Here is a 57,671-nt window from a genome sequence, read left to right as displayed (position 1 = left end):
AGAGAACTTGGGGGAGGTGTATTAACCTCACTGCCTGCGCCATAGGCGATATAGTCAATAATCTTATTCTGGTTATCATACAACCAAACATCATCGCCAGAATTGTTGAGTTTGGGAGTTTGTCCCAACCAAGCTTGAAAAGCTGCTCCTGTTGCTTGATGGTTGGCATTATTATTACCAATCCAAATCACAGCATATTTCCCTGGTTGTAAAGTCGTGCCACTGGGGAAGGTATAATGAAAGCCACCAGCAGCATCGCTACTACCGACAATGAGATTGCTATCTGTCAACATTACACCACTCAAATCTACTGGGGATGCAGAAGCATTGTAGAGTTCAATAAACTCATCATTGGTGTCGGTAGTAATACCTGTTTGGTTATAAAGTACCTCGTTGATAATGACTTGGCCCGCCAATGGTGAAACTTGATAAGAAGTTGTTGGAATAATATTTAAATAAGTTAGAACCGCATTACTAGGAACATAAGTCCATATATCTAATCCTTTGACATCACCGAAGGAGCCTGAACAAACTGTATTAGTGTTACCACCACTGGCTGTACCAAAAGCACGCTGAGTACTGGTAGTATTAAATCCTGTTACCAGGTTACTGTGAGATATAGACGGTGGGGAACCTCCACATAGCACACTACCTGGTGTTCCCACATTTATCCCAGACAAGGTACGATAGCCGCGATCGTCGTAAAACCCTGTATTATTTCCCAAAGGATTAGAGACGTTGAGGAGAGTAAAGCTTGGCCCTCCCTTGATACTGTTTTCAGCATCTATAAGAGGAAAGTGGTATTCGCCAGCATGAGTTGTGATGTTAACTGGGTAGTCTGTGCCAACGGGGAAAAAATTACCATTATTATCTTTACCATCCCAGGTAACGGTTTGACCTCCAGATGCCGTCATTGTTCCCCGCAGTACTCGGTTTTGCAGATTAGCCGGATCGAAATCATTACCATCTCTGCTGATGACTATTTGATAGTTGCCAGTTACATTGGTGTCGAATTTAAAAACTCCACCTGTGCTTTGGTTCGAGTTATTAGCCCCAGCTGTACCAATAAAGCTGGAATTACTAACGCTTGGAAGTGTTGCTATAGTAGGGATACCACGGGCAAAGAGAGAGTCATTTGTTCCGACACTAGTTTGAGGATTATTAAAGAAAATGACGTGGTTGGGTAAAGCGAAATTGGTTCCACCTTGCAGTTGTGGCATCAGAGCATTATTCACTGTACTCAGAACATCATGGTAGAGCGGTGTTTTTCCATCGCTGTCATAGTAGCCTACATCATTGCCATAAATAACAAAACCATTGGGGTCTAAACCATTGAGGGCAGTTTTATATTGATAACCATCTTTAGTGACAATGTAGAATGAAGATTCGATCGGTCTGCCATTGTTTCCGGTAAATAGTGCTAAGTAGTCAGCAAAAAGTCGCCCATTAATATCTGTTGTGGAAGTCAAGCTGCTACGTACCGTCACATCCCACGCAGCTATACTGGTTCCTGATGGATCTTTAAAGTTGGTGCCAAAGTCAATTGTTGGTGTAGGAGTTCCATCAAAGTTACTATTACCTCCTTGACCTCCATAGAAAGCTACATAATAAATCCCATCGCCGCCCACTGGAACTTGATAGTAACAAGGTACGTAACCGTTAGCGATCGCCCCACCAGGCGTTGCAGTTGCTGAGTTTGTGATTGTGTCTGGGCCTGCTAATTCTTGGTTACGGCTAGATATTTTACCCTGATTTGTATTTAGAGTCTGGGTTCTTTGGGTAGAGCATTGGAACTTAAGATTAGAGAGAGTTTCATTACCTATTCGATCTATTTTGCTACCATAGAGCGAAATGTCAGCATTATCTACTCCTACAGAACTGGAACCCAAGAGGATGTATTCTCCAGCTTTAGCATACACTTGTAGCAATGTGCGCCGCAGAAGAGAATTATCCACAGGAGTAATAGGCCCAAACTTATCTGTTGAGCGCCATTCAAGGTTGGCTCTAAAACCAGTAGCACCGCTAGGGTATAAATTCCTACTACCTTCTGCTTGAACTGGTTGCATCCAGTAACCCCAAGTACACAGTAGTAGAGCCAGTCTGCCAAGCCATCTTCTTCGGTGTCTAAGAGATTTGAGGTTCGTGCAGCGTCTCGGCAGGAAAATTATCTGTAAAAGATATTTAAAAAATAGGCTCATAACTGGTTTACCAGATCCTCACATCCAGGCTTTAATTGGTAAGAAAGAGCGAATTACGGCATCTAAAGCAAGCTATCGCCTACTTTTAGGTTGCCCAATATATCCGGGAACCTACCATCTTGATTCACATTCACTGTGGCGATCGCTCTTAAATTCTTAAATAAAAATTTCATAGGAGAGAGGCGAAATTTCGTGTCTCTACTACACGTTTAAATTGATCCATCTGTTGTCACCTTTGCTTCTGTTCTATTCGGCTCTTGTTGCTGGCGTGGCACTGGTTTTTGCTGCCCAAAACCATCAAATAATTCGTTGAGTTTGACGCTGATACCTAAATATGCACCACCTGCGGAACGTGTTCCTGAGAAATCTCGGTCATCAACTTTACCAAACACATATCCAGCAGAAACGCGCAGGTTAGGTGTGAGGTAATAGCCTGTTTCTAGAACAAAGCCTGTTTCGCTATAACTCGACTGACTAATTACACGAGCCTCACCTACCAAATCCCAGCTATATCCCAAACGATATGTAGCACGTAATTGGCCTAGATTTACTGTACTCGTACCAGCTAAATCGCTAGCTATGTAAGTAGTGCTGCTACGCAGAGCATACTTACCGTAGAATTCCCATTGCCAGTTAGGAGCATAAATAGTCTCTAAAGCAAATGTATGGTCTTCGGAACCTGTACCACTACCTAAAAGGATGGTGTCAGGGATGGTTGATGGATTTTTGCGATATTCATAACGCAATAAGGCATTAAATTTATCGCTACTGGGGTCGCGGTAGGCTAGACCCAATTTCAAGTTAGTTGTATCCCCCAATCCTGAAAGCTTTTGATTGGAAGAACCGGCTTGTTGATAACGTACTAAGGCTGTAATAGCCGGAGAAATTTTACCCGTAGCACCTGCGGTAATTACTGTATTGCTACCACCAGAAGAGGAACGATGTTCATAACGGGCACTGGCTTGAAACTGCGGATTATCACTGTATTCTAGACCCACACTATAGCTATCACCACCATCAAATCCGATCGCAGATGCTGATTGACCAACAGCGAAGGGTTGGGCATATTGTTGGCCTGCTCCAGTTCGTCCGAAGAAGTTGCCAAATACGTGTTCGTAAGCAACATTCAGGCGCAATCCCGAAGCTATAGTCCAACGATTATTTAGTCCAATCGCCCCTTGAGTAGTCATTTCGTTAGCACCACCCAAAATTGAGTAACGACCGGTCAAGGTAGTATCCGATCCAAGTTTGTGTTCACCGTTGACACTTAAGCTGGTGATGGAATTACCCGAATATTGACCACTAGTGTAAAACTGTTGGGCCAGACTGATATTGACACCAGGAATTGCTGCCCAATTTAGCCCAAAGATGGTACGGTCTGGGTAAACACTATCTTTTTGGGAAGATAAGCTCAGTTCATTTTGGGCTTGAAAAGTCAGATTCTTAGCAATGGGAACGGAAAAACGCGATCGCAATTGATCGGAGTTACTACTCAAGGCACTGTCCGGGATGCGGTCTTCCCGATGACGATGAATCCAATCCACATCAATAATGGCGCTACCCAGACGTTGTTGAATCCCGGCGGAAATCGTCGTTAAGGAATTATCAACCTTACTACCAGGTATGGACTCATAACGGGGTGCAAACAATTCTTCAAAGGTATCTAGAGGTTGGGGAGCAATGCCAAAATTGTCTTCGTGGTCGTACTGCGCTCTGACGTTAGTAGTTGAAGAGAGTTTAGCTGTAACCTGCGCTCCATAACGAGTTTGTCCTGGGACAAAGCTGATAGTGGCATTATTGGCAAAACCTGTATCGGCAAAGCGATAATAGGCACGACCTTGAATCCCGTTAGTAATTTGTCCCTCAGCTTCCAACCGGTACGCTTCACCGCTAACCTTTCCCACAACATCAGAATCATTAGTGGAATGGGCATATTCTGCGATTAACTTACCCCGATCGCCCAAAGAAATTAGTGCATCTGCACCATAGAGTTGAAAGTCACGTACTCCCTGATTTTCTTGAATATAAGTTGCTCCGATCCAACTTTCCTGGTTAAGTTTGCGGGAAAGATTATATTGCAAACGACCAGCATAGATATTGCTATCAGAGTCTTCGCTTTCATATTGATAGCTAACAACAATCCGGCGTACCAATACTTGTCCAGTTTGATCAATATCAGTGCGGAGGATAGGTTCGCGGAATAATAGCGTACCGCGATCGTAGTCGATTTCGTAGTCTGGCCCACGGTTAAGCTGTTTGCGTTCTAGTACAGTTCCAGGACGATTAAGTTCTTCTAATTCAATGAAGACATTTTCACTACCTGGTTGTAGTATTCTGCGAGAAAGGAAGTAATAACCGCTAGTGCCATCGGGAGCAATGGTATCTCGTTGGAACGCTTCTAAATGGTTGCCATACAAACCTGTTATTTGTAAGTTCCCTAAGTTGTAGTTAGCTTTAAAACCGTGAAGTTGTCGGGTGATAGAAGTAAATTGCTGCGATCGCCGCGCAAATTCTTCTGTGTTGTAGTCACCCCACATGGCATAATCAGGATCGGCTCCGGGGATACGAGTTGAACGCTCTAGACGCACATATACACTGTCAATGGAAGGAGCGACGACATCAACTTTCGAGCTATCGCCGTAAACCGGATAGTTTTGCTCGCTAAATTGGTAACTTCTAAACAGACGATTATCGCAGTTGCAATCTTCATTGAGATTACGAGAGCTATTGTATGCACCTGTAAACAACCATTCTCCGATCGCACCAGTGGCAAATATCGCGGAACGGAAATCTAATTGCGTTCTGTTATCTTTGTCAGGAGGAAGAAAATCACGGAAACTGCCGTAATAATCTGTACCTCTAGCGCCCAAACGCAAATCTATTACGCCAGTTACCAAACTTGGACGCAGTGATGTTTCAAATTGTAGTTGGGTAAAGGCTTCTAAATTATTCGCTATGGCGCGAATTGTGACAGTTTGGGCTTTGAGTTGCGATCGCAAAATCGCTGTAAATTGCCCCGCTTTCGCCTCCACTTGAAATCCGGGTTCATCGGGTTTGAAGTCTTTTCCGACAAACTCCCCAGCAGTCGGTATCAAAGTGACAACAGCATCACGATTAGAGCCATTGCCACTTGCATCGATCAGTTGACCCTTGATTGTCGCTGTAGAACGTCCATCCGCCGGGATACGAGACTCAACAGTTTCTAACGTTAATTGCTGTGGCGCTCCCCGAACTGCGACTTGCACCGTTATAGGAGGTTCTGTCCCTCCTACTACTTGTGCAGAAATGGTGTTATTACCTTCTTTTAAGGAGACTCCATACCATGTCTGCGTTACTAAGTTAGTACTGGCATCGGTTTCTGTTCGTCCAATTGAGGAAGGGTCTACTAATACACCATTCGCCCGTAATTCTACTTGAGTGCCAACGGGAAACTGCACAATCACTGTGGTAGCTGGAACATCCACAATGTTGTTAGGCGTTGGCATCAGGAATTTTATTCCTGTGGAGATCGGGGAAGCGGGGGGAATTTTCTGGTTTTCCTCAGTTACTCCAGCTATTTTGCGTAAGCCTCTAGGTAATTGAGCAGAAAACGCTGGTTGAAATGGTTGTATTTCAGTTTTAGTTCCCTTAACATTTGGACTTGAAAAAGAGGCAGGGGAGCAGGGGGCAGGGAGCAAGGGGGATAGTTCAGGTGGGGTCGAATCCACACCTGAACGAGAACCACTTGTAAGAAGTGGGGGACTCAGACCCATGTTCCGCTCCTCTCCACGGCAGGAGTCAGGGGTCATTTCCCCCTGCCTCTTCGTTGAAGTGTTACTAACTGGAGCATCTAGAGAAATAGATGGAAGTTCCAGGGACGAAAGTTGATTTTCTGAACTTTCCAGAAGATGGGCAGAATTTGAATCTATACTTTTTTCAGTAACTTTGTTCTGATGCGATGGATCTTCGACGCTATCCTCTGCTTGTGAAGAAAAGTCGAAGGCTAGAGGTTCCTTTTGGGGATAGGAGGAAAGGAGATTTTCAGCAGGTTCTGCCTTGACTATGGCAGGATACAAAATGAGGCTGAGAGCTACTGGCATCATCCCCATCATCTTCAGGTTAAAAATAGTTGTATGGTGCAGTCTGGGCTTCATTTTTTGACTGGCTCCTGGAAGGCGGGGGTAACTCCGAAATTCATCCGTACCAAGCCACCAGGCTCCAAACGCACCAGGCGAGATTGGCTATTCCGTTCGCGGAATTTTTGGTTGGGAGCTAGGGTGTAACCAGGTACACTACTGAGGTCTAGTACACCCGTATGACTTCCTGGTAAGACATTAGCTAAGGAGAACAAACCATTAGGATCTGTGGTGATGCGGTTTCCGTCCTCCAGAAAAATCACTGCATTGGGGACTCCAGCCTCACCAGGTTGTTGTTCACCATCAAAGTTTTTATCAATAAACACGCGACCAATAATCGTGCCACAATCAGAAACGATTCCTGGACGAATTGTTAACTGGTGTGTTGCAGGGCCATCCTTGGTGCTAAAACGGTTATCGGCTCGTTGGGCATTCACGATCGCACTATTGCGACCGTTACCACGCACAGCATCGGCTGTGAGTTGAGCCGCGTAAGCAATATTCAGCGTTTTTCCCGTAGGAATTGTTATATCTGTGCGGAATGTTATCGTGTTGCCATTGCGTTCTGAGGTGATAGTAATTGCTTGACCATCTAACTCTCCCCGTACAGATTTAGGTAAAAATTGGAATCCTAAAGGTAAGTTGTCGGTGACAAATATATTATTCAAACCAGTATCAGCGAGATTTTTTACCGAGATCCGGTAGATAACCGTATCTCCAGGTTCAGCAGCAGCGCGATCGCCTGTTTTAATAATCTGCAACTGATTGGCTTGGCACAAATTTGTACTGAATTCAAAAGCTAATAAGTCCAGTCCTACGACTTCTGCATTAGGAACTAAGACAACTGTTTGCTCTAGCCTCGTCTCGCCTGTGAGACTGATTGGTTGACCATCTAAAGAAGTAGCAAGATATCGCACAACATTATTACCTTGTGTGCCAGTACTACCAAGGATTTCAATCTTGACCCGCCGTTGTTTGTAGATAGAATTTGGTGGTGGATTAACTACAAAAATATAAGTTCTACCTGGATCGGTTTGACCCTTATTCGGATCGAGTAGGAAATTGTAGACACCCGCAGGGTTATTCGTAACGAAGTAGGGGTTACTATTCTCGGTATTGGGCGATTTCCCACCAGGAACGTTGTTATTAGGAATATCGGGTAACTCTGTTCGAGTCAAAGAAACCAAGCTGCCTAATTCTGTCCCCGTTGGATCGCTAGGGTTAGGCTCGTATACGCCAACAGAAAAACCTGTATAGTCAGGTAAAAGTGTACCAGCACAACCTAAAATGCGTCCTAATGGATCAACTAATGGGTTAGGACTAACATTAAGCTGACTAGAAATTCCGTCATATTTCTGATTAGTAGCAGAGTCTGTATAAGTATAAGTAGCTTGATTTATTAATGGCACAGATGCACCCAGATTGTTAGTCTGTTGTGCGATCGCTGGTATAGATATAGTATGCAAAAAACTTCCCAAAATAACAGTAGTTGTTAACCGTCGCCACCAGCTACTGCTAGAAGTAATTTGCTTTTGGTTTTGAGGACGGTTCACAATGCACATCTTTTCTGAAATGTCAAGCTTATTGTTAATAAAAGCACTTATTTATTTAGAGAAATTCAGTTAAACCAAAACCCTTTAAAAATCTCGTTTCTAGGCGGAACCTGGAGATACTTCTTTTTTGAGTCAGAGTTGTCTCTCTGCCTTCCAATCAGCGCACTTGGGTTTGATAAGTCACCTTAATTGTTGTTTTGGCTGCAAGTGATGGAATCTGCAAACGGATATGGGTGTAAGCAATGGCTGGGGCTGGTTTTGTTTCTACTTTCCCGTCAGGAAGAGTAACTTTAACAGTGGGATTTTCGACAAAGCTCCGCCCGCCATCAATGCTGTAAATAACTTTGGCATTGTTGGCGACATTGACAGATTTGAGTACGTAGACCATTCCTTTGGGAATAGGTTGATTGAGAGTCAGATTTTTAACTGGGCGATCGCTTTTATTTTCGCCAGTTAAGGTATATCGCAATACATCACCAGGTTGCACCACAACTTGACCTTTTAAAGGTTCCCATTTCTGGCTTTGTTTACCTTGCTGATCCTTTGCCACCACTTGCTTTTCTGCTTCTAAGCGCAATTGTATTTGCCCTTGAGTTTTGATATTCTGAGCAACAGCACTTCCTGAATGCCATACATTTGCGATTCCCGGAATTTGACCGACAAATGGAACTATAGTAATGAGTGCGAACGCTCCTAAACCTGCAAAAGAAATACGCTTCATATAAATAACCTCAAAAAACTTCCAGAATGTTGATTGTTGACTTATCTTTCCCTGTTTTTGCTAAGGAATAGTCACTCCTCTCTTCGCTTTCTATTTAGGGACTCGTTGCGACAATAGATAGCGCAATCTCTTTTCTAAGAGAAACTGCGCCCTAAGCGTAGCTATGCCGCAGGCTTTACGAATCTGCGAACGTCGGAGTCCCCAATCCCAAGGAATTAGTTCACCTTGCGTTGGAAGATAAATGTTCTTTGAATACCTGGTGCAACCTGTCCAGTCACAGCATTCACATACTTCGTCACATCTGTGTTTGCCGTAGTTCCAGTTTGGTCATTACCAGAGTTAGTAGCTGGATTACCATTGAAGAATTGAATAGTTGATGTCCCAGAATCCTTGGCTGAACTAACAATGTTGCTAGTATCAATTTGACTGTTGTTATCATTGTCTAGCGCCCAGTTGTTACCCCCTGATCCGCCTACTGTACCGTCTTCAGTAATCACAATCTTGTCAGCACTCAAAATTACATTTCCGGTTCCCACTTGAGGACTAGAAATATTTTTGTAAGTAATCCGATACTCAATGATGTTTCCTGGGGCAGGTTTTTTGGGTGTAACACTAAATGTGCCATCAGTACTACCTGCTGGCAGCGCTGGCCCAGTTCCTTGTAAAACTCGTGACTCTTTCAGCAATTGCAAGAAACCAGTGTATACACGGTCAATACTAGTGTTATTAGCTGTATCGACGAGTTTATCAAATAAGCCATTATTGTCTGTATCAATAAAAGCCGTAATTGGTGTAGGGAAGCCGCGTTCGAGAGTTGTGACAGTTGCACCTTGAGCAATAGTATCAGTTGAAAGTGGCGTACCAGCAGGCAGATCGACGCTTACACCATAGTTAGCTTTACCACCATTGGCTGGAACTGCATCAATTCGCACTGGATTAGTAGCACTAATTAGGTTCCCCCCGACAGTACCTGCACCACTTCCTGGCACGAATATAAAGATTGTGCCATTGTAGCTGTAAGCAGCTGACAAACCTTGATAGGATACCGTCACCACTGTACCCGCAGGCAAATCACCTAGATTTGCTGGTGGTGTAGGTACAAGAGAAATATTGGCAGCAGCTATACCAGTATTCTGAACCGTGTTAGTAAAGGATACCGCAGCTGGATTAACTGTTGAACCAGGAGCAACATTAGGTGGAATTAGTGCTGATTTATTAGTGAAGTCATCATTGTTGTTGGTTGGCCCAACCGCATCAGGCACTCCATTTGGCCCATTCAAAAGAGAGATAGTACTGGGGACTAAGAGGATAGTTGCGTTTAAAGATCCTGTGGTACTATTGGCAGCAGTGTTATTATTTTGTGTGTCAGTCGTCGCACTAGTAATACCAGGGTCTGGTGTAGTAGGAAAGGTGCTATTAGTGGAGTTAAAGTTACCTGGGTTTTGGTCTCCTGAGTTGTCATAGACTTTGGTGTTCGGGTTTCCAACAGTTGTACCGACTACTTGAGCGATGTTGTTAATGGTTACTGGGCCATTTCCAGTTGCACCAGTAGCCTGAACTTGGATACTAAAACCGTTAACAGTTGTCCCAGTAGCAACTGAAGAAACAACGGTAGTGTCGTTAATAAAACCAACCCGTGTAATTAAATTCAAGGCTGGTTGGACAGTTGTCCACGTAGCTGCTTCAGCATTTGTACTAGTAGAAGTAGTTGTATAAACTACTTTCCAACCTGCCGGAGCAATTGGAACACTCTTAAGAACTGTATTTACCGGAATCGCATCAGAAACTAAGATGTGGGGGGATGACGGTTGAAAATCAACAGTGATATTTGTACCAGTCAAAGCTGCGGGAGTAATACCAGTATTAGTAACGTCGTTACTCTCAACCCGCAAGCTCAAACCATAAGTTAGTAAGTCATCAGTTAAAGTACCAGAAGTACCAGCATTATCATAGGCTGTCCTAGTTTTGAGGATAGTTGCTAACGCCCGAGTTTTAGCAGTATTTCCTACTTTAATCTGCTGGGTAGCACTGGCTTCTCTGACACCATTGACTGGCGCTCCGGCTGCATTGCCATTATCTACAGTGTAAACGTCACCACCATCAGCAATCCGGGGTTGGTTTTGAGCATCACCAGGAGTTTGGCCTAATCTGACAGTGATAGTATCGCCTGTTTGAGCGCCAGCCTGCACAGTAACTGGTACACGCACCAACACAGTACCATTAACTGCGATCGCGCCTGTAGTTAGTCCACCAGCAGGGATATTTATCCAGGTTGTACCGCCATCAGTGCTGTATTGTAAGTTACCAGATGTGGTACTACCAGGTAATAGACCCGAAACTGTGGCTGGGCCTGTTGTTGTCGCTAAGTTAGGAATCTGGAACTTGGTGAGGTCGTTACCAACGTTGGTTACAGTGTAAGTGTAAACCAGTGTATCACCAGGATTAGTACTACCACCTGGGGTAGTTTGATTTGTAATCCCGGAACCTGTAACAGTAATACCAGCCACCTCTGCTACAGTTACGGTGACAGTGTTAGATGTAGAATTGATAGGACTCCCTGGCGCATTGGGATCTTCATAGGTTGCTGTCGCGGTGTTACTGATAGATATACCCGCAGTAGTACCTTCAGCTAATACAGGTGCAATAAATTGGAAAAAGCTACCAGTTAATAATGCTGTTGCTATTAAACATTGGTAAGGCTGGATCTGCCTGTTGATGGGTTTGTTTCGGTTTACCATGAAAGTAGTTTGTTATTTGCTGAACTTGTTTCTTGGGTTTCGAGACAGGATAAAGTTCGGCAATTCCTTAAAGAACTACCGACTAGACTGGCCCAAAACCTTAAGGCTTTGGGCGGTGTATATCTTTGGAGTGAACTTATTAACTACTCCTGAAAAACTAGATTGAGGCAATAGGCAGAAAAGTTATTGCCTACTTGTTTTACGCTTACCGTTGATTATCAAAGCTAGCGATCGCAAATATGGGTAACTTACTACTGTGTTCCGATCAACCTTTTATGTAAATAGTAATGTAGCTTTTATAGCAGAAAAATACTTCCGTATAAATAAGTAACTTCTCTAGCGATGGATGAGTGGATAAAAGCTGAAAAATTAACTTTATTTTGGCAACACATATTGCAATTTTAGTGTTTAAAACAGAAGTAAAACATGCTACAACCTATATTTAAAAGCACTTCCGAATATTCGCTGCTATGTATGCTAATACTGTGCAGAGTCATTGGTATAAAAATACAAAAAATTAACTCGGTGATCTGGATCGCAATATAAAGTGATCTTGATTTAATCAAATGCAAATAAAGCATATAAGAAATGCATTTTAAGCATAGACACAATCAGTATTAAAACTGAGTAACTAAAACTATTATCTGATTTCAGAACCAGTAAATATAAGTGTAAATACTAGGTGCAACCATTGCGTCTATAAAAATTTTACAGTAATGATTCTCTTGAATACCAAGGATACCCGACATTTTTAGTCGGGTATGTTTGACTGGTATTTTTGCTCGTGTTACTATCAGTCGACAGCCGACAGACAAACAGGGAAAGCTAGTTATGACTCAGGCAATCAAAACCCAAACCCAAACCCCAAACCAAACCAGCACTGCCTACTTTCAAGCCTTGAAGTGTAAGGAATGTGGTGCAGAATATGAACTCAAAGCCAGTAATGTTTGTGAGTTATGTTTTGGGCCGTTAGAAGTCAAGTATGACTACAGCGCCCTGCGTCTGACTGTCACTCGTGAAACAATCCAAGCTGGGCCCAATTCAATTTGGCGCTACCGTCCCTTTTTGCCTGTCGCAACTGACAACGTTATAGATGTGGGAACGGGGATGACTCCCTTGGTTCGTTCCCACCGTCTTGCCCGTCGCCTGGGTCTAAATAAGCTTTATATAAAAAATGATGCGGTTAATATGCCCACCCTTAGCTTTAAGGATCGGGTGGTATCAGTTGCTCTATCGAGAGCGCGAGAATTGGGTTTCACTACCGTTTCTTGTGCTAGCACTGGTAACTTGGCAAATTCTACAGCTGCGATCGCAGCTCATGCCGGTTTAGACTGTTGTGTGTTCATCCCCGCAGATTTAGAAGCCGGCAAAATTATCGGTAGTTTGATCTACAGTCCCACCTTAATGGCCGTCAAAGGTAACTACGATCAAGTAAATCGTCTCTGCTCAGAAGTTGCTAATACACATGGCTGGGGTTTTGTCAATATTAATCTACGTCCTTATTACTCCGAAGGTTCCAAGACGCTAGGTTTTGAGGTTGCAGAACAACTAGGCTGGGAACTACCCGATCATGTTGTTGCTCCTTTGGCATCGGGTTCGTTGTTTACAAAAATTTATAAGGGTTTCCAAGAATTTATCGAAGTTGGTTTAGTAGAAAACAAGAGCGTCCGTTTCAGTGGCGCTCAAGCTGAGGGTTGTTCACCCATCGCCCAAGCCTTTAAAGAAGGACGCGACTTTATTAAACCAGTTAAACCGAATACAATTGCGAAATCGTTAGCGATCGGCAATCCAGCAGACGGCGTTTATGCTCTAGAGTTAGCTCAGAAGACTGGTGGTAATATTGAATCAGTCAATGATGCAGAAATTATTGATGCCATCAAGCTGCTAGCAGAAACCGAAGGCATCTTCACAGAAACGGCTGGTGGTACAACCGTGGCCGTGCTGAAAAAATTGGTAGAAGCTGGCAAAATTGATCCCGATGAAACTACCGTGGTTTACATCACCGGCAATGGTCTAAAAACCCAAGAAGCAATCCAAGGCTATGTTGGTGAACCCTTGACTATTGATGCTAAACTAGATAGTTTTGAACGCGCCCTAGAGCGATCGCGTACTTTGGATCGCTTGGAATGGCAACAAGTCCTCGTTTAGTTAGAAATTAGGAGTTATGAGTTTTTGATTCATAACTCCTAACTTTTAACTCTTAACTGTATTCCTAACTCTTCACTTTGTACTTCTATGGCTGTAAAAGTTTTAGTTCCTACGACTCTTCAGAATTTGACTAATAATCAAGCTACTCTAGAATCCAACGGTAGCACCATTGCTGAATTATTGGACTCATTAGAACAAAGCTTTCCTGGGATTAAATCGCGGTTGTGCGATGACGAAGGGAAGCTACGGCGATTTGTAAATTTTTACGTCGATAGCGAAGACATCCGCTATTTAGATGGTATTAACACAGCACTGAAAGATGGCGATGAAGTAAGTATTGTCCCGGCTGTGGCCGGTGGTTAATACGAGAACCCCGAATAAAGTAGAAGCTTGATTAGACAAATCTTTGAGAGACAAAGGACGGGCTAACCCCCGTCCTTTTTGTTGCTTATGCTATTTGGAGTCTTGTTCACTACTTAAGTTTAATAATAGACCTCTTGCATAAATGCTTAAATTGTCATGTTGAGCGGGGCTAAACAGAGTAGTGAGATTCTTGATTTTTTGACTTTTGCAAGAGGTCTAATATTTACGTGTAAGCAGAATTAAAAAGTAAAAGTACTCCGCAGAATGCCGATGGTAACAGAGTCGCTATCTGGTGTATGACCAGGCTCCAAGATATGAATTATTCCTGGTGTAATGCTCATATTATCTGTTAGCTGAAAACGATAAAATGCCTCAATTTGAGTGGTCGTCCCTGGTTGTCCACCTGAACGTCCTAAACCAGTATTAATAAAATCAGGGACATTATTTCCTAGAGGTAAATTGCTACTAGTAATTTTAGGAGGCTGACCAACATAAATTCCGCCTAAATTTCTTTTAGCAAATAAATCAGGGAAATTCATAAACACCATATAATTCGTCGTTTCTACATTTCCCGATTGCCCAGGAATATAAGATTTAGTATAACCACCCCACGCACCTGCACTAATACGGGGTGAAATTTGCCAAGTTAAAGTCGCACCCACGGCGTTAGTTTGCAAAGGTGCTGATTTTCCGGTAGTGCTATTAACTGTAGTTAAGCATTCATCACCAACAAAGGTTAACAAACACCCATCTGAAGAGTAATTGTTGACGTAATATAAACTTAAATCTAGAGTATCCGTTGGTGTCAACAGCAATTGCACACCTGTAGTGGTGGTTCCATCAAATAAACCGCTACCTTTCTCGGAATTTCCTGGTTGATAACTAGTATAAATAGCCTGTAAACTAGCGCGTTTAGCAAATTGCCAATCAATAGCTATACCGCCGTGACCATATCCCATATTTAAGATGGGGTTCCTTTGAGCAAAATAAGACAACGGCCCTGTTGCAGCACTTTCTACCCGATTGGGGCCTCGGAAGGCAGCAGGCATACTTATACCTTCTGTTCCCACCATTACTGCCAATTTATTTGTCACCAGCCAATGAAAATTGAGGTCACTTACAATCAAGCTATCTGTAGGAAATTCATAGCCAAGTAAAACATCATTTCGGGAAACACTATTGGTAAATCTAGGTGTAGTTTTTCCGTTACCATCTATAAGACCTGTAAACAGGTAACTACTAGGAGTGAGTTGACTAGTTAAATATAGTTGTGCCAGGGATATGACATTAGTGTTTGTCCCTGCATCATCTGTATCTTTTTGTCCATCTCTAGGATTTACATCACCACGATTGCTAGTCCTTCCTTGAATACCAACTATTAGTAATCCGCTAAGTTTAGTGGTTGTTGAAAATTGGTTGGCTTCAATTTCGCCGGTTCTGGCTTCTAAACTATCGACACGGCCCCGTAAAGTTGCCAATTCAGGGGCAAATTCTGACTGCAATTTTTGTACTATTGCTAAATCTTCGCGGGTGACTAAATCGCTGGTGGCAGTACTGATTAATTCGTTGACTCTATCTAAACAAGCATTCACTCCGGCGGCGAATTCATACCGAGTTAAGGCGCGATTACCGCGATAGCTACTATCTGGATAGCCTGCTATACAACCATAGCGTTCCACCAAGGACTGTAATGCTTGGAATGCCCAATCGTTAGGTTGTACATCCTTAAGTTGAGAAACCGATGTAACTTGCGCCATCGGATTTATTGAGGAGAAGGGAGGAGAATTTGAATCTACACTCTCCTGTGCTTGAGTAGTTTCTATATTGATGTACTCTTGTGCTGATGCTTTTTCTGCAACTCCATTTACTCCCGCAATTAGTAACCATGCGAGCATCCAGGTTTTGCGATGACTGCGGCTAATAAATATACCTTTCAACTTTTTACACTCTGCTCACATACTTAAGTGAAGAGTGTATTCGCTATTGTTTAGCGTTCACCTGGGAAAATTTACGGATTTTATTCAAAATTCGACTTAAATCTTTCTGGGCAACTTCTGAAAGGACGAGTATAACAGGGTATTGGGTACTGGGAACTAGGAAAGAGTTTTCTCAATTCCCAATTTTTAATTTCTAATTCCCAATCTATGGCAAATCGTTCACGCAAGCTGAGACCAAAAGCCTCTAAACAAAATAAACCTGATACAGGTGTAATGAAACGCATCGCTAAAAAACCCCAGAAAAAGCTAAAACGGGGAAGTTGGTTATCGTCAACGCTAGCGATCACAATTCTATTGAGTAGTGCTAGTCTAGTTATGGCTTTTGCCTGGATTAGCGTTCTCTTCATCTACAATCCAGACGAGGTAAGCTGGCTAAATAAAATTTTACCTGCATGGGCACAAATCCCCCTTGGTAAGCACGAACGCCCCAAAACCCTCAAACAAATTCAACTCGATTTAAGCCAAAAAAACCAAATATTTGGGGAAACTCTACCTTTACATCAAAATGCGAAAGACTCTTTTTTACTGCCAGTTTTACAGCAGCGTCCTAATTGTCAATCTGATTGTAAAAAACTTGTGGAAATCAGGGTTTACGAGCTATCACAAGAGTTAGAGTTTAAATCTCAGTCAGAAAATTATTACTATCTAGCTACGCAATTACCCATAACTGGGCCAGAAGAATCCTCTGTGATTTCTCCCTCACTGGATGAGACATCAGAACTCCAAGATATCAGCATTCCCCTAGCTTTAACTGAAGTGCAACGCTTTGACGGTGCGACACCATCACCAGGGGTTTGGTTCAATTTGCGGGGTAAACGCCAAGAAGGAACTGCTGCTTATGGTCAGGTTGTATACTACAACCCAGAGCGCACCAATTTACTACAAATGTTGTCTTGGACTTCCAACGGACAATTACCTAGATGGCAGCAGGTAACTGGTGATGCGAAAAAAGAGTTAGTTGTTGACCAAACTATAGGTTTAGAACCACGCATCCAGGTTTATCAAGTCAAACCTGTGAAGTTATTTCTCAAGCCAATTGAATTGGAGGCGATTACCCTCAAATCATCAGTCCTAAAAGATTCTGCATACCAAAACGCCCTGTCAATTGCCCGTAGTGGTCTGTGGACACCAGCTTTTGAATGGTTGAAATTCATCAAGAAACAGCGCAAAGGAGTTTTACCAGAGGCGGCACAAGCGCAGATGGATTTGATTCGCTTGCACTCCCAACTTACCAAAACCCAAGCCCAGAAAAAATGGGCAAGTCCGAGTCAACAAGTACTAGCAGACTTGATTGATGGTCGCTGGGAGAAAGCTTTACAGATGTTTGAAGCGTCGCCACATAATACTCAAGAAATTATTACTCTACTCAAAGCCGATAAAAAACGGTTGTGGAATCGTACAGCCGCAGCGTTGCGGGTAAATCCAAATAGACTAGAGGTGCAAGCTTGGTTCGCCTTGATTTTGAAAGTTCAGCAGGGAGAAGAACATGCTAATTCCTGGTTAAAGACGCAACCAAAAATTACCAAAGATAATCTTGCCTATATACAAGGTCTATTAACAAGACTCAATGGTGAGGGGACAAAATCACAAATATCCTCTACTCACCCTAGTCAGATTGTTGGTACTGTGCAACCAATCACTCAAGTTACTAGCAGCGAGTGGCTGCAACCAAATTCCTTAGCAGACTTGAAACTCACAGATAATCAAGTTTGGTATCAAGTAGAGGTGAGTGCATTTAATGATGGGAAACGTTGGTTAAATTCCCCCTTTGAGAATTTGAACCCAACCAAAATTGACGCTGGAAAATTTTTATGGAAAACTTTGGGAATCGCTTCTGACCCTGAAATCCAGATTGTAGTCTGGTTGCCAAATGGAGAACAAAAAATTACTATAGCCGCTATCAAAGCGGTGCAACTACGGGGTAAAGTTTTGCGCCTATTAGCTGCTGGCCCAAAAATTCCAGAGAATCAAAAGGATGTTCTCCAACCCAAACCTTTAGGCTTGACAAATGCAGCGCTTGAATGGGTACAACCATCTCCCATTACTTTACAAGAACTGCATCAACAAAATCCTCAAGGGGTGAAAGTAATATTATCGAGTGTGTGGAAATCTTTACAGCAATCTGGTGAAGTTGCGGCTGGCGCTATTCCTAGTTTTGAGCAGATGCAGGAAAGCTTGGGTGATTGGCCTGTTCAAGTCATTGATTTAACAAATAACGTTAAACCAGAAATAATACTGACTATCTCAGCAGCAGCAATAACATCTTTAAATCAGTCTCCACCTGAAATTCAGGAGCAACGCCGCGACCGGACTATAATTTTGTCTGATCGCAATGAAGTCATTTACACTGATTTTACAGGAAATATACAAAGACTCTCTGCGATCGCCAAGCTTTCAGACGTGCAATCCTTAGCTTTATTAGTAGAAAATGCTCATAACTACAGTCTGAGGCGCTGGTCAGAGAAAAATCAGCGCTTTGAATAGCACGCCCCTTTATCAAATTTAAATTAAAGAGGCAGTGGCGACCGTTATTTCCAAAATTGACTTATTCTTTTTGGTTAGTGTCAGTGTCGGCTAGACGTTGGTGCTTCAGGTTCTCCAACTGCTGCAACAGAGAGTCTACCTCGGCTTGTAAATGCATAAACTTAGCTTGCTGATCGTCTTGATAATAAGATTTGGTTAGTTTACTGACCCAGTTGGCTTGGGACTCGCGATCGGAAACACTAGATAAACAAGTAGACATAGCCTTATTAAATCCACAATTTAACTCACACCATTAGAAATATTATAATAATGCTCTTTTAAGCTTTATTAAAATATTGTATATTTTTCATCAATTACTCTAATGGCTTTCAGGTTCAATCATCAGAGACGGCGATTATAGTGGCTGTGTTCCAAAGAAAACACTAGCCCAAGTCTGTTTAACGACGTTTTTGGATGAAAATTTTGGATTTAGTTCTTTCGAGAGGACTATTAGCCTCGGAATAAATTTTCAGGCAAAATGGCAACGAAGCCCAAGATTGAAAAAATGTTAGGAAGGACTCAGGCAAGTACTAGCCCAAGGCTACTGCCAACGAAAGACAGCGCATTGCCTATTTAACTGGTATTCTAAATAAAAATGGCAAGTGAAACACCTGCACCACAAAAAATAATATTCTTGAGTAATATTCTTTTGCAATTAAATGACTGGGACAGGGGAAAGAAAAATTCACTTTCTTTGTCTTCCCCTCCTGCCCTTCCATCTGCCATTTCTCTAAAATATCCAATCCTTAACATTAAGAAATTTTAAATCCCGTGACTTTGAGCCTGTCTGTTGCTAAATCTTATCGCCAACCCTGGCCCGGACTGATAGAAGCCTATCGCCAATACTTGCCTGTCAGCGAAAAAACACCGGTCGTCACTCTCTTGGAGGGCAACACACCTCTAATACCAGTGCCAGCGATCGCAGAACGTATTGGCAGACAAGTCCGGGTTTTTGTAAAATATGATGGTCTGAATCCTACCGGCAGCTTCAAAGACCGGGGGATGACTATGGCAATTTCCAAGGCCAAGGAAGCAGGAGCAAAAGCAGTAATTTGTGCCAGCACGGGTAACACCTCAGCCGCCGCCGCCGCTTATGCAAGGCGCGGAGGGATGAATGCTTTCGTATTAATTCCCGATGGTTATGTGGCACTGGGCAAATTAGCCCAAGCATTACTTTACGGTGCAGAAGTATTGGCAATTAAAGGGAATTTTGACCAAGCCCTAGAAATTGTCCGCGAGATGGCCGAAAGCTATCCAGTCACTTTGGTAAATTCGGTCAATCCCTACCGTTTAGAAGGGCAGAAAACAGGAGCCTTTGAAATCGTCGATGCGCTGGGTAATGCACCAGATTGGTTATGTATCCCCGTGGGCAATGCAGGAAACATCACAGCATATTGGATGGGCTTTTGTCAATATCATCAAGATGGAAAGTGCGATCGCTTACCCCGAATGATGGGATTCCAAGCCGCAGGTGCAGCCCCATTAGTACACGGTCAGCCCGTGGCGCATCCCGAAACCCTAGCAACAGCAATTCGCATTGGCAACCCTGCTAGTTGGGAATTAGCTGTTGCAGCCCAAACCGCAAGTCAGGGAAATTTCCACGCCGTCACCGATGCAGAAATTCTCGACGCTTATCGACTTTTAGCATCATCAGAAGGGATCTTCTGCGAACCTGCTAGTGCCGCTTCTGTAGCTGGTTTGTTGCAGGTAAAAGATCAAATTCCCACAGGAGCGACAGTAGTTTGTGTCCTCACAGGCAATGGTTTAAAAGACCCAGATACAGCCATTAAACACAATCACAGTCAATTTAAACAGGGGATTGCAGCAGAATTGGGTGCAGTCGCCGAGGCAATGGGATTTTAAGCAGCCTGGAAAAACAAGCGATCGTAATATATAAATTGTTTATTGAAAATTGCGATCGCAGCTAATATTTTTTAATTTAGCGAGTGTCAAAATAATCCCAAATTACAAAATAATTGTGTTGAAGAAGAATTCAGAAGTCAGAATTCAGGAGTCAGAATCAATCAGTCGGAGATTCAGACCGGCGCAGGATTGAAGACCACCAAATTTTCAATTTGGTGGGGGTCTTAAACCCAATTATTCATCCGCCAGTCATACAGAATACCTTTCCTGTATTCTGATTCCTGACTCCTGAATTCTGTTCGATAAATGAATTTACGCCAAGCTAGATACAGCAAGCTGATTTTCAATGCTAAATCTAAAATGGTATAATCACAAATAAATTTTAAACGACAGACAGATTGATTAATAATAATCGGCAAAAAAAGGATATACAACGAAACTTATTTGTGCGGATTATTAATTTTGAATTTTGAATTTTGAATTCGGAGCGAAGCGACGTGACTCATTCTACTGATATTGCTACCTTAGCCCGGTGGATGGCAGCTGACTTTAGTAATCAAGAACAAGCTTTTGAAAATCCGCCTTTTTATGCCCACATTCGTGTGTGTATCCGTCCCCTTCCCTTGGAATTATTTTCAGGCGTAAGTTTGTTTCTCGAACAAGCTTATGACTTTATGCTCAATCAACCTTACCGGATGCGGGTCATGAACTTGATTCCGGCAGAAAACCACATTGTTATTGAACACTACACGGTCAAAGAAGAACAAAAATTTTACGGTGCATCTCGTGAACCTGAACGTTTAAAAGTTTTATCCGTTGATCAATTGGAAAAAATGTCAGGTTGCAACATGGTTGTAGAGTGGACAGGTAAAAGCTTTAAAGGCAGAGTTGAACCTGGTAAAGGCTGTATTGTGGTTCGTGACGGCAAAAATACTTATCTAGATAACGAATTTGAGATTGACGCTAAAGAATTTTTTAGCCTCGACCGAGGAAGGGATTTAGAAACTGATGAGCGTCTGTGGGGTTCCATCGCCGGCCCATTTCACTTTGTTCGATGGGCGAATTTTGCCGATGAAGTCAAGCTAATTAACGCGCTCGATGCTCACATTTAGCTGCATCGCAATCTTTTATCCCTGCTCATTATGACAGAAGTTCTGATTAGCGATCGCTAGCTAATCCACACATAACAAGAATCTAAACGGCGATCGCAAAACTAAAGACTACCAGAAACATCCAGTTAACCCACTATCTCTACCTCGCAATCTCGTGCTATTATTGTTAAACTGACGCTGTTTACTCCTTAAGCGGGAAGCAAAAAAGCTCTATAGCGTGGGTATGGCGGCATAGCCAAGTGGTAAGGCAGAGGTCTGCAAAACCTCCACCCCCGGTTCAAATCCGGGTGCCGCCTTTTAATAAATAGAACCTTTACAGGGCTTCTAAGCTCTTTTTTAATGGGAATTTTAGGGTTTTTCCAAAGCCTTTCAAGATTTTTGGGGTAAAACTGGGTAAATACCGATTGCCTATGCACTGACCTGTTACCGATAAAACTGTCAAAGCATTCAGGCTTACCGCTTTTACAATACTTAGAGAATGTTGGCTGAGTCAAAAACCCTCTTTTTTTGGCGGGTAAGAACTTTTGTCAGATCGCAGAAAAAGTACAAATTTTCTAGTTTCAGAAGGCTTGCAACACTTATCCAGTAAAGATTTTGCCGAAAATTTTGCCGTAACTTTGCCAAAAGATACAAAAAAGTGTCACAATTTTTGCCAATATAGATAATATTATTTCCTAAAATTCACTTGGCAAAAATCGGCATGAGTGAAAAACCCATAGAAAACAACGGCAAGGCTTTTCTCGTTCTACTTTTGCCCATCTCGTTTTTGATTATTTTCCTGGTTGCTACCTGGAGAATTTTACTAGCGCTAATGTTTCTGGTAATTGGCTTCAAGCTTTGGCAGGAATATCAATGGCAACAGTGGACTGTACGAGTTAACCCAATTTTTCATCAGTTGGTTCGAGAAAATCAAGGCAGACTTACGCCAATGGATTTGGCAATCAAGGGCAATTTTCCCGGAACAACGGCAAAACGCTACTTGGATAGTAAAGCCTCGGAATTTGGTGCAAGTATAGTGAACTCCGAAGATGCAGGACAGTCTTATTACTTTATAACTGCAAGTATCCTCGGCAATATTCTTGATAGTAGTGAGCCTGTTAAAGAGCTTCCTGCTCAAGCAGTTACTAAAACTGCGCGATCGCTCCTAGCACCACCATCAATCCCACAGGAGGAACCAGAAACTGAATCGCAACCACAGCTAACCCATGAAAAAGATAAACGATCACTGGAAAAACAGTTAATTTTTGGCTCTCTCATTCAATCTGAACTTGCCAAAAGGTTAAATGTCTATTCCAGTACGGTTTATAAACGACGAAACGATCCAGAGTTTCCTGAATGGAGTCGCAGTAAAGACCCTGATGGTATTGCCTGGTCATACTCGGAAAGAACTAAAGAGTTTTTCCCAGTGGAGGAAGAAGGGTAAAACAATTCGTAATTCGTAATTCGTAATTCGTAATTAGAATTTTGGAATATTTGTTTGTAAACCCACAGCTTCGTTGATGGAATTTAATCCGTTTTGTTCTAGTTTGGCAAGCAATCCTGCTAGAATTCGGCGTACCATCAGTGGGCCTTCATAAATCCAGCCTGTATAAACTTGGATCAAGCTAGCACCAGCAGTAATTTTTTCCCAAGCATCATCTGGGGAAAAAATGCCACCAACGCCAATAATTGGGATTTCTCCTTGGGTTTGCTGCCAAATAAAACGAATTACCTCAGTAGAGCGATCGCGCAATGGTTCACCGCTAATTCCGCCAGCTTCTTCTTGGGGTAATTTGCCAGTTTGGTCAATCACTTGGGTTTTCAGTCCATCACGGCTGATGGTGGTGTTAGTGGCGATAATTCCCGCCAATTGGTAGGTTTTAGCCAAAGAAATAATGTCAGCGATCGCAACCCAATCTAAATCTGGCGCTATCTTGACAAAAATAGGTTTATGTGAAGTATTTTCTTGTTGCAATAAATTCAAGATGGCACTGAGCATAGAAGCATCTTGGAGCGATCGCAACCCCGGCGTATTAGGGGAAGAGACATTAACAACAAAATAGTCTCCCAAATCCTTGAGTAAGCGAAAACTATCAAGATAATCTTGTGCGGCTTCTTCTAGAGGAGTTACCTTAGATTTACCCAAATTTATCCCTATAGGTATTAAGTGGGTTGACTGCTGTTTCAAACGTTCTGCCATCACTGCTGCACCAAGATTATTAAAGCCCATGCGATTGAGAGCGGCTTTATCCAACGGCAAGCGAAACAAACGGGGACGCGGATTTCCTGGCTGTGCGTGAAAAGTTACAGTTCCTAGTTCTGCAAAGCCAAAACCCAGGTTAGGCCAAATACCAGCAGCGACTCCATCCTTATCAAAGCCAGCTGCTAATCCTACCGGATTTGGGAAATTTAGCCCAAACAAATTTTGTTCTAGGCGGGAATCGTACAAACATAAAGATTTTTGTAAGCGTTGGTTTACCCAACTAGAAGGCGTTTGCGATAGCCCATTAAAACTGCGAATCGTCTGCTGATGTAACCACTCCGGGTCTGTTTTTACCACATTGAACAAAAGCGGACTAATTGCAAATTTATAAATATCCATTAGCTTTTATAAAGAATAACTCAGAAATCAGAAGTCAGAATCAGGATGATTACAGTTCAGGTAGAACAGGAAGTAACTCAGCAGGATCGGATGACAGTCATCCAAATGATTCGCCAGTTCAATCAAAATTTTTTTCCGTTGTCAAAGTGGCAACCTGTAGCAGTTTTTGCACGAGATGAATCAGGCTTGATTGTTGGTGGAGTTATGGGCGAAATCGGTTGCAATTGGCTTTATATCAGAGTCTTAGTTGTTCAAGAAGGCTTACGCGGTAAAGGGATTGGAAGCAATATCCTTAAAATTGCTGAAAAAGAAGGTCAAAAGCAAAACTGTGTAGGGGTTCATCTTGAGACATTAGACTTTCAAGCTAAAGAATTTTATGAATCTCAAGGCTACACTGTATTTGGTTTTCAAGAAAATTACCCACTTGGGCATAAAAGATACTTCATGCAAAAGTTATTTAATTTGAGTTAAACATTCACGAGGCAGGAGGCAGCTATTTTAAGTTGCATAGTTCAAATCGCTAGAAAGACGCAAAGACGCGGAATGCAATTTGAATGACAATTAGCTTAATTTCCTATTAAGCTGTTCAGGTTCAACATTAAACACTTGTCGCAATATTACTCAGGGTGCTTTTCTGGGCATCTTATATATTACAAGTTATGTTAACCAATAAATCAGATGGGGCAGCCGCAAAAACCTATAGCCGCCGAACAGCAGATCCTCTCCTTGGGGCGTGTCCTTCAGAACCTCAGAGAAGAAGATGATGTTGACGTTCTGATTGAAATTACTATTTCTTATCTTAAAGAACAGTTTGACTACAGACTGATTTGGATTGCTCTTTACGATCGCCTAAATCACATATTATTCGGCAAAGGCGGCATTACACCGGATCGTGACACAAGCTTTTTATACCAGAAGGTTGTTCTCAGCCCTGGCGACTTATTAGAGCAAGTGGTGATTGAACAACATCCCTTGGGCATAGCTGATTTACAAACTGAAATCCGCGCCGCCGAATGGCGCAAAATCGCTGAAAAATTGCAGATTAAAGGAACGATTATTTTACCAATTCGCTATAAAGATCGTTGCTTGGGCTTGCTGTTACTGGGTTCAGAACGCTGGGGCTATCTACTGACAGGGGAAGCAAAAGCACGTTTGATGATGGTTTTAGGTGAATTGGGGGCATTGCTTTATCAGCAGGAAATGCATAAGCAGCAAAAGCAAACCAAGCGAACCGATGAGCCATTATTAGAATTACTTGAAAATTTACGCACCCTCCCTAACCTTAATCAAAGACTAGAAGCAGGGGTACAAGCAACTCATAAATTTGTCTCCCCTAGCCGGACAAATGTTTACTGGTTTGAGCGGGAAGGGCGCTACTTTTGGTGTCGGATGAGCAATCAGCTTGTCAAAATCGATCGCGATTCTAGCATTCAGCAAGCGGCGGGAATGACTGTACAGGACTTGAGCGACTTTTATTATGCTTTGGCAGTCAACCAAATTGTCTCGATTGGTGATGCACGCAGTTCTTTAAAGAGCCATTTTACAGCGAAATTACTGCAAAAGCTGAAGGTGCGATCGCTCTTGGCTGCTCCAATTATCTGGCAAAAGAACTTGCTCGGTTTTCTGGCGGTAGAAAGCAATGAACCTCGAATCTGGACGGAGGCAGACAAAAATTTTGTTCAGGGTGTGGCTGGTTTAATCTCCCTAATTGCACCTAACGAAACTATGGAAAGTACTATCAAACAGATTCGAGAGGATGCCCAACTAACTAGTCAAGTTGCCCAAGGTATCTATAGCGAACATGAACTTCAGGAAACTTTGCACAGCTGTGCTAAAAGAGTTTTAACTCGACTAGCAGCTACCCGCTTTTTGCTGTTGCAGTACGATCCTGAACAGAATAATTATCAATTTATTTACCAAAGTCAGCCCCATAATCGGCGAGCGTTGACATTTAGCTTGAATATTCTCAAAGAAATAGATGGACAGCTTTTGCAACGTTCAACTGAAGCGCTAGAAATTGAAAATTTAGATGAAGATTTACGCTTTTTTAACTGGCGGCCCTTGTTATTAGAAAATGGAGTGCGATCGCTACTTATTTGTAAATGCACTCACGGTCATACCCCACCAGCAATTTTGCTCATCACTCATGAAACCCATCGCTCTTGGACAACTCTGGAAAAAGAGTTACTGTGGGCTGTTAGTCAACAAATTGGTGTGATTGTTCGTCAGTGGCAATTGCACAACCGTACTACCCAGCAGCAAAAAACTTCCCAGGCTTTTGAGCAATGCCTCAACGTCTTGACACAAACTCAGAACAGCAACGAGGTTAAAAAAAATCGTTTAGAACAGACAGCACTCGAACAAATAGCATCAATTCTAGGTTGTCCATTAGCGTTACTACTATCCTGGTCGCCTGGTGAAAATTGGGCAGAAATTATCCCTGGGGTGGTTGACAATAGCCAATTTGGGATTTCTTCTGATGCACCTATTTCTATCCAGTCTGAAGCCTTAATTCAGTGGGCACTGGTTACGGAAAATTACTTGACTTTGAAAGTGGATAATTTACCCCCAGAAACTCGAAAATGGTTAAATACTCCAGATAAAGGTCAAATTTTGGTCATGGCATTACGTACTAATGCTGATTATGAAATCACAGGAGTAGTATTATTAGCAGACTATCAAGAGCGTCGCTGGTTACAACAAAGCCTAAATGCGATCGCAACTCTGGTTACTCAATTAGCTTGGTGGCGTCGTCAAAAGCAAATTACCCGCCTTCTAGAATCCACGACAGAAGAATTACGACAACTCAACTGGTACAAACATCGTCGCCTAGAGGAAATTCAAAGAATAACGGCGCTATCCCTGAAACAAATACATGATTTAGGCATCCCTGCTAATGAACTGACTCAGATGCGCTACCAGTTATTGCTAAGACAATTAGACCAGACAACCGCCTCCATGAGTGGAATGCTCAAACTTGAGAACTGGCAGCTACATATCAGTTGGGAAACTATGCCCATAGCCAGTTTACTAAAGCGATCGCTCGAACGCATCGAAAATTTACTCAAACAACAAAAGCTGTGGATTGGTGTACACGGCTTGGGACAATCAATCGATGATCCAGAACCGCCCAAGAACTCTGCATTAGCTAAAAGCATTCCTACCAGCCCTCAATCCACAATGGCGATCGCTGGTGATATTGTCAAAATTGAATTAGTTATCCATGAATTATTGGTTACTGCCTGTAACCGTTCTCCAATCGGCAGCAGAATTGACATTTGGTGTCGCCGTTTAGATGCGTCAAAACCCTCAGAGGCAAAGTATTCTTCTACAACTGGAGGAACCGAACATCCGAAATCCCTAGAACTGTCGATTACATATAACGGTGCGATCGAATCACAGCTACTTACAGAACTACATGATAATACACCCAAAGATGTCCTTGCTCCCTCCAAACTCGACCAACCGCCAGCTTTACATCTACTAATCTGCCAAAACCTTATGCTGGAACTGGGAGGAGAGTTAAATTTCTATCAGTTACCAGATAATCGAGTAGTTAGCCGTTTACTTTTACCGTTAGTTGGTCATGATTCTTAGTGGAGCTTTCTGTATGTTAATTATACTGGAACCGCTATAACCACAAGCCCTAACAATTTATCATTGTGACTGTCAAGGCTAATTAAACGGAAATATAAAGTTATCTTGGCAGCTATCTCAACTATTTTGTATATATTTACTGACTCTATGAATAGTTGAATTTGTAGCTTTTAATAACTTGCACATTTGCAAAAAAAGATGACATTTTTTGAAAAACTAGCTAACATATAACTTGACAAAACATTGATTAGCATAATTCATATTTTTATTCGCAAAAAAAATAATTAGTTAGACAACCATTGTTAAAGGTTTCCATAAAATACACATAATAATATGATTAAAAAATAATTACTAATTATTATCGGGCTTTCTCTGATATCTAACCATTATTTAGATATCAATAGAATATTTTCTATTTAGGATAATTAAATAAAGATAGCTTAAATTTACCAAAAAGAGAAGTAGATGGATGGTACAACAGTATATTTAAAGTTATTAAACGAATTAAATATCAATTGTTAAATGACTGTTTTACAAAAGACGAATACAAAATTACTATGCATGGAGAAATCTAACAATGATTTTTAGATACTTCAATCATTGGTTGAGATTTCGTTCAATCCAAAGCATGTTTTTTTTAGCTCTTATATCAATTTCTAACTTATATAGTGCATCTGCTCAAACTGCCATTAAGGGTGGAATTGACTGGATTTTAGTAGTAGATACTTCTGCTTCTATGCGTGGTGTAGGTGGAACAAAAAATATTTTTGAACCAGTCAAGAATTCTATTACCGAATTTGTGAACACTGCCAGATTAGGCGATACCGTTACTATTTATACTTTTGACAAAGAAGTAGCTTTAAATGCAGATGATATCAAGATTACCAGTAATCCAGATAGGGGTAAACTCAAGCAAATAATTAGCTCACTTCAGGCGGAAGGTGTGCGTACTCATACAGGTAAGGCTGTGCAAAAAGCGTTGCAACATTCTGCCTCGTTAAACCAACGTGCTGATTCTCTTGGGCGGACTGTCAGTATAGTATTTTTAACTGACGGATTAGAAGATGTGCGTGGTATTTCTAATCCTGTTCTTATTCCTAGCAATACACAATTTTTGCGTGAGCAACAATGTAAGCCCTATATATTTTTTGTATCTTTAGGATTAAAAGAACACGAAAAGCAACTAAATGAATTTGCTAGCAATCCAGCGCTTTGTGGAAAAGGGCAGGTATTACGAGATCCTGGGGGAGTTCAGCTAAACCAACTGGCTCAAAATATCCGACCAGCGCTTATTAAACCCAAACTTGATGTTAATTTACCCACTGCCAATTTAGCGCCAGTATCACCGGGAGCAACTACTGAACCACTCAATATTAATGGTATTAGTAATGTCAATGCTAAGGTAAGTTTGCAGCTGGAAGACCCTCAGCAAAGTGGTATTCGCTTAATTTCACCCGATCGCACCATCGACTTAGTTGCGAATCAAGCAACAGTCATTCCTGTGCGTTTACAGATACCACCGCAGGCAAAGGGGGGCACTAGTAGCTTGCGCTTGGTGTTGATAAGTGCAGATCAGGCGATCGCACCAATAGAAATTGACCTACCTATAACCATTCAGTCACAACTGCAAATACAACCGACAAAGATAGATTTTGGCTCAGTAGAGGCAGGAAAAACCACTGAAACCCAAACTTTTGTAGTTCGCAGCAATATATCTGGAACAGCTAGCTTACAACTGCAAGGCAATTTCAAAGACGTTTCTATAGCAGAACCTTCAGCAGCCATATCCTTACAACCAGGAGAAAGTAGAGTTCCTGTGCAGTTGCAGATTACTGATAGTAGTTTTGCAGGCGATCGCACCTTTACCCTAATCCTAACCCCAGATAACTCAATTGCTAATCCTGTAAGTACAGAAGTTCATCTGTATATTTTGATGCCACTGTGGCGAAAAATAGTTATTTGGTTGCTCTTACTGCTGTTGGTGTTGTTAATTACCCTGATAGTAATTTGTTTGATTCAACGCAAAACCCCTTTGGAATTAGTCGAAGATTTCCGCAACCGTAAACGCTTAGAAGGAGCGTTGGTAGTGCTAGAACCACTGCCACAATCATCGGAAGACGAAGAGATTAGTCTCACTAACCTACACAAGGGTAGAGTATACCTGAGTGAATTGATACCAGCCATTGCTGCAACAAATTCTGATGCCGAGTTAGTCACAGTTTGGCGGTTAGGCAAAAAGAATATAGATTTGCGATGTTTGAAAGGTGTAATTTTTGTCAATACTAAAAATATAAATACAGATGAACTCTTCAACGAGGACATCATCCAGATTGGCAATGTTAAGTTGCAATTTAACTGGATTGAACACCAAAGACCCTCTGAGCCAGGCAGTGGGCAGACAAACTTTTGAATAATATCACAGGAAAGTGAATGTTAAGTCCCACGGTTGTGCGTCCCACGGTTGTTTTTCGTCCTACCGTTGTTATCGGGCTAGGAGGAACGGGTTATGAAGTCGTACTTAAACTTAAAAAGCGATTTATAGATGTTTACGGCTCAGTTCCAGAAGTTATTCGTTTTATTTCTATTGATACTACTGAAAATATCCAAGAACGAGAAAAATCACCTGATGGCACTAAGGTTATCTTAGAACCCAATGAACTTTATGCAATTTCTGTCGCAAATCCCCTACCGCTAACACGTAACGACCACATCGCTGAATGGTGGCCTAGGGATATTTCCGCAGCCAGCTTGATTAGTGGCGCTGGACAGATTCGGGCCCGGGGACGGCTCGCCTTATTTGCGAAAGTAGGCGATATTGACGCTTTAATTGCTCAAGCAATCAATACTGTCCGCGAAATTCGCACTAGTAAACAAGCATTTTCCGATAACTTTCAAGTTTCCAGCCGGGATGGTGTCGAAGTTTTTATTGTTGGCAGTTTGGCGGGTGGAACGGGCAGTGGTACATTCTTAGATACGGCTTTTTTAACACGGCAACATCTCAATAATTTTTCTAATATTACAGGGGTATTTGTTTTACCGAGAGTGTTTGCCAATATTCCCCAAACTCACTTGGTAAAGTCTAATGCCTATGGCGCTCTCAAGGAAATCGAGCATTTTTGGGGATTGTCACCATCTAATAGCATTGAAATTGATTATGGCATCAAAAAAATCAAAGCCGATCGCCCTCCCTTTGATGCTGTATTTTTAATTGACGGGGTTAACAAAAATGGTACTGTAGTCGGTCGTCCTGACGATTTGCAAAATTTAGTTGCAGATGGTTTGTACATTCAAATTGGTTCTCAAATCGGTTTAGACGCTGCTAACGTTGCTGATAACATTCGCGCTTATCTGGCAACTGGTGAAAAAGTTCGAGGACGCAATATAAATTATTGTAGTTTTGGCTTTGCCACCCTGACTCTGCCAGTACAGCAATACGAGCGGATGAAATTAGAGGATGCTCAAAGCTTGCTGAAGAATGAGTTAATGGCATCTACCGCAACACCTGATTTAGAAAGCGACATCACCCGGTTTTTAGAAGATTGCAAGTTAGCAGAAGCTACTACTCTCCTGAATGCGTTGACTGAAAGTGATCGCGGCGGACAGATGAAACCCGAATTTAGAATTGGCGAAATCCGTCAGGATCGCACAGCTTTACCGACAATCAAAGAACTCTACAAACGGCAGTTGGATCAATTTGAACAACGGACGGCTCAAGAACTCGGATTGAGTTTCTATCGTTTAGAGCAAACTGCATCTGCTGCGATCGCAACTTTCTGGGAACGCGGTCTTAACCGTCCCAATGGGCTAGCTTATGTTTTGGAATTTTTGAGCAAACTTTCCCAAAAATTAGACGAATTACAGCAAGGTGTGCAGCAAAAATCGCAAGAGGCACAATCCAGTTTCAATGCTTTGAAATTAGAACCACAAGAAGAAAAAATTAAAGAAGTTGCAGAAACTTGGTTCCCAAATAAAAACACGATCCAAGCAGCTTGTCAGAGATACAAAGAACGGGCTGACCAAAAGTGGAAAACTTATTTACATTGGAAACGGTGTGATAAAGCGGCTGAACTCTATGGTTTACTACGGGCGAAGGTAGAGCAAATCCAGGAAAAGTGTCAGCGTCTACACAGCAACTTAGATAAAGTTTACCGAGATATAGAACAGAGTTATCACGAGGTCAATCGTCAAGGAAGTAACGATAATCCCTTTATTCACACCATTCAGCGCATCAACCTGCAATCGAAACGCCCCAAAGTTGCTGGCGAAGATTTTATCCGTTGGCATCGAGAACAGTCTCAAACTTTAACCAATTGGTCTGAGAAAAAAGCTGAAGATGTCAAGAACGAAATCCTGAAATTTGTAAATGAAGCTTACTATCCTCTCACCAGTATGACTGTTGAGGAGGTTTTAGCAGATAGTAATCCCGAAGATGCGGGACAAGATTTGCAACAACTTGGCAAACTTGCAGTTCCTCTCTGGCAGTATGAAGTATCGGAAATTCCCATTCAACAGCAACACTTAATCACAGAATTTTATTATTACGGAGTAGAGAGCAACAACACAATTTTTAGCGATCCACCTCTTTCTAATCGCTTACCTAAAGGAAATAATAATCCTTCTTTCGTACCGACAGGCGAACCTCATAAGGTGATGTTGTTTCGGGTGGAAGTCGGTGTTCCCTTATTTGCATTCAACGGTATGAGGGAACTGGAGTCAGCTTACCTAGATCCGAATAAAGTCTTCAAACACTTACATCGCAATTGGACAAACTTAGCTAATTTAATTCCACCGGAAGATGATGGTGGGGCGTTGCGTTGGTTTGCTTTAGCGCTAGCACCCGATCCTTATAAATTAGTTGTCAATCAAAGTAAGAAATATTTTGTTTCTACAGAACAAGCGAAAAGATTAGAGGGCGGAGTTTTGCCTTTAGGAAGCGATCGCAAATCAGCATTTAAAGCTTTTAAAAGTAACTTGCCTCTAGTCAAGGAAATTTCTGACAAAGTTGAGCGAATTACCCATCAAGACCAAGACAAAGCCAAATTTACTTTGCAAAACTACATCAATCACCTCAATCAGGTTTTAAAAGATGGCAAGGTTGATGCCCAGATTCAAGAACAGGTAGAAATGGAAATCCAGGAAATTGAAGCTTACCTGGAAGATTTAGATGTAATTATTTAGCAACTTCCAAAATTCACCCCCTGCCTCCCCTGCTTGCCCCAATTTATCCCACTGTTCTGCAAGGGACTTCCAAATAAAAAAACTGGCAAAAAAACTCTCTCCTCCTTATTCCTCTGTGTTCTCTGTGTCTCTGTGGTTCGTTTATTTCTTGGAAGTCCCCAACGCCAATTATTTAGCCCTATAGTTTGCACTCTGAGAGTGTCCCCATGCCAAAACCAACTATTTTACTTGCACTCGATCCTCACAGTGCCGCTTTTTGTGCAGCCATTAAACGGCAACTGCAAGAATTTCCAGCCGATCAAACCTGCTTAATCCAAACTTATACATTAACTTGGGATGGTCAAACTTTTGGCTTTAGTAGCGAGTTAGATCAGTTTGCTGACACGAGTTTTGATCTGGCTCAAACTCATAGTAAACAAGCTTATGTCTCCAAAATTCGTACCCAGTTCAGCGAAGCGACAGGCGAACTGCAAACTGCACTGATTGAATTATTGAAAACGGCTAGTCAATCCAAAGAAGCGATCGCAGCGAAACGCCAAGGAGTGGAAATCAGCAGCAGCCATCGAGTATATCTCATGCTATCAGCCAGCAATCAATTTGCTAGGGGAGTAGTTTTTGACATAGTACGCTTGATTCGTTGGCTATTTTCTAAGTACTTTACAGATATTCCTTACAGCTTAGAAGCTTTATTACTATTGCCAGGGTTATTTACCCAAACCACAACTACTGATTACGGTGCTGCTTACGCCTTCCTGAAAGAGTTAGATTACAAAATGATCGGTGGGGTTGTGATTACAGGTAGTCAAAAAGTACCACCTTTTGATAACTGCTGGCTGATGGATGAGCGAATTGGGGGACTAAGTGATAATTTGCCCAGCTATGCTGATGCTTTGGCAGGTTTTCTCACCGTGGAACCAGAAACCAACGGCTTATTGCTTGGCGCACAAAAAGTACGGGGAAAAATACCAGCCTATAGTTCATTTGGTTATGGAGAATTGTTTTTCGCAGGAGAAACAACTATTAACCGTTTGAGTGCTGCCTTTGCTGCCGATATTATCAGGGAGCAGTTTTTACCGAAGGCAGAATTCACTCCCGAAGCAAGTCGCAAATGCCTATTAGATGCCAAAGGATTTGTCCTCAGCGAAGATTTCAGTAATGCTTTTCTGCAATTAGAACGAGACAACGGCAAACCAGTTTGGCAAGATTTTAATCCGCGTATTGAGATCCATGCTGGGATGGCACAACAATATGGGATGGAATTGCAACGTGCTTATCGGCAGTTTGAAAATAAAGAGCTACTTTCTTATAAGCGCACGTTAGAAAAGTGTTGTAAACAACTACAAGGAAACCTCACCAACTTCCTAGATCGCAGCATAAATAGCTATATTGATGCTACACCTAGAGGCTTACATGAAGGAGTTAGGCTATTAAACATATTGACCTTTTTGTATTTGGAACTGCAAACGGATGCCATTGGCGATCAATCCCAAAATTTGGTTACAGAACTACGAACGGCTGAAGCATTTCTTGACTCAAGATTGCAGGTAACAATTGATCGAGAAGCCACTCAAAAGTTGCTCAACCAAGTTCTATCCTTAAAATTGCGGCAGCAACAATTACAAGATGCTTTAACTGAAAGAAAATCTGAAGAACAACAGCAAGAGTTACAAACAACTCAGAAACAGCTAGAAACAGCAGTTTCTGACTATCGTCAAGGGTTAAATGCCGAAATCGAACAAGCTCGACAAATCCGCTTTATGGCGATCGCTCGCGCTCGTGAACAAGCTGAAGCTGTGATCGTTGTAGCTCAGAACCATTTAACGGCGATTGAAAATCAACTTGAAACAGCTACAGATAACTTAGATGAACTGCTAACGGAAGAAAACCGTTTTCGATCGCAGTATCTGATCGTTTATCCGATTTTAGTTACTGGTGCAATATTCGCCTTGCTGGTTCTGACCGGAATTTTCAGTCAATCAACACTATGGCAGTTATTGCAAAGGTTTTGGGCTAACTTAGTTACTTATCTGCTTTGGACTGCGGTAACAATTTTAACTTACTTAGGGATAGTTTGGCTCAAGTACAGCACTAATATTCGCGATCGCATTCAGAAGGTTCAGAAACAAATTAAACGCCTAGAAAGCACTATTAAAGCAACCGCCGTCGAATTGCGTCGCAGTTATAATGAACAATTAAAGTTAGAGTACGATTTATACGCCCAAAATCTCCGTGTCGAGGCGTTAAATTATTTGATTAAAACAGCTAAACAAAGAACTGAAACCTTACGTCAAACTCTGTCCGATTTCTCTGAGATATACAATAATTTAATTGCTCAACGCGATCAAGCTACCACGAAGTTCTCCGAAACTCGGCTCACAGTTCTAACTGATGCGGATATTGATACTTATTACCAAAGTTTCCTTTCCACATTACCAACTGAAAATTTTACTCAAGAACAGGTTAGCCGTTCTCAATCGTGGAAAATTTCTGCTGAAGAATTTCAGAATCAACTTATCCCCTTTGCTCGTCAGCAGTTTGAGCAATTGGGTAACTTGTCTATTGGCGAAGTATTAAAGCAATCAGATTTAATTGCCGCCAATACAGCTAATTTGCGTTTGAATCAACTTTATGATAGCGCTAATTTGTTGCTGCGAATTCAAGATATTGACACTAACTTAAACCCAACTTCTCAACGGGAGATTACCCTCTGGCTGGGAGCAAAAGATAAAGAACAAATTTTTGCGTTTTACAGCCGATTTAGTCGTACTTTAACCGCCTTAGTAGCTGAAGATGAGCAACGATTGTGTATTTTAACTCGTTCCTTGGGCTTTCCGGCTTATTTTCTCAGCCAAATTGAGTATTATCGAGACTGCTATGAACGGACTCAGAGCGAACAAATCGATGAAGACGAAAACGTTCCCGATTTAATCCCAGAAGAAATTGGTTCTGGTAGGGAATTAAAACTAGCTTATCAGACGGTGATTTTAGCGATCGCTCTTGGGCTATTATCCCAGCATTCTCAAGCTGATTATCAATTTAAGAGTCGGTCAATTGGTAAAGATAGAGAACAAATTGCCTTAGCTTTAGCAAATGAGTTTACCCTTCAGGAACTTTATGGAGACTTAGAAGAACGTATCGAAACATTTGAACGTGATTTTATCTACCATAAATTACAAGAATTCGGAACATCTGCTTCAGATTTAAATTCTTACGAACGTAAGCTTTTAGATTATCTACTCTCGGAGTATAATCCCCTGAATTAGATGGAGGAAAGGTGAATTAAAACCTTTCTCTTTCCCCTTTAACCCTTAACCGAAAAGTATTGGCTGCTTGCTGTTGCCGTTAGTTAGTCATGATTCTTAGTACTATTTTTCAACCACTGCCATTCATTTAAAGTTAGTTTTATTAACTATGCCGCCATCACTGGATTGCCATTGCATAATTAGGCTGATTTAGTTTGTTTTTCTAGTGCAATTTTTTTAATTCAAATGTTTGGACAGCCAAATATCCTCTGTATTACTCACATCTGCGTATTCAAAACGGAAATTAAGTCCGTAAAAACCCTTGATAGATTTTCGCTATTTTCAACTAAGCTTGGTATGGAATATAACAAGATAGTGAATATTTAAAGGAAATATCTTATGGATAAGCCCAGTGGCGAAAGTGATAAACTCCAATCTCAAGTGATGACTCTGGAACGTCCAAAAAAGCTCAAAATTTTGGTAGTTGACGATGAGCCAGATAACCTCGATTTACTTTATCGCACCTTTCGACGCGACTTTAATGTTCTGAAAGCTGATAGTGGGGTGAACGCCCTCCAAGTTTTAGCAACAGAAGGGGAGGTGGCCGTGATTATCTCCGATCAACGGATGCCAGAAATGAAAGGAACTGAGTTTTTGAGTAAGACTGTACCTCAGTTTCCCGATACGGTCAGGATAATTCTCACCGGATTTACTGATATTGAAGACTTGGTAGAAGCAATTAATGCAGGGCAAGTCTACAAATATATCACCAAGCCTTGGGATCCTGGCGAACTAAAGGCAGTGGTGCAAAGAGCCGCAGAAACTTACGACTTGCTTAAGCAACGTACAGAAGAATTACGCCGCGCTCATGCTCAAATGGCGCTGTTGAGTGTTTTGGTACAGGTAACTCAAGCAGCTTCTAGCTTAGAGGAAACTCTCACTCCGATCGCTAAGGCTGTGAGTGAGACTTTTGGGGCAGAAGGCTGTATTCTCCAGCTTACAGATGGAAACAATCTGGTTGCCACTCAAGGAAGTTACAGTGACACAGGTACGATAGATAATTGGTTATCTCTTGATCCTCTGACAACGGAAGCGATCGCCACTGGGCAAATGCAAGTTTCTTTAAATGTACTAAAAGATACTAAGCTAGTTGATGCAATTCATTACAAAAATACAGATGTACAAGCACATTTAGTTATCCCAATTAGCTACCGTCATAAACTTTTAGGTGTATTGTCCCTACAGTGGAAACAACCCTGTACTTTGCGTGAAGATGAATTAATGTTAATTAATTTATCAGCCGAACTAGTAGCGATCGCTCTTACTAGTAGTCACTGCCCTAAAACACCTGTGTAATTGTCCTTTATCATTTGTCCTTTGTCCTTTATCCTTGACAAATGACAAATGACGAATGACCAATGACTAATTGACCAATGACTAACGAAATTCAGTCCATTTTTAACCGTATTGCTCCCGTTTATGACCAATTGAACGATTGGTTGAGCTTGGGACAGCATCGAATTTGGAAGGAAATGGCAGTAAAATGGAGTGCAGCTAAATCGGGTGATACTGTATTAGATTTGTGTTGCGGTAGTGGTGATTTAGCTTTACGTTTGGCAAGGCGTGTGGGAGCGACAGGAAAGGTGTATGGAGTCGATTTTTCCTGCAACCTCCTAGAAACTGCTTCATTACGCTCCCAAAGACAGTACCCTCAACCTGCGATTGCCTGGGTAGAAGCCGACGTGCTAAATTTACCCTTTGAGGATAACCAATTTGATGCCGCAACAATGGGCTATGGTTTAAGAAATGTTAAAGATATTTCCCGCAGTCTCCAAGAGTTACACCGGGTTTTGAAGCCAGGAGCTAAAGCCGCAATCTTAGACTTTCATCGACCGAGCAATCCTCAGCTACGTGCCTTTCAGCAGTTGTATCTGGACGGTTTTGTAGTGCCAGTTGCCAATTATTTAGGCTTAAAAGAAGAATATGCTTATATTAGTCCCAGCTTAGACCGCTTCCCCATCGGGAAAGAGCAAGTAGAGTTAGCGCGTCAAGTTGGTTTTGCTGTTGCCACACACTACCCCATTGTGAACGGTATGATGGGAGTGCTAGTAGTCAGCAAATTTTAGATTTTAGATTTGGGATTTTGGATTGGGGACTGCGGAATAGTTAATGGCTAATGAAAAATCGTTAGTAGTTAGTAGCAAAATAACTCATAACTAATAACTGCCAATTACGAATCCCCAATCCCTAATTTATAATCTAGAATTCAAAATCCGTCTTGGTGCAGTCGCCTGCGGTTCGCGTCAGCGTCTCGTAAGAGAGGGAAACCCGTCCGCAGCGCTGCACCGCAAAATCCAAAATTCAAAATCCTGTGGACTGGTCTCATCTTTGGCTTTATGTGTCTCCCCCGGTACTCGGTGGAATTATTGGTTATTTCACAAATGATATAGCCATCAAAATGTTGTTCCGTCCTTACCGAGCAATTTATATTGCTGGACGAAGAGTACCCTTTACCCCTGGTTTGATTCCCCGTAACCAGGAACGTCTGGCTTTGAACATTTCTAAGACAATTATGGGGTCACTATTGACACCACAAGAGTTGCAAAATCTCGCACGACGTTTGTTGCAAACAGAACGGGTGCAATCAGCAATTCTCTGGTTGTTGCGGCTGGCGATTGAACAAATCAAAACGGATAATAACCAAAAAAGTGTCAAAATTGTAGCGGGAATTTTGCGGGATTTGCTAGGGGAATCCTTACCACGCTTACTCAAAGTTTTAGCGCGACGTGAAGACTTTTTGGAAACGCAGATCAATCAAGTTTTTGACCAGATATTGCTGGAATTTCAACTGAGTGAAGAACAAGCTACAAGGCTTGTTGATTGGTTATTGGAAGTTGTTTTACCGCCGGATCTGTTGCGCCAAGCAATAGTTGATTTTTTGACCGATCGCACCATTCAAATTATTGATGAAGGCTTCCGCGAAAAAACCAGTGGGACTTATTGGGTAGTAGCAAATTTGTTTGGCTTACGTAATACTCTGACAAGGTTACGGACTTTTTGCTTAGATGAAAAAGAGGCTGCCAATACTCGCTTAGAGGAATTGACTCAAGGTTTGCAGATGCGCGATCGCATCAAGAAATTACTGCTCAATTTATCATTACAAAACTTGCCAATGGGTACGGTACGCCAACTGCGAAAGACCACCCGCGAGAGTGTTCGTCATTACCTACAAAACAGTGGCGGCGATTTTTTGCAAGGATTAACTGATTCTGTTGATTGGGAAAATATTGCTGTAGTTCTGCTGAACCGTCTTAGTACTTCACCTGTTGTCAGCACTTCTTTAGAAGTTATGAGTCAAGAACTAGCTCTAATTTTAGATAAGTATTTGGAAAAGGATTTAGAAGTAATTGTGGCACAGGTTATTCCGATTTTATCTATAGATCAAGTCATAGTTGACCGGGTGAAATCAACTTCGCCGGCTGAATTAGAAGCTGCTATTGAGGGAATTGTCAAAAACGAATTGCAGGCCATTGTAACTTTAGGTGGAGTTTTGGGTTTTGTCATCGGATTATTGCAGACAGTGTTTTTAATAGTCAGTCAATATTAATTTTTCTTTTTATCTACAAAATCCGATCACCTTTCATAACTCAAATTGCTAGGAAATTATTCTCTCACTTGGCAGGCTTGTTTTTGATGATATGTTCAGCTTTTTATGTCTATAGCATTTCGTATCTATCTTAAGATACATAATTTTCCAAATTACTCTATCGGTTGATGGAAGTCACAAAGAATACACTACTGTTAGTTTATGTAATAGCTGAATCAACTACAAGCTGGAAATAAAAACCATGAGTACGGAAAAAAGAGTAGAAGCTACTGTAAAAAATATTGAAGGAAAAATTCAAGAGGTAGTGGGTGAAATCACTGGCAATCCACAAGACAAAGCTGAAGGACAAGCAAAGCAAGCTGAAGCCCAAGTTGGTCACACCGTGGAAAACATTAAAGACGAAATTAAAAAAACTTTAGACTAATTTAGCTTCGACAATGCAAATAGCAATATTAGCGATGATTTATTACTGATAGTCTAATATTAAAAACTCCACTAAATGAAAGTTAGTGGAGTTTTTGTATTTGCATAAAAGTTGAAAGGTTTCAATCATGACTTTTCTAGCTAAAAGTTTGATTCAACTAAGAACTAGCACGATTAGCTACTAAGTTCCAGATAAAGATAGCAATTATTGCCCCAATAATGGCAACAATTACACCGGGGATACTAAGACTTGCAGCAGTTAATTGAAATCTTCCTGTCTCAAAAAGAGTAACTAAAACCCCCCCAATCACAGCACCTATAATACCTAAAAACATAGTTGAAACAATCCCACCACCCTGACGACCGGGATAAATAGCTTTTGCGATCGCTCCGGCAATTAAACCTAGAATTATCCAAGCAATAATGTTCAGCATAATTTCATCCATCAGAAAACTTCACAACTAGCTTAGAAATTACAATAGTGTTTTCCTTCTAGCTAAAGATATAAGTAATAAAGAATTCGTAATTGCGGTAGCGACGTAGGAGCATCATTGCAAATGGGCGAAAAAGCGAATTGTTTTAATGCCCTTTATCTCAATTAGATTGCACTTTGTTGCCAAGAACTACAGATCCAATGATTGTAAGCCTTGGTTAGACGGGTACATACGCGCTAGCGGCTTCCTTTGAAGTACGTTTAATATGGGGAAATATCAAGAATTATTGGGAGGAATCAATCGTCATGACTGTTATTGTTGCTAAATGGACGATTGACGAATATCACCGGATGATTGATGCTGGCATTTTGAGCGATCGCAAAGTAGAACTACTTAAAGGGGAAATTGTCGAAATGTCGCCGGAAGGAGAACCCCATGCTTATTGTAGTGATGAAGCTGGTGAGTATCTAGCAAAGTTATTGGCTGAACGCGCTAAAATTCGCCAAGCCAAGCCTATCACATTACCCAACGACTCGGAACCAGAACCAGATATTGCCATTGTCCAACGTTTAGGACGCGAGTATCGAGTGCATCATCCCTATCCAGAAAATATTTTCTGGTTGATTGAGTATGCTAACTCCAGTTTAGAGAAAGATTTAGATATAAAAAGCAAAATATACGCAGAAGCAGGTATTTTAGAGTATTGGGTTGTAAATCTCAAAAAGCTTCATTTAGTGGTGTTTCGAGAAATATTAGATGGAGAGTACGCAACAAAATTGACACTGACGGCGGGAACAATTCAATCGCTAGCATTTCCAGATATTTCTATTGCGGTGGAACAGATTATTAATAGTTAAGTTAATTACAATTCAAAATCACAATACAAGAAAAAATTTTAATTTAACGTCAGTTAGACAACGGTGTACACTTGAAAACATCAAATTCCATGACTTTTTCCAATTACCCAATTCCGCCGGAAAAATCGGGCTAAAGCTGATTCTTCTAAAGATAAATAAATTGGGCGGCCGTGGGGACAGGTGCGAGGGTTGCGAGTACGTTGCCAATTATCTAAAAGTGTTTGCATTTCTTGTTGATTCATCGGTGTACCGTTCCGAATGGCACTACGACAGGCGACGGCTACTTGAGCAGTTTGTAAATCGCCTCCCCAACTAAGTTCTAAAATAGCTTCTGCACAGTCTTCTCGCTGTTGCAAAGGTGCGGGTATGTTTCGCACTGCCCAAAGCTGTTCGCCAAAGGGTTCTATTTCTAAACCGATGCGTTGTAGTTGCGATACTTGCGCTGGCGACAATTGGTAAAGAATGATTGCCGGTTCGACGGGGACAAGTTGCCAATCATCGCATAATTGCTCATACAAAACTCGCTCATGGGCAATGTGCTGTTCTACTAACCACATACCACCTGAATGTTCAGCAACAATATAAGTGTTGCTAACTTGAGCGACAGCTTTTAAGGAATTAGGATTTTTGCGATCTTCCTTGGGATTTTGAGGGTTGAAATTGTAGCCGCCTTTGGCTTCTGCGGCTTTGAGTAATTTACTAACTCGTGTTGTGTGAACAGCTTCTTTAAGATTGTTAGAAGAAATGCTGAGTGCTTGGTTAATTGCTTGGGTAATTTGTTCTTGCCAATAAATGATTTCGTTGAGGTAAATCTCTGTTTTTGCTGGATTGCGATTCCAGTTAATTTGATCGGGGGAAATGGCAAGATGTAAGAAACAAATTGGATAGCGATCGCGTGGTAATGTTCTATGAAATGCCGATAATATCGTTTGCTCTAATTCCGGTGTTTTCACCATTCTGCCGTTAATGGCTACACGTACCCAATCTGGACGATGACGATGAGTGCGATCGGGTAATCCTACCACTAAAGTGAGTGCTGAGTGCTGAGTGCTGAGTGCTGAGTGAGGAGTGGGGAGTGGGGAGTGGGGAGTGGGGAGTGGGGAGTTGGGTGGGTTGGGTATTTCGAGTTTTAGTTCTTGCAAGTCACCTTGTCGCACTTGCGGTAAAATCTGCGGTAGCAATTGCCCAGTTGTGGCTGCCGGAGAGATGGTGAACCATTGACGATCATTTTGCCAAATCCGCCAAGTAACATGGGGATGACACATAGCGATTTGGTGAATTGTGGCTTGCACGGCTTTCATTTGCTGTGCTGCTGTGGGTAATCCTTGACGACGAGATGAGCAGTTACCGAAGAGATGAGAAACTGTCACCACTGTACCAGGTGCGATCGCAGTTACTTCAACTTGTACAACTTCCCCACCATTGCCATAGCTAATCCGCCATCCTAATTTTCCATTCACAGGACGACTTAAAATTTCTAAATCTGCCAGAGTTGTTAAGCTGTGTAACGCTTCACCACGAAACCCCAAACTGTTAATTTTCCATAAATCGGCACTAGAGCGAATTTTACTAGTACTGTGGGCTGTGGCTGCTTGTTGCAAATCATCTAGGTTCATTCCACAACCATTATCTGCAACACGAATTCGCCATTGCTGCGGCCATAAAGAAACCACAATGCGCGTTGCACCTGCGTCTAGGGAATTTTCTACCAATTCCCGCACCACAGAAGCTAAAGAGTCGATTACCTCACCAGCTGTAATAAGATATACGACTTCTGTTGGTAGAGCTTGAATAGTAGATGCCATAAATTATAGTTTATAGCTTCTGGGTACAAGCTAAGTAGAGGAGATAAGAAGGCGAATTCACGAGAAATTTTTATTAATTGTAAAGAAAACTCAATTAAACGGGGATTTTTGATAAATTGCTTGTGAGGTGATAAGCCAAAAAAACTTATGAGTAATAATTCAGTTGCTGATGTCCATGAGTTAAAGACCCGTTTGCAATGGGGTCAACCAGGTTTTACAATTGTTGATGTGCGCGATCGCCACAGCTACAATAACGGTCGGATTAGTGGAGCAATACCCATTCCATTAGACAATTTGGCATCTAGAGCCAAATCTGCTTTACATAAAGAACGCCATATTTATATTTATGGCGACAGTGACGAACAATCAACCCAGGCTGCACAAATTCTCAGAGGAGAAGGGTTTGTTGATGTAGCGGAAATCCAAGGTGGTCTTGCAGCGTGGATTTCAGTTGGTGGTGCTACAGAAGGTGTTGCCGCTTAAACTTAACCCAGGCATACTAATCTAAGTCTATTTATTTCATCATTGCTGCTTTTTTGTACTGCACATTAGACTTCTAACAAAAATCTGAATTAGCGAAAAGGAAACCACAGATAAACAGCGATGAATTATCTGCGTACATCTGTGGTTTAATTCCTAAACAATTGACTTTTGCAAAATATCTACTGTGCATTACAGCTTTCTCTGGAGCATGAAAAAAACACATCGATTGCAAGATTAATTAACATTAAATCATCTTACTTTCTGTTTACTTCTAGATGGTGGTTAATTACTATCCCTTGTTGCCAAAACTTTAGGTGGTTCGGGTTTCAGTAATCCATTCAACAGGGATGCAGGACGTTGACTGTAAGGCCAAGCAAAAGCATGACGGAAAGCTGCATCTTGACAAGCTTGTAGTTGGGCAAAACTGATAATGTTGTAAGTTAAAAGATTTTCATACTCAAACGGTAGACGTACATTGTGCAATCCAGCATTATCAGTACAGATAGCAATATCTACCCCGGCTTCAAAACAACGGTCAAAAACTAATTTGAGTTGACGGATATCCTGTAAAGTACCAGTTTTTAGGTAAGTTGTCGGGCAAACCTCTAAACATTGTCCGCGTTTAGCTACATCATTAAGTAACTCTGGATATAGTAGGGGAATTTGGATACCATGACCGATTCGCATGAGGTAGGGTAACAGTTCAGGGTAACAACCGGCGGTGGTTTCATATAAATGTCCGGTGGTGTTAACGCCCTGCGATCGCGCATAATCATATAAGCTGATCCATTCTTCTAAGCGATCGGCGTAATAACTATCACCTCCTGCTACATCCACTGCACAGACATACTGCTTATTTTGTGCCGCCAAATCAACAATCGCCTTGTTCACCTCATAAGGTAGGCGCGTGTGCATACAGAGAATTTGGCTAGTAACAATCGGATATTCTGGCTGGTGGCTGGCAAGTCCTACTACTTTTACAATTTCTGCCATCTTGTCAATTCTCTGTGATTGACTCAGATGTTCAGGTGTCCGCAAATAAGGAGTGTAACGCAGTTCTAGATAAGCCAAATTTTCAAAGATGTAAGCACCCCGCACCAAACGATAGATGAAGTAAGGCAAAGTCTCTACAGTTTGCACACTTTCTACCAGGGTGTGTAATTCTAGATACTCATCTAGACTGTTGCGTGGACGGGTGTAAAAATCTTCAAATTGTGAATAGTCAGCGAAGCGGGAAATCAACTCCGAAGAATGTCGCTCAAAATATCGCCATAGAACTCGCGGTACGACGGAACCGCCCAGGTGTCTATGTAATTCAGCATATAAAGCCATAGTGGTACTTTTAATTAAAAATTTCAATGATTGTAACAAAAACATAGAAGGAAAAATCTCTACTCAAAAAAAATTAGAGCAAAAAGTTTGTGTTCTAGTTTACCAGGGCGCAAGTTTGCCTAAGTAGATAAGCTGTCGCGCATTTAACTTGCATATCTTTTCGTGTTGACCACTTGTTGACCACTGACAGTTAACCGTCAGTGGTCAACGAACTTAGGAAGTAACTATAGGATTCCTATTTGATTTTTGAACAGATACGTAGATACGTAGTGGCGTGGCAAGGCTAAATTATTGCAAAAAAATTTGTAGGTTGGGTTGAGGAACGAAACCCAACACTCCGATCCATGTTGGGTTTCGCTTTGCTCAACCCAACCTACATCTAATGAACTATTTTAGCCTTGCCACGCCACTACAATACCTAATTTCTTTCATAAATCAAACCGGATTCCTATATGTAATTTAAAAGCGTATCCAGCATCTAATAGAGTTTTGAGCATAAATCAACTTGACATTATCAAGATGAAATTGATAGCATTTAGAACCGTTACTTTTTGTGTTATACTAAAACAAACATTTAAATTATTTATCTAAAAAAATATATTGCTATATTTTTTTAGCTGAATAAAATCTTGGGCGAGGTTGATATTAAGTGAAAATTCAAGCGTTGGAAGTCAAGGCTGGCGATCGCATCATTGCTTACTGCAACAACAAAATGCAGACCTGTAAGGTAAAACGCATCTTAGATCCTGGTCAAGCTAATATCACACTATCAGTATTCACCTCTGAGAATTATCGTGGTTGCTCAGTTTCATCTATAGTTCGCTTCCAGTCGAATGCCTTGGTTGATTTGGTAAATGAAAATTAAGGTAACATTCAATTTCAAAAATATCTCTAGCAATTGTGCAGGTGAAGCTAGATTTAATTTTTGTTAAAAGTGCGGTCGCAAATAGCAATTTGTGAAAATATATGTTATCGCAATCCCCGACTTCTTCGATAAGTTGGGGATTTAACTTTTCGTGAAAGATTTAGGACTTTTATATGCATCTTCATAGAGAATTAGTATTAGAGCTTACGCAAAGAATAGCTAAAAAGAAAGATTTTCTTTTTAGAGTAATTCATGTAGACGCATTCGCAAAGCGTCTATCTGCGACACGCTGCGCGAACGTAGAAAAGCGGCTTCCCGCAGGGTATTAGCTCTCTGACTTTTCACGTTATGTAGAAAAGTCCACCAAAAACCTAACCCTTTAACCTTCACGAAAGAGGTTTTTCAGATGTCGTGAAAAGTCATTACCTCTACTGTGTATACTTTGGCGTAAGTTCTAAGTAAAAGTCAAAGCAAAAATTTCAACAAAAGGAAAGTAAGGAGTTGGCAAAAAAACGTCAAAAGGATATGTGGAAGAGTGAGATTAATGACCTCATTCGCGGTGCTTGCGGAGGTTTTTTATTTGGCATACCTTTACTTTATACAATGGAGGTTTGGTGGATTGGATCGCTGGCAAAACCACAACTGATGATGATTGCGATCGCATTAATGTTTATTGTGGTTTACTTGCTCAATCAGACAGAAGGCTTTCGCAAACGCAGATATAAGGGGCTAGCTCATCAAGCCGTAATGGATACCGTAGAAGCGATCGCGATCGGAATATCTTGCTCTGCGTTCGTGCTGCTACTATTGCGAGAATTGACACTAGAAACTTCCCTAAAAGAATCTTTAGGGAAAATTATCTTTGAAAGTGTACCATTTGCTCTTGGTGTAGCATTAGCTAACCAGTTGTTGGGAGATAACAGCAATGGAGAAGAGCAAGAACCTAATCAGGTAAACAGCACAACTAATAAAAAAGGGGATGAGTTAAACGCCACTTTCGCCGATTTGAGTGCAACTCTTATTGGTGCAACCATAATTGCATTTAACATCGCTCCAACAGATGAAATTACCATGCTTGCGGCCGCAGCCTCACCACCTTGGGAGTTAGCAATGATCGCCACATCTTTACTGATTTCTTATGGCATTGTATTTCAGGCGGGCTTTTCAGACCAGCAAAAACGAAGACAGCAAAAAGGAATTTTCCAACGACCATCGAGCGAAACTATCATGTCCTACTTAGTATCACTACTAGCAGGCGCTTTTATGCTGTGGTTCTTTCAAAAATTAACTTTTAGCGATCCTTGGACAATGTGGTTAGATCACACATTGATGCTAGGTTTACCTGCAACAATTGGCGGTGCAGCCGGAAGGTTAGCAATATGACTCAAACAGAATCAAAACCAAAGCGCTCAATAGCTGAGTGGGTGACATTCGGCATTTCCTCATTAATCTTAGCAATCATTGTTGGTCTGGTTGGCTACGCTTGGCTGAACGAAAAGGATCAACCTCCCATCCTTTCTGTCACCAAAAAACAAACAATTCGAGAAATCGATGGTCAATTTTATGTTCCCTTCGAAGTATTGAATAGTGGAGGAGATACAGCTGAGTCAGTTCAGATTGTGGCTGAGTTAGAAATTAATGGCATTACAGAAACAGGAGAGCAACAAATCGACTTTTTATCTAGTGGGGAAACTGAAGAAGGGGCATTTATATTCAGCCAAAATCCGCGTCAAGGTAAGTTAAATCTGCGTGTTGGTAGTTACAAATTGCCATAGAAAGCTGGTAATTTAGCATAAAGTGTGCTGATGTGCGCTAAATCTACATTTCCACCACTAACGATCGCACCAATTCTTGCCTCTTTTGCTGTCACCACACCTTCGAGTAAGGCTGCGGCGGCGAGTACTCCGGTGGGTTCAACCACAATTTTCAGACGTTCCCACAAGAAAAACATGGTGCGAAGAATCGCTTCTTCAGATACCGTTACCATATCATCGACGTAATGTAGCACTAAGGGGAAAGTAACCTTACCAAGGCTAGGAGTCCGCGCACCATCGGCGATGGTATCAGGGTTCTTGACAGTTTGCAGGGTTTTGGTGTGAAAGGAGCGGGTAGCATCGTCGGCAAGGGCTGGTTCTACCCCAATTACTTTACAATTGGGTAAAAGTGCCTTGGCTGTAATCGCACATCCTGAAAGTAATCCGCCACCGCCACAACAAACTAATAATAAGTCTAATTCACCAACCTCTTGGATAAGTTCTAAAGCAGTTGTCCCCTGTCCAGCGACTACATGAGGATGATCGTAAGGAGGAATGAGGGTAAGAGAGCGATCGCGTGCTAAATTTTGGGCTAATTCTTCTCGGTTTGTTTCTTGGCGATTGTATAAAATTATCTCTGCACCATAGCTACGAGTCGCAGTTTGTTTGACAATGGGTGCATCATCAGGCATGACAATAGTGGTGGGGATATTGAGGAGTTTACCAGCTAGAGCGATCGCTTGGGCATGATTTCCTGATGAATAGGTGATAACGCCTGTTTGTTTTTGGGCTATCGATAGTTGCGTTAGGGCATTGTATGCCCCTCTAAATTTAAATGATCCTGTGCGTTGAAAGTTCTCGCACTTAAAGAATACTTGGCTATTGGTGCGATCGTTAACGATTCTAGAAGTTAGCACAGGGGTGCGGTGGGCAATTCCCAAAATTCGCTCTTGTGCTGCTTGCACATTAGTTATATCAACGGAATTATGTTGTGGCATTAATGGCAATATGTAAGAATTCAGGAGTCAGAATTCAGGAGTCAGAATAGTTAAAGAATCAGGAGAATATTTAAGTATATAGGAATCATATTTGATTTGTGAACAAAATTAGGTATTGTAGGGTGTGTTAGAACGGAGTTCGTAACGCACCACTATAGAGGTTTTGGTGCGTTACCACGTATGTTTTCATAAATCAAACCGGATTCCTATACATATACCAAGCATACTGAATTTTTTCTAAATTCTGACTCCTGGGTGCAGAATTCTGATAACAATATTAATTATTTTTGCTCTTGTTTATATAGATACAGATTTTTATATTTGCGTCTCTTATGCTTGATTGAAGCATATTCGTTTCAGGTAGATAGCATCATTTATTGTCTGCATAAAAATAGCTACAGCAAACATTATATATTGCTGTAGCTAAATTTATAAAACTTAAATTAATTAACTCACCTTCTCCATTTTTCTAGCATGAATAAAACATCTGAAAGTCGGCAAAAAAAAACTGCTCTAATTACAGGAGCGGCTAGTGGGATAGGCTATCAATTAACCCAGATTTTTGCTCGTCATGGTTATAATCTGGTGTTAGTGGATAAGAATGAAGAAAAGCTTGCAGAAATCATAAATGAATTTCCGCAAAAGTTTGGGATTTTTGTGAAAATTTTGGTTAAGGATTTATCTATCCCAACATCTCCAGAAGAAATTTTTAGAGAACTCCAGCAAGAATCGGTCAAAATCGATGTGCTGGTTAACAATGCTGGCTTTGGCACTTATGGAGCATTTAGTGAAACAGACCTCAGTATTGAACTGCAAATGCTCCAGGTAAATATGGTGACTTTGACTCATTTAACAAAGTTATTTCTCAAGGATATGGTCAAGCAAGACTATGGAAAAATATTAAATGTCGCCTCAGCAGCAGCTTTTCAACCTGGGCCTTTAATGGCAGTTTATTTTGCTACTAAAGCTTATGTATTATCATTTTCAGAAGCGATCGCTAATGAATTAGAGGGTACTGGTGTTAGCGTGACTGTTCTTTGTCCGGGGCCAACAGCATCGGAATTTCAACAAACTGCTGCAATGGAAGATTCAAAGATTGCTAGCGTTAGCAGAATGATGGACACGGAAACCGTTGCTAACATTGGTTATCGGGGTTTAATGAAAAATAAAACTGTTGTTGTTCCTGGGATGAGAAATAAGCTATTGACCGAAAGTGTCAGATTTACACCCAGAAGTCTAGTAACCAAGGTTGTAAGAAGTATGCACGAACTCAAAAAAAATAGGTAGAGTTACTTTCCTCAGACAACAAAGTGGACAAGGGCATCTACCTAGAACCAAATATAGGAATCTGACTTGATAAGAGTGTTCCAAAAAATAAATGATCCAAAACCCGTCATTGCGAGCAAAGCAAAGCAATCGCAAGGGCTAGGATTGCTTCGCTTCTCTACGAGACGCTCCGCGAACGCTCGCAATGACAATTGAGCATTTTTTTATTTGGAGTACTCTAAATGAAATTATTTGCGTAGGTAGGGAGTAGTAAATTAACCTTTTTGAGATGTACGGAGTTTTTCCAAAAATCGAATAGGAGTCCTATAGATCGATTTATTACTATCTTTTGGATGTCAATTCCCTTACTCCAGTCAGATGTGGCTTCATTTTCTCAAGCATTATTATATTTATGAAACAAAAATTAAAATCGACGTAATCAGGTAAATAATGACAATTCAATTGAAAGTTCCGAATATCCAAGGTAATGAGTGCGCCCAGAAAATAACTAAATCTATTTTGACTATGGAATCTGATGCCAAAGTAGATGTGGATGTTGATACTAAAACTGTAACTGTAGACACTGCGGCTTCTGAAGAGTCTATTAAACAGATAGTTCAATCTGCTGGTTTTACAATAGAAGGCTATTAATTAGATTTCTAAACTTCTGAGAAGATTTAGATGGAGTAATTGAGCCGACACAATTGCTTTGTTATGTAGCAGTCCTAAATCATTCGTGAACAACAAGATCCCCGACTTCTTAAAGAAGTCGGGGATCTAAGCCTATCGATTTTCACAACTCATTTAGGATCGCTATATATTCGCCCGGAAACCGGGCAGAGTATTCATAAAAAGTATTATTCTATTTTGATAATCTGGAAATATTCGATTTATGCTTGACCTATAAGCTGTAACAGATACAGCTAAAGGCCGGAAGATTTTGAAAATATTTCAGTATATTCGTTTGTTCTGACAAAATTATTAAAAATTTTAGTACTCTTTTTCAAGAACGGATTAACATGGGGTCATAAATTTGACATTCCTGAACTCCATAATTGCCAACAATTAAGCCAGCCTGTTCAAGCTCGTTGTCTGCACCGCTAACAATAAGTATGTAATTGCCTAGATCAATTTGCTCGTTGTAAAAGCGTGCCCAATCATCTGGTATTCCTAGCCTCATAGCGTCAAAGCGCTCACTTAAATTAACACCAGTTGAGCCAATCAATTGAGAAAAATCTTGGCAAATTAAGGAAATCTGGTTTGCTGAAAAACCTGCGACATACATATCGTTAATTGCGGCTTCAGCATCGTCTATATTATTAAAGCAACTAATAGCATACTTCGTTAAAATACCACTTTTATTAGGCATGGTAGTCGCAGTTGTTGTGGTCAGGTAATTTGTAGATAATTGCTCACTACTAACAGGCTCGTAAATGCCAAACTCTTCAATACCCCAACGGTGTAAAATTGCTTCTACTTTAGCAATTTCAAAAGATGTACAATCTACAATTATAAAATAGTGTCCATGCTCTACTCGCTCGTTATATGCTCTAGCTTTCTCTTCTGATATTCCCCAACCAACTAGCGCACCAGCAAAAGTGCCAGTAGCAGCACCAATACTTGCACCAACAAGGGTTGTAACCAAAGCAGTTGCAGCAGCGCCAGCCAGCATTATTGGCCCAACTCCAGGGATTGCTAAAGTCCCAAGACCTACTAATAAACCAGTCAACCCACCAACAGCGCCCCCTGAAAGTCCTCCTACTGTTGCACCTTCGTCGGCTTTATCACTGGTGCGTTCTTTAATTTCATCACCGGTAATTTCATGATTGCGGTCTACATTCTGGACAATTACAGATACTTTTTCCATCGCCAAGCCAGAATCTCTCAACTCATGTAGCGCCTGTTCTGCGTCTCGACGATGAGTAAATACGCCTACAACACGTTGATATTTAGTTAAAATCATTATTACTCCTTGATAGCAGGGGAAATTAATTTCCCATAAATGTAGTTTTTAATCACCTGTAATTTTAAATACAACTTTATTTAACTCGAAACTATCCTAAGTAATAAAAATCATTATGGTTAAGGCAGGAGACGCGACGAACGGTTAAGGCAGGAGACGCGATGAATCGCCGTCTCTACAATAATCTTTCGTGCTGATGAAAACCCGACCAACGGATTCTTTTGTCTAAAAAATCCATTGATCGGGTTAACGCCATTCACAAAAATTCAGCTTGGATTACACTCTGTCTACTTTTATAGTTTTGACGCGAAGAGAACGCGGTTGTCATTAATACTATTAAATACAGGTGTAGACCAGCGATCGACTACTTTGCCAATAATTGACATTTCTTGAACTAAGCGGTCAAATTTATCAGGGGTGAGAGATTGCGGCCCGTCAGATAAAGCTTTTGCAGGATTGGGGTGAACTTCAATCATCAAGGAATCTGTACCAGCTGCGATCGCAGCCATTGCCATCGATGGCACATATTCTGATCTACCAGTACCATGACTAGGATCGATCATAATCGGTAAATGCGTTAGCGATCGCAACACCGGAAGCACTGATAAATCTAAAGTATTGCGGGCATATTTACCATCAAAGGTTCTGATTCCCCGCTCACAAAGAATCACATTTGGGTTTCCAGATGCCAAAATATATTCTGCTGCCATTAGCCACTCGTCAATTGTGGCAGACATTCCCCGCTTCAGCAGCACAGGTTTATCTTGAGCGCCTACCTTTTTCAGCAGCGAGAAGTTGTGCATATTTCGCGCCCCGATTTGGATGATGTCAGCTGTTTTCGCCACTGCTGATAAATCCGCAGCATCCATCAATTCTGTGACGATACCCAAACCAGTCGCTTCCCGCGCTGCTGCTAATAAATCTAAAGCGCTTTCACCATAACCTTGAAAGGCATAAGGTGAAGTACGGGGTTTGTATGCTCCACCACGGAGAAATTGCGCTCCTGCTGCCTTGACGCGCTTTGCGGTTTCGACAATCATCGCTTCATTTTCAACGGAACAAGGCCCAGCTACGATTACAATCGGGTGATGTTCGCCAAAATAGACATCACCATTGGGTGTAGGTACGACAACCTCGCTGGCTTCTCCATGTCGGAATTCTCGGCTTACCCGTTTGAAAGGTTGTTGCACTCGTAATACTTGCTCAATCCAAGGGCTGAATTCTTGAACCTGCAATTTATCGATGCTAGTCGTATCACCAATTAGCCCTAAGACAGCTTTATGAGTGCCAATGCTTTTTTCTACCGTGACTCCCCAAGTCTCACTCACTTCTTCGCTGATGCGAGTAATTTCTTCAGCAGGTGTACCGTTTTTAAGTATGATAATCATCTGTTTTTCCTTGTGTATTGTTTGTGGGTGTAATATATTGATTTCTCTCCGTTTCGGCTACGGTGTACATACAAGTCTGAAATAGCTGATTAAGCAGGGTTTTACCCCACCCTAACCCTCCCCTTATAAAGGGGAGGGAACAAGATTTTCCGGTTTCCCCCCTTTACAAGGGGGGATTAAGGGGGGTAATTCGACTTGTCTGTACAACTTCCGAAACGGAGAGAGATTTGTCTAGTGTAAAAATTCAGCAAGTTGTTCTAGTTTTGTCCAAGCCGCGCCGCTTTGCAGGATTTCCTTAGCCAGGACAATACCTTTAACACAACCGACTAAAATATCCGTTTCCCCGTGAATGGCTTCACCAACTTGGAGCGCTAGGGCTGTATTTAAAGCGACAACATCTTGCTGCGCTTGAGTGCCTTTACCTTGGAGAACTGCCTTCAAGATTTCGGCATTTTCTTGGACATCTCCACCGCACAATGCCGCAGTGGGGGCAAAACTCAAACCAAGTTCTTGAGGGTTCAGCGTTAAAGAACGCACCTTGTTATCTTGGAGTACAGCTAAGTCGGTGACATCTGCCAAACCAGCTTCATCTAAACGTTCGCGCCCATGAAGTGCGATCGCTTGTTGGCATCCCAATTGCGATAAAGCTTGAACAATTTCCTCTAGTAAAAGCGGATCGTTCACACCAATAATTTGCCCTGTCGGCCGCATGGGATTTACTAGCGGGCCGAGTAAGTTAAAAACAGTCCGTACTTTCAAAGTTTTTCGCAAAGTTGCGATCGCTTTGAGTGCAGGATGCCAACCGGGAGCAAACAAAAAGGTGATTCCAATCTCGCCCACTGCGGCTTGTACTTTTTCTGGATTGGCGTTGAGATTTATACCCAAAGCTTCCAGCACATCAGCCGAACCAGTCTTGCTAGATGCTGAACGATTGCCATGTTTGGCAACTTTTACCCCGGCAGCAGCAGCAACAAAGGCGACAGCAGTGGAAATATTAAAGGTGGAAGCGCCGTCTCCACCAGTTCCGCAGGTGTCAATTAGGGGGGCTGGATACTGGGTACTGGGGATTGGAGATTGGGATTGTAAGACGCTGGCCATCCCTACTAATTCTTGGGCGGATACGCCTTTAGCTTGAATCGCGCTTAAAATCGCTCCTGATAAGACATCAGGAATGGCATCTGTGAGCCAACCTTGCATCAAATCTGTAGCTTGGGAAACTGTCAACGATTTCCGATTCAACAACTGTTGTAATAAACCTGGCCAGTTGTAGAACTCAGAAGTAACGGGGATGTTGTCAAGTGGAGTTTGAGTTACAGCTATCATATTTTTCGTTAGTCATTGGTCATTAGTCATTGATCATTAGCCATTCACGAAGGACAAATGACTAATGACAAACGACAAGAAAATTAAGGAATCAGGACTTTGGCGACGGTTTGCACGTCTTTGTCACCTCTGCCGGAACAATTGATGACAATGCGGGGATTGCCTTCTAACTCAGGGCAAAGGGTTTCGAGATATGCGATCGCATGAGCAGTTTCCAAAGCTGGGATAATTCCTTCTAGTTGCGAGAGTCTTTGGAATGCTTCTAAGGCTTGTTTATCAGTCACACTGTAATATTCGGCGCGGCCAAGATCCTTTAAATAACTATGTTCTGGCCCTACACCGGGATAATCTAATCCGGCACTAATTGAATGAGCTTCGATGACTTGACCATCATCATCTTGCAGTAAATAGCTCATTGCACCATGCAACACACCTATTTTTCCTTTTGTCAAGGTAGCAGCGTGTTTTTCTGTATTTACACCTTCACCTGCCGCTTCGACTCCAATTAGACGTACTGAAGATTCATGGACAAATTCATTGAATAAGCCGATCGCATTGGAACCTCCACCCACGCAAGCCAGTAGAATATCTGGTAATCCTCCCCATTTCTCTTGGGATTGAGCGCGAGTTTCTACACCAATTACCGCGTGGAAGTCACGGACAATCATCGGGTAAGGATGAGGGCCAGCAACAGAACCAAGGATGTAATGGGTTGTTTCTACATTTGTCACCCAATCTCGAATCGCCTCAGAAGTTGCATCTTTGAGAGTTCCTGTACCTGCTTCTACCGGACGAACTTCAGCCCCCATTAATTTCATGCGGAAGACATTCAGGGCTTGGCGTTCCATATCGTGGATGCCCATGTAAATCACGCATTTCAAGCCAAACCTAGCGCATACAGTTGCAGTGGCTACGCCGTGTTGACCTGCACCTGTTTCGGCAATAATCCGTTGCTTACCCATGCGTTTAGCTAGCAACACCTGAGCTAAGGCATTATTAATTTTGTGAGCGCCTGTATGATTTAAATCCTCACGCTTTAAATAAATTTGCGGCCCCGTGCCATCTGGTCTAGCGTAGTTTGTTGTCAGGCGTTCAGCAAAATATAATGGGCTGGGTCGTCCGACGTAATCGCGCAGTAGGTTTTGCAGTTCCGCTTGGAAACTCGGCTCGTTGCGATATTTTTGAAATGCTGCTTCTAATTCACTTAATGCAGGCATTAAGGTTTCAGGAACGTATTTACCGCCAAATCTTCCAAATCTGCCTAAAGAATCTGGTTGGATTGCAGTCTTGATGTCTTGTATGCTTACCACTGGTTAAAATCCTTTTATGTTCAAGTATTGTCAGTTTTACCCCACCCTAGCCCTCCCCTTATAAAGGGGAGGGAACTAGATTTTCCGGTTTCCCCCCTTTATAAGGGGGGATTAAGGGGGGTAATTTGACTTGTGTATACACGCCTGCGGGGTGGGGTTCCTTAGTTCAAATCATCTTTGCGTTTTTCTTTCCCAAGTTTCGTAGGTATAGCCCAGTTGCCTGTGATTCAAAACGTCTATCGGGCGTACCAAATCGCTAGGGTTAAATTTTGGTAATAGGGATAGTAAATTGCCTAACTCTGTAGCTTTCGGGGTAGACATCCCGCCGTCCCAAGGCCACATTAGGTCTTTAAGATTGTGTCCATAAGGCTGACCTTCGGCAGGATAAAAATCGCTCCCTTTATGACCGTTTTCTTGCCATTGGGCCCAGAGGCGGTCTGTGTTTGAATGATGCAACCAAAACACTGGATCGTAGGGTGAACTTGGTATATTGCTCATAGTCCCCAAACCCTTAAATGTTATGGGTCTCGTACTTGCGTCTATCTGCACCCCACCCACTAAGCCATGAATGTAATTGTGGACGAATCCGCCGGGGGTGACTTTGCCCTGCTCATCTACAGAGATAAATCCTTCCAATGCAGGGCGAAATAGAGAATAGTTATTCAAACTCAGGGCACGTTCAACATCTTTTTTGGGCACTGGGTAATCACTGGCAGGAGGCATTCTTAGAAAGCGTACAAGTGATGTCCCTAATGATGTTCCGGTATCTGGGTCAAGGTTTAATTCTGGATTCATAACCCAGCCATTTGCAGCCGCAAAAGCCCCGGTTTGTACAGCCCCGCCTGTAAAATCTCCCTGATTGGGAATTTTGATGTTTACTCCTTGACCGTTAGAACCAAGAAAGTCATCGTTAAAAACTACATCAAATGCTTTGGGGTCTGTCCAATCCCAGTATGGCAGAGTCACAGTTCGGTCTACTGCTTGCAAAGCTTGTTCAAATCTGCGGATATATTCTCGATGCCAGGGGAAAAATGCAGCATTCTCATGAGCCAGTTCTTGAACTGAAGCATTAGAATGTCCTTTATGGTTATGAATCAAGCGTGTTGCCCCAAGATGTATGGCAACGAATTGGTCGTAAATACTGAGCTTGCTACCTGGGGGAATTGTAGTTTTTAAGGTTTTGATAGCTTTGACAAAGGCTGCTTTCTCTGCTGGTGTCAGGTCAGTTACGCTCTTTCTTACAGCTAATTGAGCGTATTGCCCCCGAAGATTTTCATACGTATAGTTTTTGTTTTGTCCGTAATCAATGCGATCGTGGGCGAAGACTGCAAGGGCACAGGTGCTAACTATAAGTAAGCTATAAATGAATATTTTGACAGATTTCAGCAGGAATTTCATGGTCTTAATGGAAGCATAGGAGGAGGGGGCAGAGGGGCGCTATGGTGTATACACAAGTCTGAAATAGTTTACTTACCTGGTTTTACCCCACCCTAACCCTCCCCTTGTAAAGGGGAGGGAACTGGATTTCTTGTTTCCCCCCTTTATAAGGGGGGATTAAGGGGGGTAATTTGAGTTGTGTATAACCCTAAGTCTGCGGTTGAATTTATCGTACCTCTTGAAGAGATAGACTTTCGTGGCGACTTTCTGTAATGGCTGTTTTAAGTTCTTGACAAAGCTTTTCTACGGCTTGTAGTCTTTCGGTTGGGCTACCTTCAGCTAACCGTTTGACAAAGGCACTACCAACAATCACGGCATCTGCTCCCCATTCCATGACTTGATGCGCTTGTTCTGGCCCGGAAATACCAAAACCAACGCCAATGGGTTTATCGGTGACGCTTCGCAAGTCGGTAATTAAATCTTTTACGCGGTCTTGGATTTGAGCGCGGACACCCGTAACGCCTGTGACACTTACCAAGTAAATAAAACCTTGGGAT

General features: G+C 41.8%; 41 protein-coding genes and 1 tRNA gene (2 of these 42 cut by a window edge). 24 read left to right on the top strand and 18 right to left on the bottom strand.

Annotated elements, in window-relative coordinates:
• The 5 genes from VB732_RS13225 to VB732_RS13205 form a co-directional block, all read right to left on the bottom strand.
• Window positions 1–2,066 carry the 5' portion of a lamin tail domain-containing protein gene (locus tag VB732_RS13225; protein ID WP_323231296.1) on the bottom strand. The gene continues 829 nt to the left of window position 1, outside the view, so the window shows 2,066 of its 2,895 coding nt (coding positions 1–2,066); its start codon is at window positions 2,064–2,066; its stop codon lies beyond the left edge, outside the window.
• Between the two features lie 341 nt (window positions 2,067–2,407).
• A complete protein-coding gene (locus tag VB732_RS13220; protein ID WP_323231295.1) occupies window positions 2,408–6,331 on the bottom strand; it encodes a TonB-dependent receptor in 3,924 nt (1,307 codons plus the stop codon).
• The gene (locus tag VB732_RS13215; RefSeq protein WP_323231294.1) at window positions 6,328–7,875 is read right to left on the bottom strand and encodes an isopeptide-forming domain-containing fimbrial protein; all 1,548 of its coding nucleotides are present in this window, start codon (window positions 7,873–7,875) and stop codon (window positions 6,328–6,330) included. The genes VB732_RS13220 and VB732_RS13215 overlap by 4 nt, the downstream gene beginning before the upstream one ends.
• Window positions 7,876–8,023: 148 nt before the next feature.
• Window positions 8,024–8,587 (bottom strand): hypothetical protein, encoded by a 564-nt coding sequence (locus VB732_RS13210; RefSeq protein ID WP_323231293.1) that lies wholly within the window; start codon window positions 8,585–8,587, stop codon window positions 8,024–8,026.
• A 215-nt stretch (window positions 8,588–8,802) separates the two neighbouring features.
• On the bottom strand, window positions 8,803–11,325 hold the full coding sequence (locus VB732_RS13205; RefSeq protein ID WP_323231292.1) for a hypothetical protein: 2,523 nt from the start codon (window positions 11,323–11,325) through the stop codon (window positions 8,803–8,805).
• A gap of 831 nt (window positions 11,326–12,156) precedes the next feature.
• On the opposite strand from VB732_RS13205, the gene thrC (VB732_RS13200) reads away from it, so the two are divergent.
• Window positions 12,157–13,473 (top strand): threonine synthase, encoded by a 1,317-nt coding sequence (thrC, locus tag VB732_RS13200; RefSeq protein ID WP_323231291.1) that lies wholly within the window; start codon window positions 12,157–12,159, stop codon window positions 13,471–13,473.
• Between the two features lie 87 nt (window positions 13,474–13,560).
• Window positions 13,561–13,836 (top strand): ubiquitin-like small modifier protein 1, encoded by a 276-nt coding sequence (locus VB732_RS13195; protein ID WP_323231290.1) that lies wholly within the window; start codon window positions 13,561–13,563, stop codon window positions 13,834–13,836.
• Between the two features lie 239 nt (window positions 13,837–14,075).
• Here the strand turns inward: VB732_RS13195 and VB732_RS13190 are convergent, their stop codons facing one another.
• The gene (locus VB732_RS13190; protein ID WP_323231289.1) at window positions 14,076–15,731 is read right to left on the bottom strand and encodes an iron uptake porin; all 1,656 of its coding nucleotides are present in this window, start codon (window positions 15,729–15,731) and stop codon (window positions 14,076–14,078) included.
• 249 nt (window positions 15,732–15,980) lie between these two features.
• Between VB732_RS13190 and VB732_RS13185 the strand changes: the two genes are divergently transcribed.
• On the top strand, window positions 15,981–18,317 hold the full coding sequence (locus VB732_RS13185; protein WP_323231288.1) for a hypothetical protein: 2,337 nt from the start codon (window positions 15,981–15,983) through the stop codon (window positions 18,315–18,317).
• A 61-nt stretch (window positions 18,318–18,378) separates the two neighbouring features.
• Here the strand turns inward: VB732_RS13185 and VB732_RS13180 are convergent, their stop codons facing one another.
• Window positions 18,379–18,576: a hypothetical protein gene (locus tag VB732_RS13180; RefSeq protein WP_323231287.1), complete on the bottom strand. Its 198-nt coding sequence runs from the start codon at window positions 18,574–18,576 to the stop codon at window positions 18,379–18,381.
• A 375-nt stretch (window positions 18,577–18,951) separates the two neighbouring features.
• Here VB732_RS13180 and VB732_RS13175 point away from each other — a divergent pair, with 375 nt between their 5' ends.
• The 5 genes from VB732_RS13175 to VB732_RS13155 all read left to right on the top strand — a co-directional run bounded on the left by VB732_RS13175 (window position 18,952) and on the right by VB732_RS13155 (window position 22,754).
• Window positions 18,952–19,122, top strand: a complete 171-nt coding sequence (locus VB732_RS13175; RefSeq protein WP_323231286.1) for a hypothetical protein — start codon at window positions 18,952–18,954, stop codon at window positions 19,120–19,122.
• A 5-nt stretch (window positions 19,123–19,127) separates the two neighbouring features.
• Window positions 19,128–20,219 carry a threonine synthase gene (gene thrC / locus VB732_RS13170; RefSeq protein ID WP_323231285.1) on the top strand — a complete coding sequence of 364 codons (1,092 nt, stop codon included), beginning with the start codon at window positions 19,128–19,130 and terminating at the stop codon, window positions 20,217–20,219.
• A gap of 497 nt (window positions 20,220–20,716) precedes the next feature.
• The gene (locus VB732_RS13165) at window positions 20,717–21,331 is read left to right on the top strand and encodes a chromophore lyase CpcT/CpeT (RefSeq protein WP_323231284.1); all 615 of its coding nucleotides are present in this window, start codon (window positions 20,717–20,719) and stop codon (window positions 21,329–21,331) included.
• 225 nt (window positions 21,332–21,556) lie between these two features.
• Window positions 21,557–21,627 (top strand) — tRNA-Cys (locus VB732_RS13160).
• Window positions 21,628–22,031: 404 nt separating this feature from the next.
• On the top strand, window positions 22,032–22,754 hold the full coding sequence (locus tag VB732_RS13155; RefSeq protein ID WP_323231283.1) for a hypothetical protein: 723 nt from the start codon (window positions 22,032–22,034) through the stop codon (window positions 22,752–22,754).
• A 33-nt stretch (window positions 22,755–22,787) separates the two neighbouring features.
• Here VB732_RS13155 and VB732_RS13150 read toward each other — a convergent pair whose 3' ends face one another.
• Window positions 22,788–23,912 (bottom strand): quinone-dependent dihydroorotate dehydrogenase, encoded by a 1,125-nt coding sequence (locus tag VB732_RS13150; RefSeq protein ID WP_323231282.1) that lies wholly within the window; start codon window positions 23,910–23,912, stop codon window positions 22,788–22,790.
• A 45-nt stretch (window positions 23,913–23,957) separates the two neighbouring features.
• Here VB732_RS13150 and VB732_RS13145 point away from each other — a divergent pair, with 45 nt between their 5' ends.
• The 9 genes from VB732_RS13145 to VB732_RS13105 all read left to right on the top strand — a co-directional run bounded on the left by VB732_RS13145 (window position 23,958) and on the right by VB732_RS13105 (window position 39,960).
• Window positions 23,958–24,383, top strand: coding sequence for a GNAT family N-acetyltransferase (locus VB732_RS13145; RefSeq protein WP_323231281.1), 426 nt, complete (start codon window positions 23,958–23,960; stop codon window positions 24,381–24,383).
• A gap of 207 nt (window positions 24,384–24,590) precedes the next feature.
• Window positions 24,591–27,509 (top strand): GAF domain-containing protein, encoded by a 2,919-nt coding sequence (locus VB732_RS13140; protein ID WP_323231280.1) that lies wholly within the window; start codon window positions 24,591–24,593, stop codon window positions 27,507–27,509.
• Window positions 27,510–28,137: 628 nt separating this feature from the next.
• On the top strand, window positions 28,138–29,919 hold the full coding sequence (locus VB732_RS13135; protein ID WP_323231279.1) for a vWA domain-containing protein: 1,782 nt from the start codon (window positions 28,138–28,140) through the stop codon (window positions 29,917–29,919).
• Window positions 29,920–29,939: 20 nt separating this feature from the next.
• On the top strand, window positions 29,940–32,687 hold the full coding sequence (locus VB732_RS13130; protein WP_323231278.1) for a tubulin-like doman-containing protein: 2,748 nt from the start codon (window positions 29,940–29,942) through the stop codon (window positions 32,685–32,687).
• Between the two features lie 206 nt (window positions 32,688–32,893).
• Complete coding sequence (locus VB732_RS13125) at window positions 32,894–35,950, top strand: hypothetical protein (protein ID WP_323231277.1); 3,057 nt, start codon at window positions 32,894–32,896, stop codon at window positions 35,948–35,950.
• Between the two features lie 378 nt (window positions 35,951–36,328).
• Window positions 36,329–37,285 carry a response regulator gene (locus tag VB732_RS13120; protein WP_323231276.1) on the top strand — a complete coding sequence of 319 codons (957 nt, stop codon included), beginning with the start codon at window positions 36,329–36,331 and terminating at the stop codon, window positions 37,283–37,285.
• Between the two features lie 77 nt (window positions 37,286–37,362).
• Entirely contained in the window at window positions 37,363–38,055 is a 693-nt protein-coding gene (ubiE, locus tag VB732_RS13115; RefSeq protein ID WP_323231275.1) for a bifunctional demethylmenaquinone methyltransferase/2-methoxy-6-polyprenyl-1,4-benzoquinol methylase UbiE, read from the top strand.
• A 245-nt stretch (window positions 38,056–38,300) separates the two neighbouring features.
• Window positions 38,301–39,536 carry a DUF445 domain-containing protein gene (locus tag VB732_RS13110; RefSeq protein ID WP_323231274.1) on the top strand — a complete coding sequence of 412 codons (1,236 nt, stop codon included), beginning with the start codon at window positions 38,301–38,303 and terminating at the stop codon, window positions 39,534–39,536.
• A gap of 241 nt (window positions 39,537–39,777) precedes the next feature.
• Window positions 39,778–39,960, top strand: a complete 183-nt coding sequence (locus VB732_RS13105) for a CsbD family protein (RefSeq protein WP_323231273.1) — start codon at window positions 39,778–39,780, stop codon at window positions 39,958–39,960.
• A gap of 157 nt (window positions 39,961–40,117) precedes the next feature.
• On the opposite strand, the gene VB732_RS13100 is transcribed toward VB732_RS13105, so the two are convergent.
• Window positions 40,118–40,390 (bottom strand): GlsB/YeaQ/YmgE family stress response membrane protein, encoded by a 273-nt coding sequence (locus tag VB732_RS13100; RefSeq protein WP_323231302.1) that lies wholly within the window; start codon window positions 40,388–40,390, stop codon window positions 40,118–40,120.
• A gap of 308 nt (window positions 40,391–40,698) precedes the next feature.
• Between VB732_RS13100 and VB732_RS13095 the strand changes: the two genes are divergently transcribed.
• A complete protein-coding gene (locus VB732_RS13095; RefSeq protein WP_323231272.1) occupies window positions 40,699–41,250 on the top strand; it encodes a Uma2 family endonuclease in 552 nt (183 codons plus the stop codon).
• A gap of 80 nt (window positions 41,251–41,330) precedes the next feature.
• On the opposite strand, the gene mutL is transcribed toward VB732_RS13095, so the two are convergent.
• The gene (gene mutL / locus VB732_RS13090; RefSeq protein WP_323231271.1) at window positions 41,331–43,055 is read right to left on the bottom strand and encodes a DNA mismatch repair endonuclease MutL; all 1,725 of its coding nucleotides are present in this window, start codon (window positions 43,053–43,055) and stop codon (window positions 41,331–41,333) included.
• A 147-nt stretch (window positions 43,056–43,202) separates the two neighbouring features.
• Between mutL and VB732_RS13085 the strand changes: the two genes are divergently transcribed.
• A complete protein-coding gene (locus tag VB732_RS13085) occupies window positions 43,203–43,538 on the top strand; it encodes a rhodanese-like domain-containing protein (protein ID WP_323231270.1) in 336 nt (111 codons plus the stop codon).
• Window positions 43,539–43,820: 282 nt separating this feature from the next.
• Here the strand turns inward: VB732_RS13085 and VB732_RS13080 are convergent, their stop codons facing one another.
• Window positions 43,821–44,870, bottom strand: a complete 1,050-nt coding sequence (locus VB732_RS13080) for an adenosine deaminase (protein ID WP_323231269.1) — start codon at window positions 44,868–44,870, stop codon at window positions 43,821–43,823.
• Between the two features lie 649 nt (window positions 44,871–45,519).
• Here VB732_RS13080 and VB732_RS13075 point away from each other — a divergent pair.
• The 3 genes from VB732_RS13075 (at window position 45,520) to VB732_RS13065 (ending at window position 47,510) form a co-directional block, all read left to right on the top strand.
• Complete coding sequence (locus tag VB732_RS13075; RefSeq protein ID WP_323231268.1) at window positions 45,520–45,735, top strand: hypothetical protein; 216 nt, start codon at window positions 45,520–45,522, stop codon at window positions 45,733–45,735.
• A gap of 501 nt (window positions 45,736–46,236) precedes the next feature.
• Entirely contained in the window at window positions 46,237–47,118 is an 882-nt protein-coding gene (locus VB732_RS13070) for a TIGR02587 family membrane protein (protein WP_323231267.1), read from the top strand.
• Window positions 47,115–47,510: a TIGR02588 family protein gene (locus tag VB732_RS13065; RefSeq protein WP_323231266.1), complete on the top strand. Its 396-nt coding sequence runs from the start codon at window positions 47,115–47,117 to the stop codon at window positions 47,508–47,510. The genes VB732_RS13070 and VB732_RS13065 overlap by 4 nt, the downstream gene beginning before the upstream one ends.
• Here the strand turns inward: VB732_RS13065 and VB732_RS13060 are convergent.
• Window positions 47,495–48,487, bottom strand: coding sequence for a threo-3-hydroxy-L-aspartate ammonia-lyase (locus tag VB732_RS13060; RefSeq protein ID WP_323231264.1), 993 nt, complete (start codon window positions 48,485–48,487; stop codon window positions 47,495–47,497). The genes VB732_RS13065 and VB732_RS13060 overlap by 16 nt on opposite strands.
• Before the next feature lie 474 nt (window positions 48,488–48,961).
• On the opposite strand from VB732_RS13060, the gene VB732_RS13055 reads away from it, so the two are divergent.
• Entirely contained in the window at window positions 48,962–49,774 is an 813-nt protein-coding gene (locus VB732_RS13055) for an SDR family oxidoreductase (protein WP_323231263.1), read from the top strand.
• A gap of 429 nt (window positions 49,775–50,203) precedes the next feature.
• Entirely contained in the window at window positions 50,204–50,404 is a 201-nt protein-coding gene (locus tag VB732_RS13050; protein ID WP_323231262.1) for a heavy-metal-associated domain-containing protein, read from the top strand.
• A gap of 352 nt (window positions 50,405–50,756) precedes the next feature.
• Here the strand turns inward: VB732_RS13050 and VB732_RS13045 are convergent, their stop codons facing one another.
• From VB732_RS13045 to trpA, 6 genes are all read right to left on the bottom strand, one after another.
• Window positions 50,757–51,716, bottom strand: a complete 960-nt coding sequence (locus VB732_RS13045) for a general stress protein (RefSeq protein ID WP_323231261.1) — start codon at window positions 51,714–51,716, stop codon at window positions 50,757–50,759.
• Window positions 51,717–52,009: 293 nt separating this feature from the next.
• Complete coding sequence (gene aroF / locus VB732_RS13040; RefSeq protein WP_323231260.1) at window positions 52,010–53,104, bottom strand: 3-deoxy-7-phosphoheptulonate synthase; 1,095 nt, start codon at window positions 53,102–53,104, stop codon at window positions 52,010–52,012.
• 231 nt (window positions 53,105–53,335) lie between these two features.
• Window positions 53,336–54,427: an anthranilate phosphoribosyltransferase gene (trpD, locus tag VB732_RS13035; protein WP_323231259.1), complete on the bottom strand. Its 1,092-nt coding sequence runs from the start codon at window positions 54,425–54,427 to the stop codon at window positions 53,336–53,338.
• An 83-nt stretch (window positions 54,428–54,510) separates the two neighbouring features.
• A complete protein-coding gene (gene trpB, locus VB732_RS13030) occupies window positions 54,511–55,737 on the bottom strand; it encodes a tryptophan synthase subunit beta (RefSeq protein WP_323231258.1) in 1,227 nt (408 codons plus the stop codon).
• Between the two features lie 171 nt (window positions 55,738–55,908).
• A complete protein-coding gene (locus tag VB732_RS13025; protein ID WP_323231256.1) occupies window positions 55,909–57,135 on the bottom strand; it encodes a tyrosinase family protein in 1,227 nt (408 codons plus the stop codon).
• A 205-nt stretch (window positions 57,136–57,340) separates the two neighbouring features.
• Window positions 57,341–57,671: the final stretch of a tryptophan synthase subunit alpha gene (trpA, locus tag VB732_RS13020; RefSeq protein ID WP_323231255.1), read on the bottom strand. The gene runs 503 nt beyond the window's last position; only the last 331 of its 834 coding nucleotides appear in the window; its start codon lies beyond the right edge, outside the window — the gene reads right to left on this strand; it ends in the stop codon at window positions 57,341–57,343.

Origin of the sequence: Nostoc sp. UHCC 0252, assembly GCF_034931145.1 — a bacterium.
In the GTDB taxonomy this organism is placed as follows: domain Bacteria; phylum Cyanobacteriota; class Cyanobacteriia; order Cyanobacteriales; family Nostocaceae; genus Nostoc.
Note: the sequence above shows the minus strand (reverse complement) of the source record. Positions and strands in the feature narration are given on the sequence as shown.

Bases quoted from the DNA above. Each gene is read 5' to 3' on its own strand.
- VB732_RS13130 (WP_323231278.1), top strand. From the start codon at position 29,940: ATGTTAAGTCCCACGGTTGTGCGTCCCACGGTTGTTTTTCGTCCTACC.
- VB732_RS13205 (WP_323231292.1), bottom strand. From the start codon at position 11,325: ATGGTAAACCGAAACAAACCCATCAACAGGCAGATCCAGCCTTACCAA.
- VB732_RS13045 (WP_323231261.1), bottom strand. From the start codon at position 51,716: ATGATTTTAACTAAATATCAACGTGTTGTAGGCGTATTTACTCATCGT.
- VB732_RS13055 (WP_323231263.1), top strand. From the start codon at position 48,962: ATGAATAAAACATCTGAAAGTCGGCAAAAAAAAACTGCTCTAATTACA.
- VB732_RS13220 (WP_323231295.1), bottom strand. From the start codon at position 6,331: ATGAAGCCCAGACTGCACCATACAACTATTTTTAACCTGAAGATGATG.
- VB732_RS13065 (WP_323231266.1), top strand. From the start codon at position 47,115: ATGACTCAAACAGAATCAAAACCAAAGCGCTCAATAGCTGAGTGGGTG.
- VB732_RS13060 (WP_323231264.1), bottom strand. From the start codon at position 48,487: ATGCCACAACATAATTCCGTTGATATAACTAATGTGCAAGCAGCACAA.
- VB732_RS13135 (WP_323231279.1), top strand. From the start codon at position 28,138: ATGTTTTTTTTAGCTCTTATATCAATTTCTAACTTATATAGTGCATCT.
- trpD (WP_323231259.1), bottom strand. From the start codon at position 54,427: ATGATAGCTGTAACTCAAACTCCACTTGACAACATCCCCGTTACTTCT.
- VB732_RS13095 (WP_323231272.1), top strand. From the start codon at position 40,699: ATGACTGTTATTGTTGCTAAATGGACGATTGACGAATATCACCGGATG.
- VB732_RS13120 (WP_323231276.1), top strand. From the start codon at position 36,329: ATGGATAAGCCCAGTGGCGAAAGTGATAAACTCCAATCTCAAGTGATG.
- aroF (WP_323231260.1), bottom strand. From the start codon at position 53,104: ATGATTATCATACTTAAAAACGGTACACCTGCTGAAGAAATTACTCGC.
- VB732_RS13215 (WP_323231294.1), bottom strand. From the start codon at position 7,875: ATGTGCATTGTGAACCGTCCTCAAAACCAAAAGCAAATTACTTCTAGC.
- VB732_RS13155 (WP_323231283.1), top strand. From the start codon at position 22,032: ATGAGTGAAAAACCCATAGAAAACAACGGCAAGGCTTTTCTCGTTCTA.
- VB732_RS13125 (WP_323231277.1), top strand. From the start codon at position 32,894: ATGCCAAAACCAACTATTTTACTTGCACTCGATCCTCACAGTGCCGCT.
- VB732_RS13050 (WP_323231262.1), top strand. From the start codon at position 50,204: ATGACAATTCAATTGAAAGTTCCGAATATCCAAGGTAATGAGTGCGCC.
- ubiE (WP_323231275.1), top strand. From the start codon at position 37,363: ATGACTAACGAAATTCAGTCCATTTTTAACCGTATTGCTCCCGTTTAT.
- VB732_RS13085 (WP_323231270.1), top strand. From the start codon at position 43,203: ATGAGTAATAATTCAGTTGCTGATGTCCATGAGTTAAAGACCCGTTTG.
- VB732_RS13025 (WP_323231256.1), bottom strand. From the start codon at position 57,135: ATGAAATTCCTGCTGAAATCTGTCAAAATATTCATTTATAGCTTACTT.
- mutL (WP_323231271.1), bottom strand. From the start codon at position 43,055: ATGGCATCTACTATTCAAGCTCTACCAACAGAAGTCGTATATCTTATT.
- VB732_RS13140 (WP_323231280.1), top strand. From the start codon at position 24,591: ATGGGGCAGCCGCAAAAACCTATAGCCGCCGAACAGCAGATCCTCTCC.
- thrC (WP_323231291.1), top strand. From the start codon at position 12,157: ATGACTCAGGCAATCAAAACCCAAACCCAAACCCCAAACCAAACCAGC.
- VB732_RS13195 (WP_323231290.1), top strand. From the start codon at position 13,561: ATGGCTGTAAAAGTTTTAGTTCCTACGACTCTTCAGAATTTGACTAAT.
- VB732_RS13145 (WP_323231281.1), top strand. From the start codon at position 23,958: ATGATTACAGTTCAGGTAGAACAGGAAGTAACTCAGCAGGATCGGATG.
- VB732_RS13150 (WP_323231282.1), bottom strand. From the start codon at position 23,912: ATGGATATTTATAAATTTGCAATTAGTCCGCTTTTGTTCAATGTGGTA.
- VB732_RS13210 (WP_323231293.1), bottom strand. From the start codon at position 8,587: ATGAAGCGTATTTCTTTTGCAGGTTTAGGAGCGTTCGCACTCATTACT.
- VB732_RS13175 (WP_323231286.1), top strand. From the start codon at position 18,952: ATGGCAAGTGAAACACCTGCACCACAAAAAATAATATTCTTGAGTAAT.
- VB732_RS13080 (WP_323231269.1), bottom strand. From the start codon at position 44,870: ATGGCTTTATATGCTGAATTACATAGACACCTGGGCGGTTCCGTCGTA.
- VB732_RS13190 (WP_323231289.1), bottom strand. From the start codon at position 15,731: ATGCTCGCATGGTTACTAATTGCGGGAGTAAATGGAGTTGCAGAAAAA.
- VB732_RS13180 (WP_323231287.1), bottom strand. From the start codon at position 18,576: ATGTCTACTTGTTTATCTAGTGTTTCCGATCGCGAGTCCCAAGCCAAC.
- VB732_RS13185 (WP_323231288.1), top strand. From the start codon at position 15,981: ATGGCAAATCGTTCACGCAAGCTGAGACCAAAAGCCTCTAAACAAAAT.
- VB732_RS13105 (WP_323231273.1), top strand. From the start codon at position 39,778: ATGAGTACGGAAAAAAGAGTAGAAGCTACTGTAAAAAATATTGAAGGA.